The 53,380-nt window shown below is 32.8% G+C and carries 76 protein-coding genes and 4 tRNA genes (2 of these 80 only partly in view); 23 read left to right on the top strand and 57 right to left on the bottom strand.

Annotated elements, in window-relative coordinates:
- Together LWW95_02995 and gspD are read left to right on the top strand one after the other, a co-directional pair.
- Window positions 1–534, top strand: the 3' portion of a protein-coding gene (locus LWW95_02995) for a GspMb/PilO family protein (protein ID MDL1956007.1). The gene continues 30 nt to the left of window position 1, outside the view; only the last 534 of its 564 coding nucleotides appear in the window; its start codon lies beyond the left edge, outside the window; it ends in the stop codon at window positions 532–534.
- Window positions 510–2,507 (top strand): type II secretion system secretin GspD, encoded by a 1,998-nt coding sequence (gene gspD / locus LWW95_02990; protein ID MDL1956006.1) that lies wholly within the window; start codon window positions 510–512, stop codon window positions 2,505–2,507. The genes LWW95_02995 and gspD overlap by 25 nt, the downstream gene beginning before the upstream one ends.
- On the opposite strand, the gene gspG is transcribed toward gspD, so the two are convergent.
- Genes gspG through LWW95_02950 form a run of 8 tightly spaced genes read right to left on the bottom strand, consistent with a single transcriptional unit; the run spans window position 2,508 to window position 8,071 of the window.
- Window positions 2,508–2,918: a type II secretion system major pseudopilin GspG gene (gspG, locus tag LWW95_02985; protein ID MDL1956005.1), complete on the bottom strand. Its 411-nt coding sequence runs from the start codon at window positions 2,916–2,918 to the stop codon at window positions 2,508–2,510. It lies immediately after the preceding gene.
- Window positions 2,918–3,319: a hypothetical protein gene (locus tag LWW95_02980; GenBank protein MDL1956004.1), complete on the bottom strand. Its 402-nt coding sequence runs from the start codon at window positions 3,317–3,319 to the stop codon at window positions 2,918–2,920. The genes gspG and LWW95_02980 overlap by 1 nt, the downstream gene beginning before the upstream one ends.
- A gap of 12 nt (window positions 3,320–3,331) precedes the next feature.
- Window positions 3,332–4,171, bottom strand: coding sequence for an ATP-grasp domain-containing protein (locus LWW95_02975; GenBank protein MDL1956003.1), 840 nt, complete (start codon window positions 4,169–4,171; stop codon window positions 3,332–3,334).
- Window positions 4,168–5,520, bottom strand: coding sequence for a M48 family metalloprotease (locus LWW95_02970; protein MDL1956002.1), 1,353 nt, complete (start codon window positions 5,518–5,520; stop codon window positions 4,168–4,170). The genes LWW95_02975 and LWW95_02970 overlap by 4 nt, the downstream gene beginning before the upstream one ends.
- A 60-nt stretch (window positions 5,521–5,580) precedes the next feature.
- On the bottom strand, window positions 5,581–5,808 hold the full coding sequence (locus LWW95_02965; GenBank protein ID MDL1956001.1) for a NifU family protein: 228 nt from the start codon (window positions 5,806–5,808) through the stop codon (window positions 5,581–5,583).
- Entirely contained in the window at window positions 5,805–6,659 is an 855-nt protein-coding gene (gene speE / locus LWW95_02960) for a polyamine aminopropyltransferase (GenBank protein ID MDL1956000.1), read from the bottom strand. The genes LWW95_02965 and speE overlap by 4 nt, the downstream gene beginning before the upstream one ends.
- A gap of 3 nt (window positions 6,660–6,662) precedes the next feature.
- Window positions 6,663–7,010: an adenosylmethionine decarboxylase gene (gene speD, locus LWW95_02955; GenBank protein ID MDL1955999.1), complete on the bottom strand. Its 348-nt coding sequence runs from the start codon at window positions 7,008–7,010 to the stop codon at window positions 6,663–6,665.
- Between the two features lie 23 nt (window positions 7,011–7,033).
- On the bottom strand, window positions 7,034–8,071 hold the full coding sequence (locus LWW95_02950) for a bis-aminopropyl spermidine synthase family protein (protein ID MDL1955998.1): 1,038 nt from the start codon (window positions 8,069–8,071) through the stop codon (window positions 7,034–7,036).
- A gap of 202 nt (window positions 8,072–8,273) precedes the next feature.
- On the opposite strand from LWW95_02950, the gene LWW95_02945 reads away from it, so the two are divergent.
- From LWW95_02945 to LWW95_02935, 3 genes are all read left to right on the top strand, one after another.
- Window positions 8,274–9,191 (top strand): S1 family peptidase, encoded by a 918-nt coding sequence (locus LWW95_02945; GenBank protein ID MDL1955997.1) that lies wholly within the window; start codon window positions 8,274–8,276, stop codon window positions 9,189–9,191.
- A gap of 11 nt (window positions 9,192–9,202) precedes the next feature.
- A complete protein-coding gene (locus tag LWW95_02940) occupies window positions 9,203–10,150 on the top strand; it encodes a hypothetical protein (GenBank protein MDL1955996.1) in 948 nt (315 codons plus the stop codon).
- A 64-nt stretch (window positions 10,151–10,214) separates the two neighbouring features.
- The gene (locus tag LWW95_02935) at window positions 10,215–10,424 is read left to right on the top strand and encodes a hypothetical protein (GenBank protein MDL1955995.1); all 210 of its coding nucleotides are present in this window, start codon (window positions 10,215–10,217) and stop codon (window positions 10,422–10,424) included.
- Here the strand turns inward: LWW95_02935 and LWW95_02930 are convergent.
- Genes LWW95_02930 through LWW95_02910 form a run of 5 tightly spaced genes read right to left on the bottom strand, consistent with a single transcriptional unit; the run spans window position 10,411 to window position 13,509 of the window.
- Window positions 10,411–10,944, bottom strand: a complete 534-nt coding sequence (locus LWW95_02930; protein ID MDL1955994.1) for a phosphatase PAP2 family protein — start codon at window positions 10,942–10,944, stop codon at window positions 10,411–10,413. The genes LWW95_02935 and LWW95_02930 overlap by 14 nt on opposite strands.
- Complete coding sequence (locus LWW95_02925) at window positions 10,941–11,273, bottom strand: hypothetical protein (GenBank protein MDL1955993.1); 333 nt, start codon at window positions 11,271–11,273, stop codon at window positions 10,941–10,943. Before LWW95_02925 ends, LWW95_02930 begins: the two co-directional genes overlap by 4 nt.
- A 3-nt stretch (window positions 11,274–11,276) precedes the next feature.
- Complete coding sequence (locus LWW95_02920) at window positions 11,277–12,038, bottom strand: hypothetical protein (GenBank protein ID MDL1955992.1); 762 nt, start codon at window positions 12,036–12,038, stop codon at window positions 11,277–11,279.
- The gene (locus LWW95_02915; protein ID MDL1955991.1) at window positions 12,025–12,969 is read right to left on the bottom strand and encodes a D-alanine--D-alanine ligase; all 945 of its coding nucleotides are present in this window, start codon (window positions 12,967–12,969) and stop codon (window positions 12,025–12,027) included. Before LWW95_02915 ends, LWW95_02920 begins: the two co-directional genes overlap by 14 nt.
- A gap of 3 nt (window positions 12,970–12,972) precedes the next feature.
- Complete coding sequence (locus LWW95_02910) at window positions 12,973–13,509, bottom strand: HDIG domain-containing protein (GenBank protein MDL1955990.1); 537 nt, start codon at window positions 13,507–13,509, stop codon at window positions 12,973–12,975.
- A gap of 75 nt (window positions 13,510–13,584) precedes the next feature.
- Here LWW95_02910 and serS point away from each other — a divergent pair, with 75 nt between their 5' ends.
- Window positions 13,585–14,877, top strand: a complete 1,293-nt coding sequence (gene serS / locus LWW95_02905) for a serine--tRNA ligase (protein ID MDL1955989.1) — start codon at window positions 13,585–13,587, stop codon at window positions 14,875–14,877.
- On the opposite strand, the gene LWW95_02900 is transcribed toward serS, so the two are convergent.
- On the bottom strand, window positions 14,855–15,313 hold the full coding sequence (locus LWW95_02900) for a flavin reductase family protein (protein ID MDL1955988.1): 459 nt from the start codon (window positions 15,311–15,313) through the stop codon (window positions 14,855–14,857). The genes serS and LWW95_02900 overlap by 23 nt on opposite strands.
- 71 nt (window positions 15,314–15,384) lie before the next feature.
- Between LWW95_02900 and LWW95_02895 the strand changes: the two genes are divergently transcribed.
- Together LWW95_02895 and LWW95_02890 are read left to right on the top strand one after the other, a co-directional pair.
- A complete protein-coding gene (locus tag LWW95_02895; protein MDL1955987.1) occupies window positions 15,385–17,817 on the top strand; it encodes a DNA-directed DNA polymerase in 2,433 nt (810 codons plus the stop codon).
- The gene (locus LWW95_02890; protein ID MDL1955986.1) at window positions 17,795–18,796 is read left to right on the top strand and encodes a phosphatase PAP2 family protein; all 1,002 of its coding nucleotides are present in this window, start codon (window positions 17,795–17,797) and stop codon (window positions 18,794–18,796) included. Before LWW95_02895 ends, LWW95_02890 begins: the two co-directional genes overlap by 23 nt.
- On the opposite strand, the gene LWW95_02885 is transcribed toward LWW95_02890, so the two are convergent.
- The 38 genes from LWW95_02885 to LWW95_02700 form a co-directional block, all read right to left on the bottom strand.
- A complete protein-coding gene (locus LWW95_02885) occupies window positions 18,793–19,242 on the bottom strand; it encodes a GatB/YqeY domain-containing protein (GenBank protein ID MDL1955985.1) in 450 nt (149 codons plus the stop codon). The two genes, LWW95_02890 and LWW95_02885, sit on opposite strands and share 4 nt — an antisense overlap.
- A 10-nt stretch (window positions 19,243–19,252) precedes the next feature.
- Window positions 19,253–19,462 (bottom strand): 30S ribosomal protein S21, encoded by a 210-nt coding sequence (rpsU, locus tag LWW95_02880; protein ID MDL1955984.1) that lies wholly within the window; start codon window positions 19,460–19,462, stop codon window positions 19,253–19,255.
- A 100-nt stretch (window positions 19,463–19,562) separates the two neighbouring features.
- The gene (rplQ, locus tag LWW95_02875) at window positions 19,563–19,931 is read right to left on the bottom strand and encodes a 50S ribosomal protein L17 (GenBank protein MDL1955983.1); all 369 of its coding nucleotides are present in this window, start codon (window positions 19,929–19,931) and stop codon (window positions 19,563–19,565) included.
- Entirely contained in the window at window positions 19,921–20,946 is a 1,026-nt protein-coding gene (locus tag LWW95_02870; protein ID MDL1955982.1) for a DNA-directed RNA polymerase subunit alpha, read from the bottom strand. The genes rplQ and LWW95_02870 overlap by 11 nt, the downstream gene beginning before the upstream one ends.
- A 19-nt stretch (window positions 20,947–20,965) precedes the next feature.
- Complete coding sequence (gene rpsD / locus LWW95_02865) at window positions 20,966–21,592, bottom strand: 30S ribosomal protein S4 (protein MDL1955981.1); 627 nt, start codon at window positions 21,590–21,592, stop codon at window positions 20,966–20,968.
- Window positions 21,593–21,614: 22 nt separating this feature from the next.
- Window positions 21,615–22,004, bottom strand: a complete 390-nt coding sequence (gene rpsK / locus LWW95_02860) for a 30S ribosomal protein S11 (GenBank protein ID MDL1955980.1) — start codon at window positions 22,002–22,004, stop codon at window positions 21,615–21,617.
- A gap of 11 nt (window positions 22,005–22,015) precedes the next feature.
- Window positions 22,016–22,399 (bottom strand): 30S ribosomal protein S13, encoded by a 384-nt coding sequence (rpsM, locus tag LWW95_02855; GenBank protein ID MDL1955979.1) that lies wholly within the window; start codon window positions 22,397–22,399, stop codon window positions 22,016–22,018.
- An 11-nt stretch (window positions 22,400–22,410) separates the two neighbouring features.
- Window positions 22,411–22,524, bottom strand: a complete 114-nt coding sequence (gene rpmJ, locus LWW95_02850) for a 50S ribosomal protein L36 (GenBank protein MDL1955978.1) — start codon at window positions 22,522–22,524, stop codon at window positions 22,411–22,413.
- 28 nt (window positions 22,525–22,552) lie between these two features.
- Window positions 22,553–22,771: a translation initiation factor IF-1 gene (gene infA / locus LWW95_02845; protein ID MDL1955977.1), complete on the bottom strand. Its 219-nt coding sequence runs from the start codon at window positions 22,769–22,771 to the stop codon at window positions 22,553–22,555.
- Window positions 22,772–22,777: 6 nt separating this feature from the next.
- On the bottom strand, window positions 22,778–23,527 hold the full coding sequence (gene map / locus LWW95_02840; GenBank protein ID MDL1955976.1) for a type I methionyl aminopeptidase: 750 nt from the start codon (window positions 23,525–23,527) through the stop codon (window positions 22,778–22,780).
- The gene (locus tag LWW95_02835) at window positions 23,527–24,171 is read right to left on the bottom strand and encodes an adenylate kinase (GenBank protein MDL1955975.1); all 645 of its coding nucleotides are present in this window, start codon (window positions 24,169–24,171) and stop codon (window positions 23,527–23,529) included. The genes map and LWW95_02835 overlap by 1 nt, the downstream gene beginning before the upstream one ends.
- Before the next feature lie 21 nt (window positions 24,172–24,192).
- Window positions 24,193–25,500: a preprotein translocase subunit SecY gene (gene secY / locus LWW95_02830; protein MDL1955974.1), complete on the bottom strand. Its 1,308-nt coding sequence runs from the start codon at window positions 25,498–25,500 to the stop codon at window positions 24,193–24,195.
- Window positions 25,501–25,941 (bottom strand): 50S ribosomal protein L15, encoded by a 441-nt coding sequence (gene rplO, locus LWW95_02825; protein MDL1955973.1) that lies wholly within the window; start codon window positions 25,939–25,941, stop codon window positions 25,501–25,503.
- 12 nt (window positions 25,942–25,953) lie between these two features.
- Complete coding sequence (rpmD, locus tag LWW95_02820; GenBank protein ID MDL1955972.1) at window positions 25,954–26,130, bottom strand: 50S ribosomal protein L30; 177 nt, start codon at window positions 26,128–26,130, stop codon at window positions 25,954–25,956.
- On the bottom strand, window positions 26,130–26,627 hold the full coding sequence (gene rpsE / locus LWW95_02815; protein ID MDL1955971.1) for a 30S ribosomal protein S5: 498 nt from the start codon (window positions 26,625–26,627) through the stop codon (window positions 26,130–26,132). Before rpsE ends, rpmD begins: the two co-directional genes overlap by 1 nt.
- A 10-nt stretch (window positions 26,628–26,637) precedes the next feature.
- A complete protein-coding gene (gene rplR, locus LWW95_02810) occupies window positions 26,638–27,006 on the bottom strand; it encodes a 50S ribosomal protein L18 (GenBank protein MDL1955970.1) in 369 nt (122 codons plus the stop codon).
- Window positions 27,007–27,543 (bottom strand): 50S ribosomal protein L6, encoded by a 537-nt coding sequence (rplF, locus tag LWW95_02805; GenBank protein MDL1955969.1) that lies wholly within the window; start codon window positions 27,541–27,543, stop codon window positions 27,007–27,009.
- Window positions 27,544–27,553: 10 nt separating this feature from the next.
- Complete coding sequence (gene rpsH, locus LWW95_02800; protein ID MDL1955968.1) at window positions 27,554–27,955, bottom strand: 30S ribosomal protein S8; 402 nt, start codon at window positions 27,953–27,955, stop codon at window positions 27,554–27,556.
- Between the two features lie 12 nt (window positions 27,956–27,967).
- Window positions 27,968–28,153, bottom strand: a complete 186-nt coding sequence (locus tag LWW95_02795) for a type Z 30S ribosomal protein S14 (GenBank protein MDL1955967.1) — start codon at window positions 28,151–28,153, stop codon at window positions 27,968–27,970.
- Between the two features lie 2 nt (window positions 28,154–28,155).
- Complete coding sequence (gene rplE / locus LWW95_02790; GenBank protein MDL1955966.1) at window positions 28,156–28,698, bottom strand: 50S ribosomal protein L5; 543 nt, start codon at window positions 28,696–28,698, stop codon at window positions 28,156–28,158.
- 8 nt (window positions 28,699–28,706) lie between these two features.
- Entirely contained in the window at window positions 28,707–29,039 is a 333-nt protein-coding gene (rplX, locus tag LWW95_02785) for a 50S ribosomal protein L24 (GenBank protein ID MDL1955965.1), read from the bottom strand.
- A complete protein-coding gene (rplN, locus tag LWW95_02780) occupies window positions 29,039–29,407 on the bottom strand; it encodes a 50S ribosomal protein L14 (GenBank protein MDL1955964.1) in 369 nt (122 codons plus the stop codon). The genes rplX and rplN overlap by 1 nt, the downstream gene beginning before the upstream one ends.
- Window positions 29,408–29,416: 9 nt before the next feature.
- Window positions 29,417–29,671: a 30S ribosomal protein S17 gene (gene rpsQ / locus LWW95_02775; protein MDL1955963.1), complete on the bottom strand. Its 255-nt coding sequence runs from the start codon at window positions 29,669–29,671 to the stop codon at window positions 29,417–29,419.
- 5 nt (window positions 29,672–29,676) lie between these two features.
- Complete coding sequence (rpmC, locus tag LWW95_02770) at window positions 29,677–29,865, bottom strand: 50S ribosomal protein L29 (protein MDL1955962.1); 189 nt, start codon at window positions 29,863–29,865, stop codon at window positions 29,677–29,679.
- Window positions 29,855–30,277 carry a 50S ribosomal protein L16 gene (gene rplP, locus LWW95_02765; GenBank protein MDL1955961.1) on the bottom strand — a complete coding sequence of 141 codons (423 nt, stop codon included), beginning with the start codon at window positions 30,275–30,277 and terminating at the stop codon, window positions 29,855–29,857. The genes rpmC and rplP overlap by 11 nt, the downstream gene beginning before the upstream one ends.
- 12 nt (window positions 30,278–30,289) lie before the next feature.
- On the bottom strand, window positions 30,290–30,934 hold the full coding sequence (gene rpsC, locus LWW95_02760) for a 30S ribosomal protein S3 (GenBank protein ID MDL1955960.1): 645 nt from the start codon (window positions 30,932–30,934) through the stop codon (window positions 30,290–30,292).
- 11 nt (window positions 30,935–30,945) lie between these two features.
- The gene (gene rplV, locus LWW95_02755) at window positions 30,946–31,281 is read right to left on the bottom strand and encodes a 50S ribosomal protein L22 (GenBank protein ID MDL1955959.1); all 336 of its coding nucleotides are present in this window, start codon (window positions 31,279–31,281) and stop codon (window positions 30,946–30,948) included.
- Complete coding sequence (rpsS, locus tag LWW95_02750; protein MDL1955958.1) at window positions 31,281–31,568, bottom strand: 30S ribosomal protein S19; 288 nt, start codon at window positions 31,566–31,568, stop codon at window positions 31,281–31,283. The genes rplV and rpsS overlap by 1 nt, the downstream gene beginning before the upstream one ends.
- A 10-nt stretch (window positions 31,569–31,578) precedes the next feature.
- Window positions 31,579–32,400, bottom strand: a complete 822-nt coding sequence (gene rplB / locus LWW95_02745) for a 50S ribosomal protein L2 (protein ID MDL1955957.1) — start codon at window positions 32,398–32,400, stop codon at window positions 31,579–31,581.
- A 3-nt stretch (window positions 32,401–32,403) separates the two neighbouring features.
- Window positions 32,404–32,694 (bottom strand): 50S ribosomal protein L23, encoded by a 291-nt coding sequence (gene rplW / locus LWW95_02740; protein MDL1955956.1) that lies wholly within the window; start codon window positions 32,692–32,694, stop codon window positions 32,404–32,406.
- A complete protein-coding gene (gene rplD, locus LWW95_02735; protein ID MDL1955955.1) occupies window positions 32,691–33,314 on the bottom strand; it encodes a 50S ribosomal protein L4 in 624 nt (207 codons plus the stop codon). The genes rplW and rplD overlap by 4 nt, the downstream gene beginning before the upstream one ends.
- 1 nt (window position 33,315) lies before the next feature.
- Complete coding sequence (gene rplC, locus LWW95_02730; GenBank protein MDL1955954.1) at window positions 33,316–33,948, bottom strand: 50S ribosomal protein L3; 633 nt, start codon at window positions 33,946–33,948, stop codon at window positions 33,316–33,318.
- 10 nt (window positions 33,949–33,958) lie between these two features.
- A complete protein-coding gene (gene rpsJ, locus LWW95_02725) occupies window positions 33,959–34,270 on the bottom strand; it encodes a 30S ribosomal protein S10 (protein MDL1955953.1) in 312 nt (103 codons plus the stop codon).
- A gap of 9 nt (window positions 34,271–34,279) precedes the next feature.
- Window positions 34,280–35,479, bottom strand: a complete 1,200-nt coding sequence (gene tuf / locus LWW95_02720) for an elongation factor Tu (GenBank protein MDL1955952.1) — start codon at window positions 35,477–35,479, stop codon at window positions 34,280–34,282.
- A gap of 30 nt (window positions 35,480–35,509) precedes the next feature.
- A tRNA-Thr gene (locus LWW95_02715) sits at window positions 35,510–35,585 on the bottom strand.
- A gap of 6 nt (window positions 35,586–35,591) precedes the next feature.
- Window positions 35,592–35,668 (bottom strand) — tRNA-Gly (locus tag LWW95_02710).
- Between the two features lie 3 nt (window positions 35,669–35,671).
- Window positions 35,672–35,756, bottom strand: a tRNA-Tyr gene (locus LWW95_02705).
- A gap of 11 nt (window positions 35,757–35,767) precedes the next feature.
- A tRNA-Thr gene (locus tag LWW95_02700) sits at window positions 35,768–35,843 on the bottom strand.
- A gap of 95 nt (window positions 35,844–35,938) precedes the next feature.
- Between LWW95_02700 and LWW95_02695 the strand changes: the two genes are divergently transcribed.
- Entirely contained in the window at window positions 35,939–37,045 is a 1,107-nt protein-coding gene (locus tag LWW95_02695) for a radical SAM protein (protein MDL1955951.1), read from the top strand.
- Window positions 37,046–37,371: 326 nt separating this feature from the next.
- On the opposite strand, the gene LWW95_02690 is transcribed toward LWW95_02695, so the two are convergent.
- Window positions 37,372–38,862 carry a hypothetical protein gene (locus LWW95_02690; GenBank protein MDL1955950.1) on the bottom strand — a complete coding sequence of 497 codons (1,491 nt, stop codon included), beginning with the start codon at window positions 38,860–38,862 and terminating at the stop codon, window positions 37,372–37,374.
- Window positions 38,863–39,185: 323 nt separating this feature from the next.
- Between LWW95_02690 and LWW95_02685 the strand changes: the two genes are divergently transcribed.
- Genes LWW95_02685 through LWW95_02655 form a run of 7 tightly spaced genes read left to right on the top strand, consistent with a single transcriptional unit; the run spans window position 39,186 to window position 44,584 of the window.
- On the top strand, window positions 39,186–39,797 hold the full coding sequence (locus tag LWW95_02685; protein MDL1955949.1) for an HAD family hydrolase: 612 nt from the start codon (window positions 39,186–39,188) through the stop codon (window positions 39,795–39,797).
- A 1-nt stretch (window position 39,798) separates the two neighbouring features.
- The gene (locus LWW95_02680; GenBank protein MDL1955948.1) at window positions 39,799–40,347 is read left to right on the top strand and encodes an epoxyqueuosine reductase QueH; all 549 of its coding nucleotides are present in this window, start codon (window positions 39,799–39,801) and stop codon (window positions 40,345–40,347) included.
- Window positions 40,348–40,349: 2 nt separating this feature from the next.
- Entirely contained in the window at window positions 40,350–40,571 is a 222-nt protein-coding gene (locus tag LWW95_02675; protein MDL1955947.1) for a DUF2905 domain-containing protein, read from the top strand.
- Between the two features lie 3 nt (window positions 40,572–40,574).
- The gene (locus LWW95_02670; GenBank protein MDL1955946.1) at window positions 40,575–41,822 is read left to right on the top strand and encodes an ABC transporter substrate-binding protein; all 1,248 of its coding nucleotides are present in this window, start codon (window positions 40,575–40,577) and stop codon (window positions 41,820–41,822) included.
- Window positions 41,815–42,666 (top strand): sugar ABC transporter permease, encoded by an 852-nt coding sequence (locus LWW95_02665; GenBank protein ID MDL1955945.1) that lies wholly within the window; start codon window positions 41,815–41,817, stop codon window positions 42,664–42,666. The genes LWW95_02670 and LWW95_02665 overlap by 8 nt, the downstream gene beginning before the upstream one ends.
- Window positions 42,663–43,490: a carbohydrate ABC transporter permease gene (locus LWW95_02660; GenBank protein MDL1955944.1), complete on the top strand. Its 828-nt coding sequence runs from the start codon at window positions 42,663–42,665 to the stop codon at window positions 43,488–43,490. Before LWW95_02665 ends, LWW95_02660 begins: the two co-directional genes overlap by 4 nt.
- The gene (locus tag LWW95_02655) at window positions 43,487–44,584 is read left to right on the top strand and encodes an ABC transporter ATP-binding protein (protein ID MDL1955943.1); all 1,098 of its coding nucleotides are present in this window, start codon (window positions 43,487–43,489) and stop codon (window positions 44,582–44,584) included. The genes LWW95_02660 and LWW95_02655 overlap by 4 nt, the downstream gene beginning before the upstream one ends.
- Here LWW95_02655 and LWW95_02650 read toward each other — a convergent pair.
- The 3 genes from LWW95_02650 to panB are packed head-to-tail and all read right to left on the bottom strand — an operon-like array spanning window position 44,562 to window position 47,378.
- Entirely contained in the window at window positions 44,562–46,022 is a 1,461-nt protein-coding gene (locus LWW95_02650) for a diguanylate cyclase (GenBank protein ID MDL1955942.1), read from the bottom strand. The genes LWW95_02655 and LWW95_02650 overlap by 23 nt on opposite strands.
- Window positions 45,998–46,534, bottom strand: a complete 537-nt coding sequence (gene aroL, locus LWW95_02645) for a shikimate kinase AroL (protein ID MDL1955941.1) — start codon at window positions 46,532–46,534, stop codon at window positions 45,998–46,000. Before aroL ends, LWW95_02650 begins: the two co-directional genes overlap by 25 nt.
- Window positions 46,527–47,378: a 3-methyl-2-oxobutanoate hydroxymethyltransferase gene (panB, locus tag LWW95_02640; protein MDL1955940.1), complete on the bottom strand. Its 852-nt coding sequence runs from the start codon at window positions 47,376–47,378 to the stop codon at window positions 46,527–46,529. The genes aroL and panB overlap by 8 nt, the downstream gene beginning before the upstream one ends.
- An 89-nt stretch (window positions 47,379–47,467) precedes the next feature.
- On the opposite strand from panB, the gene LWW95_02635 reads away from it, so the two are divergent.
- The 5 genes from LWW95_02635 to LWW95_02615 are packed head-to-tail and all read left to right on the top strand — an operon-like array spanning window position 47,468 to window position 51,227.
- Entirely contained in the window at window positions 47,468–47,863 is a 396-nt protein-coding gene (locus tag LWW95_02635) for a secondary thiamine-phosphate synthase enzyme YjbQ (GenBank protein ID MDL1955939.1), read from the top strand.
- A gap of 3 nt (window positions 47,864–47,866) precedes the next feature.
- Window positions 47,867–48,580, top strand: a complete 714-nt coding sequence (locus LWW95_02630; GenBank protein ID MDL1955938.1) for a 1-acyl-sn-glycerol-3-phosphate acyltransferase — start codon at window positions 47,867–47,869, stop codon at window positions 48,578–48,580.
- A complete protein-coding gene (locus LWW95_02625; GenBank protein ID MDL1955937.1) occupies window positions 48,558–49,304 on the top strand; it encodes an isoprenyl transferase in 747 nt (248 codons plus the stop codon). Before LWW95_02630 ends, LWW95_02625 begins: the two co-directional genes overlap by 23 nt.
- Window positions 49,288–50,079 (top strand): phosphatidate cytidylyltransferase, encoded by a 792-nt coding sequence (locus tag LWW95_02620; GenBank protein ID MDL1955936.1) that lies wholly within the window; start codon window positions 49,288–49,290, stop codon window positions 50,077–50,079. The genes LWW95_02625 and LWW95_02620 overlap by 17 nt, the downstream gene beginning before the upstream one ends.
- On the top strand, window positions 50,076–51,227 hold the full coding sequence (locus tag LWW95_02615) for a 1-deoxy-D-xylulose-5-phosphate reductoisomerase (GenBank protein MDL1955935.1): 1,152 nt from the start codon (window positions 50,076–50,078) through the stop codon (window positions 51,225–51,227). The genes LWW95_02620 and LWW95_02615 overlap by 4 nt, the downstream gene beginning before the upstream one ends.
- Here LWW95_02615 and LWW95_02610 read toward each other — a convergent pair.
- A complete protein-coding gene (locus LWW95_02610) occupies window positions 51,224–51,880 on the bottom strand; it encodes a hypothetical protein (GenBank protein ID MDL1955934.1) in 657 nt (218 codons plus the stop codon). The two genes, LWW95_02615 and LWW95_02610, sit on opposite strands and share 4 nt — an antisense overlap.
- 214 nt (window positions 51,881–52,094) lie before the next feature.
- Here LWW95_02610 and LWW95_02605 point away from each other — a divergent pair, with 214 nt between their 5' ends.
- Window positions 52,095–53,240 carry a hypothetical protein gene (locus LWW95_02605; protein ID MDL1955933.1) on the top strand — a complete coding sequence of 382 codons (1,146 nt, stop codon included), beginning with the start codon at window positions 52,095–52,097 and terminating at the stop codon, window positions 53,238–53,240.
- A gap of 13 nt (window positions 53,241–53,253) precedes the next feature.
- On the top strand, window positions 53,254–53,380 hold the 5' end (the start) of the coding sequence (locus LWW95_02600; protein ID MDL1955932.1) for a CsgG/HfaB family protein. 914 nt of this gene lie beyond the right edge of the window; 127 of the gene's 1,041 nt are visible here — the first part of the coding sequence; it begins with the start codon at window positions 53,254–53,256; its stop codon lies off the right edge, out of view.

Below are 53,380 nucleotides of genomic sequence, written 5' to 3'. Positions count from 1 at the left end.
AAGGAAAAAAAGTATTTATTGATTATTGCACTTTTTGTCTTAGTCATTTTAGTTGTTTTTCACCTTATATATGTAGCTCCATTAAGCAGTGAAGTTAAAAATTTAAAAAATGAAATAGAAAGAAAAAATTTATTAGTTGAAAAATATAAAACAAAAATTAAATTATACCAGAAAAAACTTCCAAAGCTTAAAAGAGAACTTGAAGCATTAAAAAAAGAGGAAATTTGGCTAAAGCCGCAAGAGTCTTATAAGCTTGCTGCCTCTCTTGAACAGCTTTTAAAATCGTTGGTTGAGCAAGGTAAACTAGAAATAATAAATTATCAAATTTTGCCTGAGAAAAAAAGAGAAGGTTTTAAAGAAATAAAAATTCGCTTTGAAATAAGAACTCATATTCAAGGATTAACTGAAATACTTTCTAAAATAGAAAAGGTAAAGGGTATTTATGTAAGTGAACTTAGTATTACAAAATTTGGGTATAGACAAAAATTTGATTTAAGGGTGAGATTAGTATGTACAAAATTATATTATGGTTAATTATAGTTGTTTTAAGTGTTAATGTGTATGCACAAACAGAAGTGCAATTAGTTCCTCAACATGTTTCAAAACCATCTGTTTCTAAAAATTCCCAAAAAATAATTAAAAAATTTAAGAAAATAGGTAACCCATCTCCAAATTTAAAACAAAAAAATAAACAATCTCGTAAGATTGAATTAAACTTTGAACAAGCACCTCTTAGTGAAGTATTACGAACAATTATGGGTGAATATTTAAAAAAGAGCTATATTATTGAACCTGGATTAAATCCTGGTTTAAGTTTGTATGTCCAAGGTGAATATACAAATGGAGCATTACTTACATTGCTTTGTCAAGCTTTAAGACTATATGGGATTGAGCTTATAGAAAAAAATAATGTTTTTTTGGTAGTACGTAAAGAAAAGGCATCTCAATTAGGTTTACCAATTACCAAACAAGCAATACCCAAAAAAGAAGGCATAGTAATACTTATTTATCGACTTTCATATATAGAGCCAAAAATTGCTTTAAATACAATTAAGCCATTCTTATCTCAAAAAGCTCCAATTATTGTTAATCCTGCCATTTCAGGACTTATATTAGCAGATGAAAAAGAAAATATAAAAACAATATTACAGATTCTTCAAACAATTGATAGTTTTCTTTTAGGTAACATTTATATAGAAACTATCCCTTTGAAACATATAGATGCTAATATTATTGCAGAGAATATAAAAACCATATTTAATGATTTAAGTATCCTAAAAAATAATCCAAAAATTAAAGAAAGCATTGTTATTATTCCTCTAGAAAAAACAAACTATCTTTTAGTAGCAGCCCTTACACAAGAATTGCTTAATGAAGTAAAACGATGGATAAAGATTCTTGACAGTATTGAAGTGACTCAAGAAGAAAGAATTTATGTACGTTTTATAAAAAACGCACAGGCAAAAGATATTGCTGACATACTAAATCAACTTTATGAAACTGGTGTGAGACCAGAATCTAAAAAGAAAAAAATTGTAGAAGCTAAGGTTCCTTTAATGAAAGGTGAAATAAGTGGTGTTTTAACAGGTAGAGTAAAGATTATTGCTGATGAAGTTAATAATGCTTTAGTTATTCTTGCTAATCCTCAGGATTATCAAACTATTGAAAAGGCAATAAAACAATTAGATATTTTGCCAAGACAGGTTTTGATTGATGTAGTGGTGGCTGAAGTAACACTTAAAGGAGAAATAACTTATGGAGTTGAATGGTATTTAAAGAATCGCGGGATTGAAACAGGTCGCATCAGCGCTATACAAGATTTTGGTTATACTTTTAATCCAGAAGCTGCTTTAGGAGAGGCAGCACAAAAAGGGCTTTCCATTTATTATGCTACCCTTTCTCAAAGTATAACATCGTTACTTACTGCCCTTTCTACAAAAACAAAGGTAAGGATTCTTTCTTCTCCTACTGTATTAGCTACTGATCAACAGGAAGCAGAAATTACAGTAGGTGGAAAGGTACCTACTTTAACACAGACACTAACAACAGTTGAAGCAGCTGGTCAGATTGTTCAAAGTGTACAATATCAGACTTATGGAATTATATTAAAAGTCACACCAAGAATAAGCTCTGGTGGTCTTGTTCGACTTGATGTTACACAGGAATATACTGATGTATCTAGAGAAACATATGCTGGTCTTACTACACCTGCATTTATAGAGAGGTCAGTAAAGACAAAACTTGTTGCCAAGGATGGTCAGACAGTAGTAATTGGCGGTCTTATTCAGACAAAGGTAAATAAAGTAAAAAAAGGTATTCCGCTGTTAAAAGATATCCCTTTAATTGGTTTTCTCTTTGGTTCTTGGGAAAAAACAGAAGAAAGGACTGAATTAATTGTTGCTATTACTCCTCATGTAGTACCAGAAAAACCAAAAATGACTATTGGTCAAGAATTTTTAAATAAAATAAAACACTTAAAAGATGTATTAGAAAAAGGTTCTTATTAATTATTCCCAGCTTACAATATCTTTATTTTTACCTTCCCCACCTATTTGTCCATCAGCACCTAATGAATATAAATCATACTCTCCATGTTCTCCTGGGCACTTGTATACATAAGGATGTCCCCATGGATCTAATGGTATCTTTTTTTTCAAATAAGGCCCATCCCATTTTTCTATACCTGGATTAGTTACTAATGCTTCTAAGCCTTCTTCTGTTGTTGGATACCTGCCTACATCTAAACGGAATGCATCTAAGGCTGCACCAAATAATTCTATTTGTGTTTTTGCTGCTTGTTGTTTTGATTTTTCTACTTTTTTAAACAAAGTAGGACCAACAAGCGCAGCAAGCAATCCAAGAATAATCATTACAATAAGAAGTTCTATAAGGGTAAATCCTTTTTCTTTTTTTGACATTATTTTTTCTCCTTTTTATTTTTATATAATTTATCTTTTTGGGGAGATTTGATTAGCGGAATAACATACTCTTGATCTCCCTGAACAAGAATAAGAGAATCTTTTTTAATATCTTTTATCCACATATTACCTAATTTTTCTCCAACAGTTACACTAAATACCTTTTTCCCTTTTCTAGGTACATTAATTTTAATAATTGCTTTTTTAAAATCATCTATAACTATTACCCCAAGTAAACTGACCTTTTTCTCCATGTTTGGAATCATAGGCAACTGTTTGTTCATTTCACCTTCTTCAAAACTTCTTTTTTCACTAAAAAGATTCTTTTGATAAATAATATCAAAAGCCTCTCCTTGAGCTGTTAAGAAAATAAAAAGGAAAAATAATTTTAAATATTTCATGACCAAAATATATCAAATAACACTTTTTTTGTCATTATTTTTTAAAACAGAATTAATCCATGTCTTTACTTCTTCATTTAAAATTTCTTTATAACGCTGAAATCCTCCAAGACCATGGACACCAAAACCATAATTAATTTCTAAAAAAAACGGTTTTTTATCTTTAGAAAACATAATATCCATAGCAGCTAAATTAATACCTGTTTTTTGGCAAAGTTTTTTTGTAAGAGAAATTGCCTTTTGCTCAAGCTTTGGATTTAAATTATAAAATATTTTAGCTCCCCTGCTTACATTGCTTCTAAATTCACCTGGTGTTTGTTGACAACGCCAATAAGTTAAAAAACGATTGCCTATAACTACTACTCTTAAATCACAATGATCATGCTCAATATAGGGTTGAATAATAAAAGAAGGTCCCTTTTTTTCATATCCTCGAAACTGCTCCAATATATAAAACAATTCTTTCTCATTTTTCACTAAATGTACAAAAACCCCTCCTCCCCCTTTACTCCATTTAACAACAAATGGATATTCAAATAACTTTTCTCCTTCTGCCTGCCTTTTCTTAAATTCCTCTAAACCATGATATACTTTTGTTGGTGGATAAGGTATACCTGCTAATTCAAATAAAAAGATATGTCCTACTTTTCCTGGAAAATGAAAACGAGTATCCATGCATGGGAAAACTGGAGCAAATTTTTTGCAAAACCAATAATGTACACTTCTACAAATAGGTGGCAAAATAATACACTTTGCTTGTTTCATAAGAGATATTTGCTCTGGTGAAAACATACCTTGAGGTAGACGAAAAGACACATCACCTTTTACCATTTGATAAAAAGAAAGAATCATTTCTTTTTAATCTTTGTTTTTAATTTTTTATCATGGGTTAAAGTCAAAGCCTTATTATAATGATAGTGAGCCTGTTTTGATTTTGCTTTTGATTCAAAATAACAGCCAAGATAATAATGTGCCCAATCCATTTGTTTATTTTCTGCATAACACTGTGCTAAAGCATAATATAAACGTGAAAGATATGATATATTTAAAATTTCTTTTTTTGAAAACATTTCTATCGTTTTATTCCATATTTTTATAGCTTCTTCTTTTTTTCCTAATTCTTTATAAGCCCGTCCTAAATGAAAGGCTACTTCTAAATCAATAGGTACTTTCTTTAAAGAATCAATTGCTTCTTTAAATTTTCCTATTTCAGTATAACAAATACCAAGTTCACGTAAGAATAAAGTTTCATTTGGCTCTAATTTTAAAGCTTTTTTTAAATATTCAACAGCTTTCTGCCAATTTCTTTCCTGCATAAGACATAAAGCAAGTCCATAATAATTTGAAGGTTCTTTTTTATTTCCACATAATTTTTGTTTAAAAAAATTTTTAGCTGCTTCTTTATCAGTATAAAGGGCACGTAATCTTGCCTGCATGAGATGAAAACGTGGGCGTTGTATAGCTATACTTTTATGAGCAAGATGCTTTAAAGTATTGGATATGTAAACTATTCTAATGCCTATATCTGGGTGTGTTTTTAAATAAGCAGGTATCCTTCCAGGGCTTTCTAGACTAAAGCGTGCAAGCTTTCTAAAAGCACTTACCATAGCTTTTCCTTCATAACCTGCCTTTAAAAGCAAATCTAAACCATGTCTATCTGCCTCTTCTTCATCTTGACGACTATATTTCAAAGAAATAGCCATACTTGCTGCCATAGAAGTAGTAGTAATAGCACTAGTTGCTTCCCCTTCACTAGCAAGTAAAGCTCCAGCAAGTATTGCTACCAAAGTAGCTAACCCAATTTTTTTTCCTCGTGTTAATCTTTTAGCAATATGCCGACATTTTACATGAGCAATTTCATGTGCTGTAACAGCTGCAAGTTCATCTTCTGTATCAAAAATAAGAAAAAGTCCTCTATACATAAAAACATATCCTGCTGGTCCAGAAAAAGCATTTAAAGTAGGATTATCAATTAAATAAAAATGATAATTAAAATGTCTCTCTTCTAAATGATTTACTAAATATTGACCAAGCTCATTGTAATAACGATTGAGCACAGGATCAGATATAATGGGTAATTGACGCTTAACTTCAATGAAGAATTTTCTACCCATTTCTTTTTCTTGATCAATGGTAAGAGGGAAAGCTGTTTGTGGCCATAAAAGGAAAAAAATAAGAAAAAATATTCCATACTTTTTCATAAAAATATTTTACTGCAAATGATAAATAAAATAAATCCTTTATGAAAAACAACATGAATTTTATACTGATTCTACTGCTTTTATTTCAGGTAATTCTTTTTTTATATAAGCTTCTACACCTTTTTTTAAAGTAAGTTGAGCCATTGGACAACCAACACATGCACCTTTTAATCTTACTTTAACAACATCATCAACAACATCTACCAATTCTATATCCCCACCATCAGCCTGTAGATAAGGTCTGATGCGGTCTATGACCATTTGAACCTTCTCTTTTAATTTACTCATGTTACCTCCTCTAACATAAATTGGGGTAATACAAGAAATACCCCTAAATGAACTTTAGGATTATAATAACGTGTTTTCATGCCTTGCCAACGGTTTTGGATAGTTTTTTCGTCTACAGCTAAAGGGTCATATTTTAAACTACCACATGTAAAGCTCCATAATGCTCCTGGATAAGTAGGCATAGTATAAACATAAATCCGAACAATTGGATAGATTTCTTTTAGACATTGATGTAGTTGTTTTAGTGCTTTTTCTTGGTAATATGGACATTGAGTTTGAAGTACCATAAGACCATCAGAAGCTAAAGTTTGTTTTAAATTTAGATGAAATTCTTTCTCATAAAGTGCTTTTGCTAAACCTATTGGGTCAGTAGAGTCAATAATAACCACATCATATTTTTGATTAGTATTTTTTACATATTCAATACCATTGGCAATATGAATGCTTACTCGTTTATCCTTTAATCCTTTACTTATACGTGGAAGGTATCTTTGAGCAACTTCAATAACTTCCGCATCTATTTCTACTAAATCAATATGTTCTACTGTAGAGTGTTTAAGTATTTCACGAACACTCCCACCATCTCCTCCACCAATTACTAATACCTGTCTTGGACAAGGATGAGTAAATAGAATAGGATGAACGATCAATTCATGATAAATAAATTCATCTTTTTCTGTTAATTGAATACAACCATCTAGTACCAAAACCCTTCCCACCCCTTTTGCTTTTAATACATAAATCTCCTGATAACGAGATCGTCCATGATATAAAACATTTTCTACTGGCAATCCTAACTGTAATCCATCTACATCTTCATAAAACCAGAAAAAGGGTTTTTTCTTTCCCATCTACTAATCTATACCTCTATGAAAATTGAGCAGATGCATTTTTTGAGGCTTTAAGTACGATTTAATCACTTCTACCACCTTTTCTGGATTTAGATACGGAGCACAGGTATAAATGTCAATTGCTGCATAACCTATTTCAGGCCAAGAGTGAATACTCATATAAGATTCATTAAGAAGAGCAACTGCACTTAACCCTTGCGGATTAAACTTATGTGTTTTTATTTCTATCACTCTAGCTCCACAGGTTTTAACTCCCTTTTCAAGCATTTCTTTTATTAATTTTTCAGAATCAAGTACTTCTCCCTTACATCCCCATAATTCTAATATCAAATGCTTCCCCGCACATGCCATTTCACCCCCCTATTAATTATTTTTTAATAAGGACAGGTTACATAGGCCTCCTCATCATAATAAAGTTCTCTTTCCCAATCTACTTTGCCTTTTACTAATGGTCTGGGTAATTCTGCAGCATAAATTCGAAAGAGATTAGAGGTATAAAAATCTATTTCTGGTCTTTTTACTTCTACTGGCGCTTCTTTAGCTACCCGTAATTCTAAATTCAATATATCATCTCTTTCTAAAAGATAAGTGTGAAAATTACGAAGAATATCAGTGATTGTAAATCCCATATCTAAAATATCTCTTTGCACTTGCCACCATTTTCTGCGAGAAGCTTCAAGATGGGTTAAGCCAAAATAGCCAACTCCCCCTTCTCCTTTTAATGCTTCAACACAGCGAGAAAGAAATAAACGTAGTCCACCAACTGTTTCTACTGGATCAGTTAAAAAGACATCAAATTTTTGTCTTAATTCTTCAGGGATAGGATAACGAGCATCATAATGAAAGATGTTTAAATTAGTCCAACCTTTTGAAGCAGCTTTCTTTTCAAGAAATTTTAAAATTCTTTCATCTATTTCTAATACTGTTACTTCCTTTGGCCAACCAGATGCTAATAAAGCAAGAGAAGTAAGGTCATCATCACCTAATAAAAAGATTTGTTTTCCTTCTATATCTCCTAATTGATACATAAATAATACACGTGCAACTGTATCAGCAGGTGTTACATATCCTTGGTCATATTCAGAAATAGCTTTTGGACGTCCAACAATTAATTCTTGAAAAAATTCTAATAATTCTTGAAATGAAGAAAATGTAATACCTTTACCTTGACATGTAGGACATCTAATTGAGACAAAAGGGGAAAGACCCAAAATTTTTGCTTCTTCTTTTCCTTTGGGAGTAACTGAAAAAAGATTATTTTGATATTCTAATAAACCTTCTTCAAGAAGTTCTTTTAAAACCTTTTGAGTAGTGGGTATATCAACATCTATTTGCTTGAGGAGTTGCCAATAGCTCAAGGGCTTGGCTAATAAAATTCGCAATGCCAAATGCCTAACCCTTGCCTTGGCCAATCTCGCCTCCTCTCTCTTCGATCATAAATCATAGCGAGCGTCATCTTTACATGATTAAAAAAGAATGTCAAGGGGTGCAAAAATAAAAAATATTTTGTTCCTTTTTTGTCCCCTTTTTATGTTAAAAGAGAATTGGAAAGGAGGTGATAAATGAAAAGGAAGTTTTTGTAAACATTTTTTTTATTTTTAAAGGAGGTTAAAAATGGTAGAAAAAGAAAATTTGTTAAAAATGGCTATGGTGCGTGAAGCTGCTGAGGAAGAGGTATTTTTATTTCCAAATGTAGTAGGTGTTGGTATTGGATTTAAAACAGTAGGAGGTCAAATTACTGAAGAAATTTGTATTAAAGTTTATGTAGAGAAGAAATTACCACAAGCAGAACTAGCAGCAGAGGCTATTATTCCTGCTGAATATGAAGGGATCCCCCTTGATGTAGAAGAAGTTGGTAAAATAGAGGCACAGGTCTTTAAAACAAGACTAAGACCTGCTAGACCTGGATATAGTATAGGGCATTATCGCATCACAGCAGGAACATTTGGTTGTTTGGTAAAAGATGTTTGTTGTTCTGAAATTTATATCTTAAGTAACAATCATGTTCTTGCTAATTCAAATATAGCTAGAATTGGAGATCCTATTTTACAGCCTGGTCGGTATGATGGGGGGAGTCTTCCTAATGATTTAATTGCCAATCTAAGAAGATTTGTACGTATAAATTTTGGAGATAGAGATAGATACAATTTAGTGGATGCTGCTATTGCCAAACCAATTGAAATAAGGATGGTAAGAGCAGATATTATTAATATTGGTATACCAAATGGATGTGCTGAGGTTGCTTTAGGTATGAGTGTTAAAAAAAGCGGAAGGACTACTCAAACAACAATCGGAAAGGTTATTGGGACTGATGTCAGTATAGTTGTTAATTATGGAGGAGGTAGAATTGCCTATTTTAGAGACCAAATTCTCACGACTAATATGTCAGCAGGTGGGGATTCAGGCTCTATTTTATTAGATACGGACGGGAGGGTGGTTGGTCTTTTATTTGCAGGTTCATCTCGCGTAACTGTTCATAATAAGATTCAGAATGTTTTAATGGCTTTAAGGATTAAGCTTATTAAAAATTAAAGGAGGAAAAAATGTTTAATATGGAATTGTTAAAAAAAGAAATAGAAATGCTTGAAGCTGAGATAAAAAGGGAAGCAGATGCAGAATATGCAATTAAGGAAGCAGCAATTGCTCGTGAAATAGAGATGGGTAGGCTAAAAGAAGAAGAAATGATTGAGTTTCTTAAAAATTTGAATATTTCTAAAGAAACTTTAGAAAAAACAAATGAAGAAGTAGAAAAAATTTCAATAAAAGCTTTAGAAGAGACAGAAAAGTTAGAAGGCACACCAGATGAAGTGCTAATTAATGAAATAGAACAGCTGCAGAATATGCAAGCATTAGGCATAAGTTCCATTATGGCAAATGTAGAGTTGGGTATTCAAAGCCATTGGTGGGGCAGTGCTAGTCCTTATTATTGTTGTGGAAGCATACATAAACATAATGAAGGAGGTATAACAAATGGTGGGTATTCATGTCCAAAATATGCAATTTCAAGCAATAGAATGCATCCATGGGTATATGCAAAAGGGGATGGACTATTGGGGTATACTGATGATAATGATGTGACTGTTTATAATACACTTTATTTTGCTTATTGGCCTACTGGTTATGAAGTTGTAAGACCAAGGGCATGGGTCAGTATTCATGGTTATTATGGAATATATTCCAATGATAAATGGTGGAATCATAGATGGGCTAAAATTAAACTAGATATAGGTATTAATGTATATCAAAATTATTGGGTAGGTGCTAAATGGATTAATATAAAAAATAGGTCTAATGATAATATTAATGAAAGAGGACGTATTGATCGTTATACAACTATTGAAGCAAATCCTTTAACTGTAGGTCCAAATAAATGGGTAATTATAACAGTTACAACAAAGCTTCGTGTTGAGTCAGAAGGGAGAAATGCATGGGGAAAATTATCATTTACAGGGTCTGATTTTATCAGTGCGTCTATGATAGCAATAAGATAAATAAAAAAGAGGGATTGGTTTTGATTTTTTAAAATTAAGCCAATCCTTCTTATAAGGTGAAAAGATGATTGAGGAAATAAAAAATAAATATGAATCTAAATTTATGGCAATAGATGGAGTGGTAGGTGTAGGTATTGGCAAAACTAAAGATGGTGTGTCTTGTATTAAAGTTTATGTAAAAGAGAAAACAACAGAGATAGAAAAATTAATCCCTAATAAGGTTGAGGGTATTAATGTGGAAATAGAAGAAATTGGAGAAATTAGTGCTCTTTAAACTTCCGCAATTTCCATATTATAATACTAAAACCACTGCCAATAAAAGCACCAACTAATACATCAGAAGGATAATGAACGCCAATATAAATTCTTGCTATTCCTACCAAAAATGCTAGCCCTAAAAAGATAAAAATTAATATTTTTTTTCTAAAAAGAAGACATAGATAAGTGGCAGCAGAAAAAGCTGTCTGTGTATGAGCTGAAGGAAATGCATATGTTTTTGGTAATGGCTTTAAAGTTCGAATGTCAGCAATAGTTAATTGAGGACGGGGTCGCATTGTTAAGTCTTTAATAATTAAAACCATTATGAGACTTAAAAGCATAGCAAGCATTAACCAAGGCCAATGATGTTTAAAAATATTCCATCTATAAGATAAAAGCCCTATTGCAGTAAGGATAGTTAATATCCAAAATTCTCCTAAGTAACTGATAAATAAAAAGAAAATATCTAAAATAGGATGAGCAAGTTTATTTAGTGAAAGAAGAATAAATTTATCTAAAAAAATTAAATTATTCATGTACGTATTTTTAAAGTTTCTATTAGTTTATCTACAAATGTTAAAATAAATGCACGTTGAGATTCATTAGCATACTTTATACATTTGCAATGGAGACGTTGTCGGCTACGAATTAATAATTCTACACGAATATAATTTTGTCCTACTTCTACTGCAAAATAATAAGGTTGGCAATTTTTATGCTCTTTCTGGATATCATCCCATAGGTCTTCTGGCAAATGTACCCAATAAACATTGTGTAAGGGTGTTGATTCAGCTTGTTTTTTAAGATAATTGTTAATTTTTTTAATATCTACTGCACTTATTTCATCAAATAATAACTGACGCATGATTTACTCCTTTATTTTCATTACTTCTAATCCTACTTCAATTAAACGACGAAAGCGTTGATTAGCCAAATGTGGCAAAGTGGCTTTTAAATTAGCAAGACTATTACCTTTATCTGGGAAGACTAATACTTCCATATAAGTATTAAGTTCTTTAGGTACTTCCTGACCAATAACTAATACTTGACCTACTCCAAGAGATTCTAATTTTTCCCAAAGAGGGGCATTTATCCCTTTTAAACATGCAAGACAAGGATTAACACCAGTAGGATAGAGCAGTTTTTTAAAAGCAAAAAAACTTATTATGTCTGGTAAAAGAAAGGCAAGTCCATAGTCTGTTAATTCATAACTTACTTGCCAAAGCCCAAATATACCAAGAGGATCATAAGGATAGAGTAGTTTCCAACCTGTTTTTTGATGATAAACTGCTAAATTTAATAGCTCCCCCTTTTCATCATAACAAGGAAACAGAAAATGTCCTCTTAATGCATCTTTTATATTATTGTTTTCTTTTTTAATAAATCCTAAATTACATAAAGTTTCTGTAATAGCTGGATAAGTATTTAAAATTTCAGCATAATGTTTAACAAATTCGTCTGTTTCTGGACAATAACCAATTTTAAATTTTTTTATTTCTAATTGTTCAATATCCCATTTTGCTAAAGCTTCCCATTGTGGAGACAATTCTTCTTTTTTTTGTTTATAAAAAAGTTCGTGATAAAAATTAATAGTCATTTTAAGCAGTTTTATTTCCTTATCTCTTTTCATAGGCACTTTCTAACGCTAAATTTATTAATTTTTCTAAAAGTTGTGTGAAAGATATTCCTAATTTTTTAGCAGCTAGAGGAAAAAGGCTAGTTTCAGTCATACCAGGAATAGTATTTATTTCAAGCACATAAATATCTTCATCCTTTAAAATCATATCTGTGCGACTATAACCTTTACATCCTAAAGCTTTATGAGCAGTAATAGCACATTTTTTTGCCTTTTCAGTGAGATGGGGTGGCAATAAAGCAGGACAGATTTCTTTTGTAACACCAGGTACATATTTTGCCTCATAATCAAAAAAAGTATGTTTTCCTTGTGGAATAATTTCAACAATAGGTAATGCTAATAATTCTTTATTTCCCAAAACACCACCAGTAATTTCTCTTCCTTTAACATATTCTTCTATTAGGATAGTTTCACTCTCTTTAAAGGCAATTTCAATAGCTGAATTTAATTCCTCTTTATTTTCAACAAGGCTTAATGCAATACTTGATCCTCCATCCGAAGGTTTTACTATAAGTGGAAGTCCAAGCATATCAATAATATAATTAAGATCATATTTTTCATAATGAGATATAACAATATCTCTTGGTACTTTTAAACCAACTGAGCGAAATATCCTTTTTGCCATAATTTTATTCATTGCTAAAGCACTTGCTAAGACACCAGAACACTGATAAGGGATACCTAAAAGGTCTAGCAAACCTTGGATTGTACCATCTTCTCCATAACGTCCATGAAGCATTATTAAAGCAACATCAATTTTAGAAGCATCTTGTACAAGCTTAGGAATGTCAGTAGCTGGGTCATAAATAATGACTTCATATTTTTCTTTTGGTAGTGCATTTTTAACTTGTGTACAACTTTTTAAAGAAATTTCTCTTTCGTTTGATTTGCCTCCACAGAGTAATGCTATTGTTAATTTTTTCATTTCTTACTCCAATGTTTTGATAAATTCTGGTCCAAATGGTAAATGAGAAAAAATTATTTTTTCAAGTGCCTTTGTACGATTGTAAAATTCCTCAATCCTTTGTCTGCTTTTTTCATCTTTCCCATACCGTTTTATTAAATCTTCAAATCTTTCTTCAAGTGAAACAATAGTTTGATGTTTTACACGCTTATCTGAATAATTTACAATTGTTCTTTCTTCTATTTTTAATTCATTTGGTAATTCTATATGCCACCTTATAATTTCTGCTACTTCTGGATAACCTAAAGCAGTTATCCATTCTGCACCTTTTTCTGCATGATTTATATTAGGATGTTTGAGGCTATAAGTCTTAGCAATATCATGTAAAAGGGCACCAGCCTCAATTAAAGATAAATTTAAATCAATTCCTACATCTTTGAGTGAATGTGCTAAGAATAAAGCGATTTTAGCAACTTGTTTTGAATGGGCAATAATATGTGGATACGTTCCATATTTTTTTAACAAATTAAGACACTCTACTGGAGATGGTATTTTAATCATAGAATTTTCTTTACCAACTTCTATCAAAATTGGCAACATTGACTTTCTTATACCCTGATGCTAAATAATTCCACTATGTTAGATCTGCGATTTGTAAGAAAAAATATTGAATTGGTGAAAGATGCTCTTAAAAAAAGAGGATCAGAATTAGATATTAACGTATTTTTAAATCTTGATGAAAAAAGGCGTGTTATTCTTAAAGAAGTAGAGGTTCTTAAAGCAAAAAGAAATCAACTTTCTGCAGAGATTTCTAAAGCAAAAAGAGCAGGAAAAGATATAAATGAGCTCTTGAGAGAAGTAAAGACACTTTCTCAAAAAATAGATAATTTAGATGATGAATTAGAGAAAATAGAAGCAGAAATTCAAGAGTTTCTTATTCAATTACCTAATATCCCTCATCCTTCTGTGCCTATAGGTAAGGATGAGACAGAAAATGTAGTAGTAAGGACTTGGGGTGAAAAACCTCAATTTACATTCACACCAAAACCACATTGGGAGATTGGAGAGGCATTAGGTATATTAGATTTTAAAAGAGCAGCTAAGATTTCAGGCTCTCGTTTTGTTGTTTATAGAGGTGATGGAGCGGCTTTGGAACGAGCACTTATCAATTTTATGATAGATTTACATGTAAATGAACATGGATATATAGAGATTTTTCCTCCATTTTTAGTAAGAGAAGAATGTCTTTTTGGTACTGGTCAATTGCCAAAGTTTAAAGAAGATTTATTTAAAGTGGAAGGAGAAGATTATTATTTGATTCCTACAGCAGAAGTGCCAGTTACAAATTTGCATCAAAATGAGATTTTAAGAGAAGAAGATTTACCAATTAAATATGTTGCTTATTCTGCTTGCTTTAGGGCTGAAGCAGGTTCATATGGTAGGGATGTAAGAGGCATTGTACGACAGCATCAATTTAATAAAGTAGAATTGGTAAAATTTACTACTCCAGAAACTTCTTATGATGAGTTAGAAACATTATTAAATGATGCTGAGGAGGTATTAAGACGCCTTGGACTTCATTATCGGATAGTGCTTCTTTGCACTGGTGATTTAGGTTTTTCAGCAGCAAAGACATATGATATTGAAGTTTGGCTTCCAGGGCAAGGTGTTTATAAAGAGGTATCTTCTTGTAGTAACTTTGAAACATTTCAAGCAAGAAGAGCAAATATTCGGTTTAAATCTAAAGGAAAAAAAGGGACAGAGCTTGTCCATACACTCAATGCCTCAGGTTTGGCTATAGGACGTACTGTAGTAGCTATTTTGGAAAATTATCAATTACAAAATGGCTCAGTATTAATCCCACCTGTATTGCGTCCCTACATGGGAGGGAAGGAGAAAATAGAAGCTAAAAAAACCTTTCCCAAATGAATAAAAGTGGTTGTTTCCCTTCCTTTAATACCTTTCCTTCAATTGCCTCACCAATAAAAAGTGTATGGTCACCAGCTTCAAATGTATTAACAAGTTTACATTCAATATAGGCTAAAGCATCTTTAAGTACAGGTGAACCATGTCCAGCTTCAAAATGTTCAAAATTTGCTAATTTATCTGTTTTTCTACCAGATTTAAAACCAAAATGTTTGGCAATCTCTATTTGATCCTCACTTAAAGTATTAATGGCAAAATAACCAGCTGATTTAATGAGTCCATGAGTATAACGGGCAGGAGCGATTGAGACCATAATTAGTGGAGGTTTAAAAGAAACTTGAGAGACCCAAGCTGCTGTCATTCCATTCTTTCGTCCTTCAGCTTTAACTGTAACAACATAAACTCCATGCATTAATGCTTTTGCAATAATATCTTGCATTTTTGTCCTCCTTTTTGTTTTATATTAAAATATTTACAAAATAAGTCAAAGGGATTATAAATTTTTTGATTATGAAAGTGAAGTTTTTTCTATTAGACACAGATTATATTACTGTAAAGGATACAGCAAGGATAAGGCTTTGGGGGAAGACAGAGGAAGGTAAAAATGCAGTTGTTTTTGCTCAAAGTGATCCTTATTTTTATGTTTTACCAAGTGATGTTAAAAAAGCAAAAGATGAGATAGAAAAAATTTTAAAAGGAAAAAAAGCAAAGATTAAAAATATTGAGGAAGTAAAGAAAAAATTAAATGGTGAATTTAAGAAATTTTTAAAGATTATCTGTTTTAGACCTCAAGATACTCAAAAGATTAGAGATTTTATTAAGGTATTAGAAGCAAAAAGGGGAGGAAGTGGCTCTGTTATTGAAGAGTATGAATATGCAATAAATTTTTATCGTAGATTCTTAATATCTAATCGAATTGATGGAAATTGCTGGCTTGAGATAGAGGGGGAGAAGATAAATACAAATTATAATGTAGATTTAGCTTTAAATGCAAAAAAAATAAATATTTTAGAGGACATTTTTATCCCTCAACTTAATATTTTGGCCTTTGATATTGAAACTGTTGAAATTGCAGGAAAAAAGAAAATAGTGATGGCTTCATTTTATGGAAAAGATTTTAAAAAGGTTTTGACTGATCAAAGGGCTGATTATCCAAAATGGGTTTATTTGGTTAAAGATGAAAAGGAACTTTTACAAGAAATAGTAAAAACTTTTAATACATATAATCCAGATATTATTGTGACATATTATGGTGATTCCTTTGATTTTCAAGTTTTAAATGAAAGATGTCAAATTAATAAAGTAAAATTAGTTATTTCAAGAGATAAAACAGAAACTAAATTTACTAGAAGGGCTAGGATTAGTTCAGCTAGATTAAATGGTATAGTTCATATTGATATCTTTAATTTCATCAACAATATTTTATCACCAGGTCTCCAAACAGAAGTTTTAACACTTGATGCAGTTTCAAGTGAAATTTTGGGAGATAAAAAAATTGAAATTGATTATCAAGAAATGTTAGAGGCTTGGCATAAAGGGAAAAATTTAACTAAATTAGCAGAATATTGTCTCAAAGATTCAGAACTTACATATAGATTGGCTGAAATTCTTTTACCTCAGGCATTTGAAATTTCAAGAATAGTGGGTCAAATTATCTTTGATATTTCAAGGATGACTTATGGACAACTTGTAGAATGGTATTTATCTCGAAAGGCTGATGAAAAAAATGAGATTATACCAAATCAACCAAAGTTTGAAGAAATTTTGAAAAGAAAGCGTGTAAGTTATGTAGGTGGTTTTGTTAAAGAACCTATTCCTGGGATTCATGAAAATATATCTGTTTTAGATTTTAGATCACTTTATCCAAGTTTGATTGTGAGTTTTAATATTTCTCCTGAAACTTTTAATTGTGAGTGTTGTAAAGAAGATGGTCATAAAGTGCCAGAATTAAATTATTGGTTCTGTAACAAAAAAGAAGGTTTTGTTCCAAGTGTAGTAAAGGAATTGATTAAGAAAAGAATTGAATTGAAAAAGAAATTGAAAGAAATGGACAAATCTTCTTTAGAATATAGAGTTTTTGACAATAGACAATATGCTTTAAAAATCATTGCTAATGCTACTTATGGATATTTTGGTTTTGCGGGTTCAAAATGGTATTCAAAAGAATGTGCTGAGAGTTGTACAGCTTTTGGCAGATATTGGATAAAGCAGGCTATTAAAGAGGCAGAAAATAAAGGATTTACAGTAATTTACGCAGATACTGACTCTTTATTTTTAAAGACAAAAAATGGTGATATAGAGAAAGTTACTGAAAGTTTTTTAGATTATATCAATAAAAAATTTCCAGGTATTTTGGAGCTTGATCTTCAAGGCTATTATGAAAGAGGTATTTTTATTCCAAAAGGGGCAGCACCAGGAACAGCTAAAAAAAGGTATGCTTTAGTTGATAAAAAAGGAGAGCTTTTAATTAGAGGACTTGAGACAGTAAGAAGGGATTGGTGCAATTTGGCAAAGGAAGTACAAAGAAAAGTGCTTGAGTTTGTTTTAAAGGAAAAAGATGTGGAGAAGGCAAAAGATTATGTTAAAGAGATAGTGGCAAAGGTAAAGGGGAAAGAAATTTTATTAAGAGATTTAATTATTTATGAAGAATTAACTAAACCACTTGAAAGTTATAAGCAAATTGGGCCACATGTAATGGCAGCAAGAAAGATAAAGGAAAGAGGCGGAGAAGTAGGAGAGGGAATGCTTATAATGTTTGTCATTACAAAAGGAGCTGGTTCTATTTCAGAAAGAGCAGAACCAGTAGAGTTTGCATCTTTAGAACAAATAGATAGCGATTATTATATATATCATCAAATAATACCTGCTGCTTTAAGAGTACTTCAAGTTTTAGGGGTAAGAGAAACAGATTTTAATATATATGGAGAAGGTAAAATCATTTGAAGGCTATTTTCAATTAGATGATTGGTTTAAAGAACCTGTTTTATGTGTATTTTATTTATATCTTCTTTTTAATTTTTTCTTTGCTCTATTTGAAATAAGTCAAAATACCCTTCTAGGACAATATTATTTATACATGAATTTTCGAGGTTATTTATTTAAATTTATTTTACGAAGCCATTGGTTTAAATGGTCATTAATTATTATTAGTATGTTGTTAATCTTAGAATCCTTCTTTAAGGAGAAATTATATTATTTCCTTCCACATAAATGGAAAGTTAATATTCTTGTCAATTGGTTTAAATGGGTAATTCCATTTTTATTTGTTATTCAAATTTATTTCACCCTTAAAGTTTACGGAAGTATCTATAATCATCATGTACCCTTATGGAAATGGGAAAAAGGTTTTTGGATTTTAGTACATCCTATTTTTTCCTCTTTACCAACTTGGTTATATCGCTTTTTAGATATTGTTTATGTTCCTGGTTGGGCATTTGCCCATTGGCTTTTCCTTTTAGGACTAATTTCCTCGAATGAAACTTTTAAAAAAAGACTATTTGGTGTGTATGGTCTTAGCCTTATGTTAGGAAGTATATTACATTATCTTTTCCCAGCTATTTCTCCAATTTATGTTGATAAAAATTATTTTAATTATTTGCCTTCAGGACTTATAAGTTGGCATTATCATAACTATTGTCTTGAACAACAAACATTATTTCTTAAAGAAGGTATAGAGGCATTTAATCTACTTAAAGGTAAAGCTATTATACCTATTGCTGCATTTCCTAGCTTCCATGTAGGTTATGCTTTACAAATATTTTTATTAGCCCGAGACTTTTGCAAAAAATGGGTTGTTATAATTTCCTTTTTGTTTCTTTGGCTTATTATAATAGGTAGTTTGATTTTGGGTTATCACTATTTAATTGATGATATTGCTGGTGCTCTTATTGTTTATTTGATGTACAGCTTAGTAAAAAATTAAATTTGGCTTAACAATTCTTTAACTTTCTCACTTACTACTTTTCCATCTGCACGTCCAGCAAGACGTCTCATAGCTACCTTCATAACCTTTCCCATATCCTGAGGCCCAGTAGCACCTACTTCGGCAATAATAGATTTGAGTGTCTCTAAAAGTTCTTCTTTAGAAATTGGCGGTGGCATAAATTGTTTAAGTACTTCTATTTCTTTTTCTTCTTTTTCAACTAAGTCAGGGCGATCACCTTTTTTATATAAGGCAATCGCCTCTTCCCTTTGTTTAATTTGTTTGGCAACAAGTTGAATGATTTCACTATCTTCAAGTTTACGTCGTAGCTCTATCTCTCTATTTTTAATAACAGTGCGTAAGCTACGTAAAGCATTTAAAGCTATTGTGTTCTTTGCTTTCATAGCTTCTTTAAGATGTGCATCAATGTCTTCATAAAGTGGCATTTTTAGACCTCTAATCTTTTTGTAAAAGCCCTAGGCGCTTTAAGCGCTTCATCAATCTTTTACGAGCAGCCATTGCTTTCTTTTTCCTACGCACACTAGGTTTTTCATAAAACTGCCTTTTTTTTAATTCTGAAAGAATGCCTTCCTTTTCTACTTCCTTCTTGAAGCGCTTAAGAGCTAACTCAAAGGGCTCATCTGGCTCTACCCTCACACCTGCCATCTAACTTCCCTCCTCTCTCATTCAAATTTTCTAAAGGCATTATAGTTTCTGCCTCCTTATAAGTCAAGGAATTACTGGATATAAGATATTTTTAAAAGTTTCACTTAGTTTCTGCTTTTTTAACTAATTCTATAAGAGCAGTAGGAGCTCCATCACCTCGTCTTATACCAAGTTTTATAATACGTGTATATCCTCCATTAACTTCTCTATATCTTGTTGCTATTTCATCAAATAATCTTTTTACTATTTTTTTATCTCTTACTACTTCTAATACCTGACGCCTGGCATGAAGATCTCCTCTTTTTGCCAGAGTAATCATTTTTTCTGCCAATTTTCTTAATTCCTTAGCTTTAGCTTCTGTTGTCTCAATCCTTTCATGTTGAAACAAAGAGGTAACCATATTTCTTAACATAGCCCAGCGATGGCTAGCTACGCGGCTTAATTTTCTTCCTACTTTCCTATGCCTCATGATGTTCTCCTTTTATTTTTTCAAGCATTTGTGGATCAGGAAAATTTTCTAACTTCATTCCTAAAGTTAAACCCATTTGTTGAAGAAGTGTTTTTATTTCATTTAGTGATTTACGACCAAAATTCTTTGTCTTCAACAATTCATCTTCTGTTTTCTGGACTAATTCTCCTATTAATTTAATATTGGCATTTTTTAAACAATTTAATGCCCTTACAGAAAGATCAAGCTCATCAATCGTGCGATAGAGTATTTCTGGATGAGTTTCCTCTTCTTTTGTTTCTGGTTCAGGAGGTGGAATATGTGCTTCTTTTTCTTCAGGCAATAAGAATATTTCCAGTTGCTCTCTTAATATTCTAGCTGCTTGTGAAACAGCCTCTTCTGGAGTAACAGTTCCATCTGTCCATACTTCCAAAATTAATTTATCATAATCAGTCATCCGTCCTACACGAGCACTACGAACAGTAAAGTTTACCTTTTTTATAGGAGAAAAAATTGCATCAATTGGAATAGTTCCTATTGGTTGTCCTTCTTCTTTATTTCTTTCTGCAGGTACATAACCTTTACCTAATTTTACTACCATTTCCATAGAAAGTTTTGTTTCTGAAGTAAGAGTAGCAATATGTTGTTCAGGGTTAATGACTTCTACTGTGCCATCTGTGATAATATCCTTTGCCTTTACTTCTCCTATACCTTCTTTTTCAATCCGGATGATACGAGGTGGTGTATCATGAAGTTTTAATCTTACTTGTTTTAAATTTAAAATAATCTCTGTAACATCTTCTAACACGCCAGGAATTGTTGAGAATTCATGATAAATTCCTTCTATTCTTACTGAAGTAATAGCAGCACCTTGAATAGAAGAAAGTAAAACCCTTCTCAATGCATTACCTAAAGTAATGCCATATCCCTTCTCTAAAGGTTCATAGGCAAATTTGCCATAATAAGGGGAATAAGTTTTTTCATCTTTTTCTACTTTATTAGGTTTAATCAAACCTATCCACCCAGTTTTTTCCATGGTACACCCTCTTTTAAATTTATTTAGAATAGAATTCTATAATGAGTTGTTCTTGAACAGGAATAGCAATTTCATCACGAGTAGGTAAAGCTTTAACCCTACCTTCTAAACGTTCTTTATCCACTTCTAACCAAGAAGGAACACCTCTCCTTGCAACAGCTTCTAATGCTTCTTTAATAAAAGGAATATCTTTGCTTTTTTCACGAATTTTTATAATGTCTCCTACTTCCACTAAATAAGAAGGAATGTCTACCTTTTCATCATTGACTAAGACATGACCATGTCTTACAAGTTGTCTTGCCTGGCGTCTTGAGTTAGCAAATCCCATGCGATAAACAACATTATCTAATCTTCTTTCTAATAACATTAATAGATTTTCACCTGTAACACCTTTAAGTCTAACAGCTTCCTCAAAATAACGATGAAATTGTTTTTCAAGAACTCCATAAATTCTCTTCAATTTTTGCTTTTCTCTTAAAAGTATACCATAATCTGTCTTTTTTATCCTCATTTGTCCATGCTGTCCTGGTGGATATGGACGTCTTTCTAAAGCACACTTATCTGTATAACATCTTTCACCTTTAAGAAATAATTTTACTCCCTCCCGACGACATAAACGACAAACAGGCCCTGTGTATCTAGCCAAAGCTAACCTCCTATTAAATTAATTAAACCCTTCTTCTTTTTGGTGGACGACACCCATTATGAGGAATGGGTGTTACATCCTTAATTAAGGTTATTTTTAGACCTGCTGCTTGAATGGCTCTGATAGCAGGTTCTCTTCCAGCTCCAGGCCCTTTAACATAAACTTCTACTCTTTTCATACCATGTTCTATTGCCTTTTTAGCTGCATCTTCAGCTGCTACTTGAGCAGCAAAAGGTGTTCCTTTTCTTGAACCTTTAAACCCTTTTACTCCAGCACTTGACCAGACAATAGTATTTCCTTGTTTATCAGTAATAGTGACAATAGTATTATTAAAGGTAGCTTGAATATGAGCAATTCCTTCTTCAACAATCTTTTTTTCTTTTTTCCTTGCTCTAACCCTTTTTCTTGCCATTTATTGACTCCTTACGATTTTTCTTTCCTCTTTCTCTTACCTAAAACAGAACCACGTGGTCCCTTTCTTGTTCGCGCATTTGAACGGGTGCGTTGTCCACGAACAGGAAGCCCTCTAACATGTCTCATTCCTCGATAACATCCTATATCTATTAACCTTTTAATATTTGCTGCTATTTCTCTTTTTAAATCACCTTCAACTTTATATTCTTTATCAATAATTTCTCTAATTTTAGTCAATTCTTCATCAGTAAGCTCTTCTACTTTTTTATCAAAATCCACCCCTGCTTTTTGTAATATTTTTTGAGAAGAACTGCGCCCGATTCCAAAGATATAAGTTAAAGCAATTTCAATCCTTTTCCCTTTAGGCATTTCCACTCCAGCAATCCTTGCCACTATCTGCCTCCTTATCCCTGTCTTTGTTTATGTTTTGGATTTTCACAAATTATTCTAATTATCCCTTTTCTTTTAATAACCTTACACTTTTTACACATTTTTTTTACCGAGGACCTTACCTTCATCTTTTATATCCTTTTGGCGCAATTTTTGCTATTTAATCCTATAAACTATTCTGCCTCGCGTCAAGTCATAGGGAGAAAGTTCTACTTTTACTCTATCACCAGGCAGAATTTTAATAAAATGCACACGCAACTTTCCTGCCACATGTGCCAATACTTTATGACCATTATCTAGCTCTACCCTAAACATTGCGTTGGGTAGGGCTTCTATAACTTTTCCTTCTACTTCAATTGGTTCTTCTTTTGGCATATTTACTTATATTTTAGATAAAATTTCTGGTCCATTTTTTGTAATAGCTACAGTATGTTCAAAATGGGCAGACAATTTACGATCTTTAGTTACTGCTGTCCAACCATCTGGCAAAATTTCAACTTCATATGTACCTTCATTTACCATAGGTTCAATTGCTAAAACCATCCCTACCTTTAATTTTGCCCCCTTTCCAGGTTTACCAAAATTTGGCACTTGAGGGTCTTCATGTAATGAACGACCAATCCCATGACCAACAAATTGTCTAACAACAGAATAACCATGTGATTCTACATAAGTTTGAATAGCTGCTGAAATGTCCAAAACCCGCCGCCCTTCTCTTGCTTGTTCAATTCCTTTATAAAGGGCATTTTCTGTGACTTCTAATAAGCGTTTTGCATTAGCAGAAATTTTTCCCACAGGTACAGTAATGGCTGCATCCCCATAATAGCCATCGTAAAATACACCAAAATCTAAACTAACAATATCTCCTTCTTGTAAATAACGTTTTTTTGACGGTAAACCATGTACAACTTCTTCATTAATAGAAACACAAAGGCTATAAGGGTAATTGCGATAACCTTTAAAAGCAGGTCGTGCTCCTTTTTTTATACAGAGTTCTTCTGCCAATTCATTTAATTCCATTGTTGTAATTCCTGGTTTTACTGCTTCTTTTAAAATAGCCAAAATTTCAGCTACAATTGCATTACTTCGTCGCATTTTCTCAATTTCCCAAGGAGCTTTCAAAATGATCATTAGCTTTCTAATAACTTTAATATACGTTCAAAAATCTCCTGAATACTTCCAGTGCCATCAATACGGCGTAAAAGCCCTTTCTTTTCATAGAAGTCAATTAATGGTTTAGTTTGATTATTATATACCTCTAAACGTGATTTTACTGTTTCTTCATTATCATCTGCTCGCTGATAAAGCTCACCACCACACTTATCACAAACTCCTTCCTGTTTAGGTGGATTAAAAATTATATGATACATAGCCCCACATTTTTTACAAGTCCTTCTACCAGTAAGACGTTTGATTAAATCTTCTTCTGGTACTTCAATACTGATAACATGATCTAATTTTTTCCCAAGTTTTTCTAATACTTTTTCTAATGCTTCAGCTTGGGCTACAGTGCGAGGGAAACCATCCAAAATAAATCCTTTTTCACAATCTGGCTCTTTTAATCTTTCTTCAATTAATCCAATAACAACTTCATCTGGCACAAGTTGTCCTTTTTTCATATATTCTTCAGCCTTTTTCCCCAACTCAGTACCTGCTGCTACTGCTGCTCTAAGCATATCACCTGTAGAGATTTGGGGGATACTGTATTTTTCAATTAACATTTTTGCCTGTGTCCCTTTACCTGCCCCTGGTGCTCCTAAAAAGATCAAATTCATCTTTACCTCCTTTTTTTTAATTTAATATCTAACCCCTTTAAATTTGCTTTTCTTTAAAAATCCTTCATAATATCTAGCAATTAAATGAGTTTCAATTTGAGCAATTGTCTCAATTCCTACTCCAATAACAATTAATAAGGCTGTTCCTCCAAAATAAAATGGTACATGAAATTTTTTAATCAAAATAGTAGGTAAAACACATACCAATGATACATAAAGAGCACCAACAAATGTTAAGCGGGTAAGGACTTTGTCAATATAATCTGCTGTTCTTTTACCAGGTCTTATTCCTGGAATATAACCTCCATATTTTCGCATATTATCAGCAACATCTTCAGGATTAAAAATGATAGCTGTATAAAAATAACAAAAGAAAATAATTAAAATTACATAAAGAATAAGATAAAGAGGAGTACCCCAACCAAATAAGTGACTTACTTTTTCTATGACAGGTATTTTTAAAAACTGAGCAATTGTTGCAGGAAACATAAGTATAGAAGAAGCAAAAATAGGAGGTATTACACCTGATGTATTAAGTCTCAATGGTAAATGAGTACTTTGACCACCATAAATACGTCTTCCTACCACTCGTCTGGCATATTGAATAGGAATTCGACGTTGTGCTCTTTCCATAAAGACAATAAAAGCTACTGTAGCTATCATAAGAAAAATAAGAAATATAAATTGAAAAACACTCATTTCACCTGTACGTAATAATCTAAAAGTATTTATTGTTGCTGGTGGCATATCTGCTACAATACCTGCAAAAATAATAAGAGAAATTCCATTCCCTATACCTTTTTCTGTAATTTGTTCTCCTAACCACATCAAAAAAACTGTTCCTGAAGCAAGTGTTATCATAGTAAGCAATCTAAATCCCCAACCTGGATGAGGTACTACTGGTACATCGCCAATTACCATATTTTCTAATCCCATTGAAATTAAAAAACCTTGAAATAGGCTTAAACCAACTGTAGCATAACGTGTATATTGTATGATTTTTCGTCTTCCTAATTCACCTTCTTTTTTTAAATTTTCTAAATAAGGAACTACAGCAGTTAATAATTCAAAAATAATGGCAGCACTTATATATGGCATAATACCAAGTGCAAAGATAGAGAGACGCCTTAGTGCACCACCTGAAAACATATCTATCATGCCAAAGAGAGTTCCTCGTGTTTTCATAAAAAAAGCTGTAAGTGCTGCTGTATCTACACCTGGGGTAGGAATATGAACACCTAGACGATAAACTGCTAACATTAAAATAGTAAAACCAATCCGTCTCTTTAATTCTGGAATTTTAGGAATATTTTGAAAACCTTGAATCACCTAAATTACCTCTATCTTTCCTCCTGCAGCTTCTATTTTTTCCCTTGCCTGTTTGCTTATTTTATGTACTTTTATTATTAAAGGAAAATTAATCTCACCATCTCCTAAGATTTTTACTTTTAACTTTTTCTTTTTCACCAAACCTACTTCTAAAAGCCTTTCAGGTGTAACTTCCTCATTTTCTTTAAATTTTTTAACAAGATCCCTGATATTTACAATTTCATATTCTTCTTTAAAAATGTTTTTGAATCCACGTTTAGGTAAGCGTCTATAAAGTGGCATCTGTCCACCTTCAAAATATGGTGGTACATTGCCACTCCTTGCCTTTTGTCCTTTTTGTCCACGACCAGAGGTATTACCATGACCAGAGCTATCTCCACGCCCTAATCTTTTTTTCTTTTTTATAGCACCCTGAGGTGGCTTTAATTGACTTAAAGAAATCATTATTTCCCCCTATTCAATTACCTGAACAAGATGAGATACCTTTCTAATCATCCCTCTTATTTGAGGTTTATCAGGTAATTCAACTACTTTATTTAATTTAGTTAAGCGTAAACTTTTAAGGGTTGCCTTTTGTTTTTTAGACCATCCATTTTTACTTTTTATCAACTTTACTTTAATAGTTCCCATCATGCAGCCTCTTTGATTCCCTTTCTTTTAGCTACCTCTTCTGGACTTTTCATTTCTTGAAAAGCCTTTATTACTGCCTTAACTACATTATGTGGATTTCTTGAACCTATACACTTTGTTAACACATCTTTTACACCAACTGCTTCCATAATTGCTCTTACAGCCCCACCTGCCTTTATACCTGTACCTTTTGAAGCTGGTTTTAATACTACCTTTGCTGCTCCAAATTTAGCTAAAGCTTCATGAGGAATGGTTGAACCTCTAAGTGGTACTTTTATCATACTCTTTTTTGCCTTTTCTAAAGCCTTTCTAATTGCATCTGGCACTTCCTGTGCTTTTCCTAATCCATATCCTACCATTCCAGCACCATCTCCTACTACAACCAACGCACTAAATTTAAAACGTTTTCCACCTTTCACAACTTTGGTTACTCGTCTAATACTGACAACTTTATCTATTAATTCAGTTTTAACATCTTTTTCTTCCTCTAAAACCATTTTCCCTCCTTTAAAAATCTAATCCACCTTCCCTTGCACCTTCTGCTACAGCCTTAACTCGTCCGTGATAAAGAAAGCCATTACGGTCAAAAACTACTTTTTTTATCCCTTTTTCTAATGCTCTTTTTGCAATTAATTTTCCAACAACTTCTGCCTTTGCAATTTTTCCTTTTAATTCTTTTACTTTATCCCTTATTTCAGGATCAAGGGTAGAAGCAGCAACTAAAGTTATACCTTTAGTATCATCTATTATTTGAGCATACATATGCTTTAAACTTCTATAAACACAAAGTCTAGGTCTTTCTGATGTGCCAAAAATCTTTTTACGTATACGTCGCTTACGCCGCAATCTAGCAAGCCGTTTTTCTTTTGGCGTCATTTATTTTCCTCCTGTCTTCCCTGCCTTCCGTCGCACTTGTTCGTCTATATATCGGATTCCTTTACCTTTATATGGTTCAGGTGGTTTAAAACGGCGAATAATAGCTGCTACTTGTCCTACCTGCTCTTTGTCTATACCTTCTACAATAATTTTATTTCCATCTACTGCAAGCTTTATATCTGATGGAGGTTCATATTCTACAGGATGAGAAAAACCTAAAGATAAAATAAGTTTTTTTCCTTTTAAATCAGCCTTGTATCCTAAGCCTTCAACTACTAATGTTTTTTTAAAACCTTCAGTTACACCCACAACCATATTAGCAATAAGCTGTCTCATTAATCCATGCAGTGCTTTTAGTTTTTTTGTATCATTTTCTCTCATTACTTTTAAAACATTACCTTCTTTTTCCACTTTAATACCAGGCACTATATTTCTTTTAAGCTCTCCTTTTGGCCCCTTTACTTGTATTTCTCCATTATTAATAATTACCTTAACATTTTCAGGAATAACTATTGGTTTTTTCCCTATTCTGGACATACATAACCTCCTACCATATTGAACAGAGCCACTCACCACCAATACCTAATTTTCTTGCTTCTTTATCAGTCATTACACCTTTAGATGTAGAAATAATGGCGATTCCTAATCCATTTAATACATAAGGAAGTTTATCTTTTTTAACATAAATACGTCTTCCAGGTTTACTTACTCGCTTAAGTCCACTAATTACACTTTTTTTATTTTCATCATATTTTAAAGTAATTTTTATAATTCCTTGTTTACCATCCTTAATCAATTTATATTGTTGAATGAAACCTTCTTCTTTAAGAATACGAGCAATATTTAATTTCATCTTTGAAGCTGGAATTTCTACTTCTGTTTTATGAGCCTTTGTAGCATTCCTTATACGAGTTAACATATCAGCAATGGGATCCGTAATACCAGACATGATTCCCCCTCTTTACCAACTTGCTTTCCTTATTCCAGGGATTTCACCCTTTAAAGCTAAATTACGAAAACATATACGACACACACCAAATTTTCTTAAAAAAGCCCTAGCCCGTCCACATAATGGGCATCTATTATATTTTCTTACTTTAAATTTTTGAGGTTTTTGTGCTTTTATCATAAGTGCCTTCCTAGCCATATTTATCTCCTAAAAGGTAGCCCTAATTTTTCTAAAAGAGCTTTTGCTTCTTCATCAGTCTTTGCTGTTGTAACAAAAGTAATATTCATTCCTTTAATTTTATCTATTTTATCATAATCTATTTCAGGAAAAACAATTTGTTCTCGAATACCTAAAGTATAATTACCTCTTCCATCAAAAGATTTGTCTGAAACACCTTTAAAATCCCTTACTCTTGGAAGGGCAAAATGAACCAATTTATCAAAGAAATCATACATTTTTGTTCTGCGCAAAGTCACTTTACATCCAATAGGCATTCCTGCCCGCAATTTAAAAGCAGCAATAGATTTCTTTGCCCTGCAAATAACAGGGCGCTGTCCTGTAATAAGAGCTAATTCTTCCACAGCAGAATCTAAAATTTTTATATTTTGTGTTGCTTCCCCCAAACCCATATTAATAACAATCTTTTCCAATTTAGGTACTTGCATAGGATTTTTATAACCAAATTCCTTGATCAACTGCGGCACTACTTCCTTTTCGTAATATTCCTGCAACCTCGCCTTCATATCTAACCTCAAATTTTATCAATCAATTCTCCACATTTTTTACAATATCTTACTTTCCTTCCATCTTCTAAAATTTTTCTACCCACCCTTGTTGGATTCATACATTTATCACACATAATCATAACATTTGAAACATGAATTGGAGCTTCTTTTTCAATAATCCCCCCTTGACCTGTTGTAGGGCTTGGAGGAGTATGGCGTTTAACAATATTTACTTTTTCTACAATAACTCGTTGTGTTTTTGGAAAAACACGTAATACACGCCCAATTTTACCCTTTTCTTTTCCTGCAATAACCATTACTTTATCATTCTTTTTAACATGTAACTTTATACGTGCCATTACACTACCTCAGGTGCTAAAGAAATAATTTTCATAAAATTTTTTGCCCTTAATTCTCTTGCTACAGGACCAAATATACGTGTACCAATTGGATCTCCAAATTGATTTATTAAAACAACTGCATTATCATCAAAACGCACATATGTGCCATCTGGACGTCCTACTTCTTTTTTTGTTCTAACCACTACGGCTCGTAAAACTGTTCCTTTTTCTACCTTTGAATCAGGTAAAGCATCTTTTACTGAAACAACTATTGTATCACCAACCTCAGCATATTTTTTCCCTGAACCTCCAATAATACCAATACAAGCCACTTTTTTTGCTCCAGAATTATCAGCTACTTCTAGTTTTGTCTGTACCTGAATCATGGCTTGCTCCTATTTCGCTTTTTCTAAAATTTTTAAAACTCTCCAATGCTTATGTCTGCTAATAGGTCTAGATTCAATTATTTGCACTTTGTCTCCTATTTTACATTCATTTCTTTCATCATGAGCCATAAATTTTTTCCGTCGGCGAATATATTTTGCTGTTCTTGGATGTTTTATTAATCTTTCTACCATTACCACTACAGTTTTATCCATTTTATCACTCACAACAATACCTTCAAATGTTTTCTTTATCCCTCTTCCCATAGGTTTTATCTCTCCTGTTCATTCAAAATTGTTAATATCCTTGCAATATCCTTTTTTACTGCTGAAATCCTCTTCACATTCTCTAGTTGACCAGTACTATGTTGAAGACGTAATTTAAAAAGCTCTTCCCTAAGCTCATTTAATTTTATTTGAAGTTCTTCTTTACTAAATTTACGCCATTCACTAGCCCGCATACAATGCACTCCGTACAACAATCTTTGTCGGTATAGGTAATTTATGTGATGCCAAACGTAATGCCTCTATAGCAATATCTTCTGGTACTCCTTTTATTTCATAAAGTATACGACCAGGTTTTATGACTGCTACCCAACCTTCAGGTGAACCTTTACCTGAACCCATTCTTGTTTCTGCTGGTTTTCTAGTAATAGGTTTATCTGGAAATACTCTAATCCAAATTTTTCCTCCTTTTTTTAAATGACGTGTAATAGCTACACGTGCTGCTTCTATTTGTTGTGCAGTTAACCAACAACGTCCTAAAGCCTTAAGTCCAAAGTCACCAAATGCCAAAGTATTACCTCGTGTAGCTATTCCTCTTAATCTGCCTTTTTGTTGCTTTCTATATTTTACTTTTTTTGGTGCTAACATTTTCTTCTCCCATTATGTAGATATAGGTTTTCTCTCAATTATTTCACCCTTAAATATCCAAACTTTTACACCAATCACACCATAAATTGTATAAGCTTCAGCAAATCCATAGTCTATATCTGCTCTTAATGTATGTAAAGGTACTCTACCTTCACGATACCACTCTGTTCTAGCCATTTCTGCACCACCAAGTCGTCCAGAACATTCCACTTTAATACCTTGAGCACCGAATTTTAAACTCGTTGCTACTGCTCTTTTCATTGCACGTCTAAATGCTACACGTCTTTCTAGTTGTAAAGCAATGTTTTCTGCTACTAATTGTGCGTCAAGTTCTGGTCTTTTTACTTCAACAATATCTATTAAACTTTCTCTTTTTATATGTTTCTCTAATTCTCTTCTTAATTTTTCTATCTCTACTCCTTTCTTTCCAATAACAATTCCTGGTCGAGCAGTATGGATCCTTATTCTTACCCTATTAGCTGCACGCTCAATTTCTATTTTTGAAATACCAGCATGATAAAGTTGTTTTTTAATAAAATCTCTAATTTTTTTGTCTTCAACTACAAACTTTGGAAATTCTTTTTCTGCATACCATCTAGAATCCCAAGTTTTTGTGATACCTAATCTAAATCCTATTGGATGTACTTTTTGTCCCAAGGCATTCCTCCTTAAGTCAATTCATCCAGAATTACAGTAATATGGCTAGTTCTTTTTCTAATTAAATAAGCTCGCCCAAATGCTCTTGGTCTAATCCTTTTTAATGTTGGGCCTTCATCAGCATAAATGCGTTTTATGTATAAATTATCTATATCAACATCTGGATTCTGTTCAGCATTAGCTACTGCTGATTTAATTAACTTCATTACTACACGCGATGCCCTTTTTGGTGTAAATTGCAAGATAGCCAAAGCCTCATCTACTTTTTTCCCCCTCACTAAATCTATTACTAATCTTACTTTACGCGGTGCAATCCTTACATATCTTGCAACTGCTTTTGCCTCCATTACTTTTTCCCCTTTACTCTACCTTTTTTATCACCAGCATGGCCATAAAATACACGCGTAGGAGCAAACTCTCCTAATTTATGCCCTACCATATTCTCTGTAACATAAACAGGTATGAATTTTCGTCCATTATGGACAGCAAAAGTAAATCCAACAAATTCGGGAATAATTGTTGAACGTCTAGACCAAGTTTTAATAACCTTTTTTTCTCCACTTTCTTTTAATTTTAACACTTTTTTTAACAACTTTGGGTCAACATATGGCCCTTTTTTCTTTGAGCGTCCCAACTAAATCCTCCTATTTTCTTCTTTTAATAATATATTTATCACTAGGTTTTTTCCCTCTAGTTTTATAACCTTTTGTCGGTTTACCCCATGGTGTACAAGGATGCCTTCCACCAGAAGATCTGCCTTCACCTCCACCTAAAGGATGATCAACAGGATTCATAGCTACTCCTCTTACAGTAGGTCTAATTCCCAACCAACGTGAACGTCCTGCCTTACCAATATTTATATGCATATGATCAAGATTACCAACTTGGCCGATTGTAGCTCGACATTCAAGTCGTATAAGTCTTACTTCACCAGAAGGTAAACGTAAATGGGCATAAGGTTCCTCTTTAGCAAGTATTTGTGCATAAGCACCTGCGCTTCTAGCAATTTGTCCTCCCTTTCCTGGTCTTAATTCTACATTATGGACAATTGTACCTACAGGAATATTTTTTAAAGGTAAACAATTGCCAGGTTTTATATCTACATTTTCTCCTGAAATTACCGTATCACCTACAGATAAACCAACTGGTGCTAAAATATATCTTTTTTCTCCATCTGCATAATGAAGCAAGGCAATTCTTGCTGAACGGTTAGGGTCATATTCTATAGCTGCTACTTTAGCTGGTATACCATCTTTATCCCTTTTAAAATCAATAATGCGATAAAGCCTCTTATGACCACCTCCCTTATGTCTGCATGTAATACGACCGTAGACATTTCGACCAGCATGTCTTTTTAAAGGTACAACTAGACTTTTTTCTGGTTCAGTCTTTGTAATTTCTTCAAATGTCGAATATGTTTGAAAACGCCTTCCAGGAGAAGTAGGTTTACACTTACGAATAGGCATATTTTAAACTCCTTCAAAAAATTCTATTCGATCACCAGGTCGTAAAGTAACAATTGCTTTTTTTATATCTTTTTTCTTTCCCTCCCAACGACCAAGTCTTTTCTTTTTTCCTTTTATTTTAATAGTGTGTACTTTTAATACTTTTACATTAAAAAGTTTTTCAACTGCCTCTTTTATTTCATGTTTATTTGCCCTTGGGTCTACTTCAAACGCCACCTTATTCATTGTTTCTTTCATAGTAGTACTTTTTTCAGTAATTATTGGTCTTTTTATTATTTGATAAATATCCTTCATTTGTTTAACCGCTCCTCAATTTTAGGTATAGCATTTTGCAAAAGTACAAGGTGTTTATAACGTAAAATATCATAAACATTTAACCCTTCTACTGGTAATACTAAAAATGCCTTTACATTACGTGAAGCTAATTTAAGAGCTTCTTCCTTTCCATTAGTAACAATCAGTGCACCGTCAATATTTAAATTACGCATTATTTCTAAAAATTTTTTTGTTTTAATTTCCTCTAAAACAATATTATCTACAACTTTTAAGTAATTGCTTTTAAGTTTTGAAGTAAGTGCAATTTTTAATGCTTGTCTCCTTACTTTTTTAGGTAAACAATAAGAATAATCTCTAGGTTTAGGGCCAAATACTACTCCTCCTCCTACCCAATGAGGTGCACGAATACTGCCTTGTCTTGCTCTGCCAGTACCTTTTTGACGCCAAGGTTTTCTCCCTCCACCTCTTACTTCACCTCTTGTTTTTGTAGAAGCAGTACCAGCTCTACGACATGCAAGCTGCCATTTTACTACTTCATAAATCAAATATGGTTTTATTGGTACATTAAATATATTTTCCGCCAATTCAATTTTTCCTATCTCCTGTCCTTGCTGATTATAAAGAGGTACTTCTGGCATCTTAACTCTTTGCCCCCACTTTCTTAATAATTACTAGACTATTACGACTACCTGGCACAGCTCCTTTTACTAAAAGCAAATTGTGTTCAGGACGAACATCAATAATCTCTAAGTTCTTAATAGTTACACGTACATTTCCCATATGACCAGGCATTCTCTTACCTTTAATAACTCTGCCTGGAAACTCGCAACATCCAATAGATTTTGGACCACGTTGATTTCTGCTACCATGTGTTTCTGGTCCTCTTTTAAAACCATGTCTTTTAATAACACCAGCAAATCCCCTTCCTTTACTAGTTCCAGTAATATTTACTAAATCACCAGGTTGGAATTCTTCCACTGTTACCCTTTGACCTACTTTAATATCACTTACATCTTCTACTCTAATTTCACGTAAATAATAAAAGCAGGGAGTACCTGCTTTAGCAAAATGTCCTAAAAGTGGTTTTGATACTCGCTTTTTTTTCTTTTCTAAAAAACCAAGTTGAACAGCAGTATAACCATCCTTTTCTATTGTTTTCTTTTGAACAACAGTACATGGGCCTGCTTGTAATACTGTTACAGGCACTACTTGACCATCTTTAGTAAAAACACGAGTCATTCCTATCTTTTTTCCTAATATACCACCTATCATTATTTACCTCTTATAATTTGATTTCTACATCTACTCCAGATGCTAATTCTAAATTCATCAAAGCATCAATTGTTTGATGAGTGGGTTCTACAATATCGATTAACCGTTTATGTGTCCTTATTTCAAACTGCTCTCGTGATTTTTTATCTATATGTGGAGATCTCAATACAGTCCAACGACTGATCTTTGTTGGCAAAGGAATAGGACCTACTACTTTAGCCCCAGTTCTCTTTGCTGTTTCTACAATTTGCATAACAGCTTGATCCAATAATCTATGATCAAATGCTTTTAATTTTATACGTATCCTTTGATTTTCAATCATAGTTTAGCTCTACTCCAATATCTTAGTTACTACTCCTGCACCTACGGTACGTCCACCTTCTCTTATAGCAAAGCGCAATCCTTCCTCCATTGCAATTGGTTCAAGTAGGCTTACTTCTAAATTTACATTATCTCCAGGCATTACCATTTCAATACCTTCTGGCAGATTTACTACTCCTGTTACATCTGTTGTACGGAAATAAAATTGTGGTCTATATCCGCTAAAAAATGGTGTATGTCTGCCACCTTCTTCTTTTGTTAGCACATATACTTCTGATTTAAAGCGTATATGTGGTGTAATAGTGCCAGGTGCTGCCAATACCATACCACGTTCTACTTCATCTTTTCCTATTCCACGCAAAAGCACACCTATATTATCACCAGCTCTTCCTTCATCCAATACTTTTCTAAACATTTCAATGCTTGTAGCTACTGTTTTTCGAGTTGGTCCTAATCCTACGATTTCCACTTCATCACCTGGTCTAATTATACCCCTTTCTACTCTACCAGTTACTACAGTTCCTCTGCCGCTTATGCTAAAAACATCTTCTATTGGCATTAAGAATGGTTTATCAAGTGGTCTTACTGGTTGAGGTATAAATTCATCTATTGCATCAAGCAATTCCCATACAGCCCCACACCATTTACACTCTCTTTTACCACATCCACATTCTAAGGACTTTAGGGCACTGCCTTTTATTACTGGCACTTCATCACCAGGGAATCCATATTTAGTGAGTAATTCTCTTGTTTCAAGTTCTACTAATTCTATTAATTCTTCATCTTCCACCATATCTATTTTATTGATGAAGACAACAATGTAGGGTACACCTACTTGTCTTGCTAATAAAATATGTTCACGTGTTTGTGGCATTGGTCCATCATCTGCAGCCACTAAAAGGATTGCACCATCCATTTGAGCTGCGCCTGTAATCATATTTTTGATATAGTCTGCATGGCCTGGGCAATCTATGTGGGCATAATGTCTTTTTTCTGTTTCATATTCCACATGTGCTATAGCGATTGTAATACCTCTTTCTTTTTCTTCAGGTGCTTTATCTATTTCTTCAAATGGGATATATTTTGCCAGGCCTGCTTTTTCTAAAACCAGTGTCATTGCTGCTGTTAAGGTTGTTTTTCCATGATCTATATGCCCAATTGTACCCACATTCACATGTGGCTTTTTCCTTTCAAACTTCTGTTTCGCCATCCCGTTTCCTCCTCAAAATTAAAAAATAAATGGAGCCCACGACCGGACTCGAACCGGTGACCTCTTCCTTACCAAGGAAGTGCTCCACCTCCTGAGCTACGTGGGCATCTATTGGAGCGGGAGACGGGATTCGAACCCGCGACCCTCAGCTTGGAAGGCTGATGCTCTAACCAGCTGAGCTACTCCCGCTCCTGGTGGAGGGGGGAGGATTCGAACCTCCGAAGGCAGAGCCAACGGGTTTACAGCCCGTCCCCTTTGGCCACTCGGGAACCCCTCCATAACTTTCTCTGGAGCTGGCGGAGGGACTTGAACCCACAACCTGCTGATTACAAATCAGCCGCTCTGCCAATTGAGCTACGCCAGCCCTTTTTTATTATTTAACTCATAATTTTTAGAAATGCAATAACCACAAATTTCTATCACATTTATTTTTTTTCGTCAACCATTTATAATAATCCTATGGGGCAGTGTCGACATTGTGGAAAAGAGGCAATAACCATTTCTAATACAATAGGTTATTGTTATGAATGTTTGAGAAAGTATTGGAATGATTTAAAAACAGAAATTTTTAATCTTCATGCTCGTAGTCGTTTACCTTTTGGATTGCCTACCTATGTACCAAAAGAAAAAGGTATAAAGTGTCATCTATGCATTAATGAATGTAAGATAAAATTAGGAGAAGTAGGTTTTTGTGGAATAAGGAAAAATGTGGATAATAAAATTATTGGTGGGACTGTTAAAGGTAATCTTCGATTTTATTATGATCCATTACCTACAAATTGTGTAGCTGATTGGGTATGTCCTGGTGGTACAGGCATAGGTTATCCTAAATATGCTTATACAAATGGGCCTGAATTCGGATATTATAATCTAGCAGTATTTTATCAGGCTTGTAATTTTAACTGTCTTTATTGTCAAAACTGGTCTTATAAAGAAGGATTTAAATATCCACATTGGGTAACAGTAGAAGAATTGGCAGAAGCTGCTTTGAAAAGAAATGTAAGTTGTGTTTGTTATTTTGGTGGTGATCCCACACCACAGATTATTCATGCCCTTGCTGTCTCAAAAACAATTTTAAAACGCAAAAATGCACCTATTTTAAGAATATGCTTTGAGACAAATGGAGCAGTAAATCCTAAAATTTTAAAACAGATGGCGGAAATTTCTTTAAAATCAGGTGGCTGTATTAAATTTGACTTAAAGGCCTGGCATGAAGAAATCCATCTTACGCTTTGTGGTGTATCTAATAAACAAACGCTAGAAAACTTTAAATGGTTAGCAAGCTTAATAAAAAAACGGCCTGAGCCACCATTTCTCATTGCCAGCACATTACTTGTCCCAGGGTATGTGGATGTGGAAGAGGTAAAAGAAATTGCTAGCTTTATTGCCAAGCTTAACCCAGATATTCCTTATTCTTTATTGGCTTTTTATCCTACTTTTGTCTTAAAAGATCTACCTACTACTTCTTATACCCATGCAATGCGATGTTTGGAAGCAGCAAAAGGTGTAGGTATAAAAAGGGTAAAGATTGGGAACAAACATCTATTAGGGAAAGCATATGATTAATTAGACTGCCTCTTAACCGCTTTATCTATATGAGCACTACAATTGGAAACAAAAAATATAAAGGTCTTTCTTCTTCAGAAGCTAAACACCTCAAAGTCCTTGAAGAAGAAAATTTCAAACTTAAAAAGTTCCTTATTCCTTAATCTTTTTTTACTTCCATTTAAAACCTCTTAAACATAAAAATTCTGACCTTAATTCTAAACCTTAGGATCAAAGCATAGCAAGGTTGCCAGCTCCATGTTAGGCAACCATTTTGCCTATCGAGCTTATGTCCATTTAGTTGCATTCAGCGGTAGTTGGGGCAATATCCTGGCTGATTCAGCCGTTCAGCTCACCGAGGCATTAATAGTATAGGTGCCGCCTGTGCCTCGACCGGAGATAATCAACATCAGGCTGTCAGCAGTTCTTAAATTAATTGTCTCGGAGAAACCATAGTTTCCGGTTACCGCAAACGGAAAAACCGCTCTTTTAAACGTGCCATTCTTTTCCCAGATGATATAATATGAGTAGTTACCGCCCGGTACACCCGTTACCGAGACATTAAATGTTTCTCCATCTGTGTCATCTTCAAAGATGAAACGGTAATAGTCTGAGCCAAATTGGGAAACTGCTCCTGCGCTGGAGTAACTATCTCCCATTCCCAGAAAAACCTCTGTAACCGAGAGCTCCGGAACAATGTTGTTGCCATCGGGATCAAGAATCGTCGCGTAGGGTTGACCGCCTGCTGGAGTCTGACGCCATGTCCCAAGCCGCCGCTCACGTGAAAACAGAGCAAAGAAATTGTCAAGCTGACGGTATACGTTGTTTGGTGGCCAGTCCTCCTCAACCACTTCAGACAGTGCGATCCTTTCAGGATGTGGCTCTGCCACATCAATAGCCTCATATTTCTGAAAAAAAGAAACTAACGCATTGTCATCTGGTGTGTCTTGCAGCCTGGTTTCAAGGAATATCCAGAATGGCAGTGCCCTATAACTGGCGGAATACAGGTTAAGGTCCGGGTTAGTGAACAAACCCTCCACTTTGTAGGCTCCTCTGACGCGCTGCCAGATAAAAACCTCAGCCCATGAGGCAGTTCCTTCGGAAAACCATTTATAGCTGCCACTGGGTATATGCTTGGTCCGGTAGCCAAAGGCATACTGAAGCTTGTGGAAGAGTTCATGTGCAGAAACGGGTTGACGAATTCCTGGTTCGTTGACCCAGTAGTGCGAGTTAAAAACAATAGGGCCATCAGGTGGACTGGCTACCCCATAGGTTCCTGACCCGAGGTAGTAGAAGTTTACTTCAATCTTAGCGTTGCCAGCTGGAACATAGGGTGCTTTTCCAAAGACGGTGTTGTATCGCTCCCAGGCAGTCTCAAGATATTCGCCGGTTTCCTCTATGATAGTCTGGTCGGCGATGTTATCAGAAGCGAGTGGGCTCTGGTTTGTCCACCGTAAGATGAAATGGTCTGTCTCAATGCTCTGTTCGAGGTCCGGCGTATCGGCGTCGATGTCAGCCTCAATTATAGCTCTCTGGGTTGCAGTTAGGAACGGGTTGCCCAAGCCAGCAAAAAAACGATAATAGAGACTTTCTCCACACTCCTCAAACAAACCGATGACAACACCGCGGATACGCCCGATAGGTCTCATCGGACGTACTGGTTTACGCCTTCTGACACGAAAGATTAATCGCTCAAGACGACGAAGCTGCCGGAAGGATCGGGGAATGGCTGGGTCTGCTTTGGTCATTTTCAGCCAGGTTTGAATATCCGGGATCCGGATGGACATCTTCATTCCTTTTTTCGCAAGGCGCTCCAATTTGATAATTTTCTCTCCCATAGTTCATACCTCCTTTTTTTCTTATTTTTATTTAAGAATTAGCTAGTGTTTTCTAAAGTAAGCTCACTCCCCTTTTTGGTAAATTACATTCTTTATAACAGAAGACAGTGACAAAAAAGTGACAAAAAAGTGTTTAGTTATGGTATTAATGAACCCATAGAGAGACAAACACGGATTTGGGTTTTTATATCCACTTGCTTTTGTAATAGAAAGGTGATTTAATGAATTATGCGATACTTAATTTTTGCATTCCTTTTATTTTGGACAGAGATAGCCTTTTCACAACCAAAACTTTATGAAAAAGGAAAGATAATTTCCAATCCATGAAATTAAAAGCCATTGTCTTTGATTGTGACGGAGTAATATTTGATTCAAAGGAAGCTAATAGGGCATATTATGACACTATACTTAAAATATTAGAACTGCCACCTATGACAGAAGAACAGCTCTATTATGCCCATACTCATACAGTATATGAGGTAATTGATTATTTAATTCCTGACCCAATTTTACGTAAAAAAGCTCATATTTTGAGGAAAAAAATAGATTACAGCCAATTTATTCCATATCTTAAACTAGAACCAAATGTGAAAGAAGTACTTGCTTTATTTAAAAAATCTTTTAAAATTGGTATGGCAACAAGCCGTGCTAATACAGTTTATCAGCTTTTAGATACATATAAACTGAGTAATTATTTTGACATCATTATCTCTGCCTTAGATGTAAAACAGGTAAAACCTCATCCTGAAGCACTTTATAAAATTATGACATATTTTTCTATTAAACCTGAAGAAATGATTTATGTAGGAGATGGAGATATAGATGCAGAAATGGCAAAAAGAGCTAAAGTAATATTTGTTGCCTATAAAAATAAAGGGCTTAATTCGGATTTTTATATAGATAATTTTTTAGAACTTTTGAAAATTGTAAAATAACATGCGTATATTACTTCACATTTGCTGTGCACCATGTGCAATTTATCCTATTAAATCTTTAAGAGAAAAAAATATTGAAGTATTTGGTTTTTGGTATAATCCAAATATTCATCCTTTTACTGAATATAAAAAAAGGCTTGAAACACTAAAGGACTATGCCCAAAAGATAAATTTAAGGATGATTTGGCGCGATAGATATGAATTGGAAGAATTTTTAAGAAGCATAGCATTTCGTGAAAGCTTTGGAATCCGTTGTAAATTTTGTTATTTTAAAAGATTGGAAGCCACTGCTCAAATTGCCAAACATGGCAAATTTGATGCCTTTACAACCACTTTGCTTTATAGCAAGTTTCAAAATCATGAGCTAATTTGTGAAATTGCTGAAAGTTTAGCTAAAAAATATAATACTAAATTTTATTATGAGGACTTTAGAGAAGGCTGGAAAGAAGGTATAGAAATATCTAAATCATTAAATATGTATCGGCAATCATATTGTGGTTGTATTTATAGTGAGAAAGAAAGATTTGCTAAAAAATTAATGGAGGAATAGCCATGCCTTTGCAAACAATGGGTAAATTTTTAATCTTTACTGGTATTATCATTATTATCTTTGGTCTTATCCTTATATTTGCTCCAAAAATTCCTTATTTAGGCAGATTACCTGGAGATATCATAATTCAAAGAAAAAACTTCACCTTTTATTTCCCTTTAGTCACATGCATAATTTTAAGTCTTGTTTTAACCATTATCCTTAATTTGATTTTTAGAAAATAATTTATGAAATTTTTCTATTTTCTTTTTCTCTTATTTCTTTTAGGATGCAGCAAAAAAGAAGCTATTTTAACCTTTGCAGTAGGAGGTGCTCCTAATGAAGTAGAATATTGGGAAAAACTTATAAAAGATTTTGAAAATAAAAACCAGATTGATGTTAAATTGTTAAGACAACCTAGCGATACAGACCTACGTAGACAAGGTTTAGTAATACCATTAAAGGCAAAGAAAAAAGATCCTGATGTCTTTCTCATGGATGTAGCATGGGTCGCCCAGTTTGCTGCCTCTGGTTGGCTTTTGCCTTTGGATTCTTACATCAAACAGGATAATTTTGATATAAATAATTTATTTATTCAGATAGTCAATCAAGTAGATGTTTATAAAGGAAAAATCATTGCTTTACCAGTTTATGTGGATTGTGGTCTTCTTTATTTCAGAAAAGATTTACTTAAAAAATACAATCTTTCTATACCCAAAACTTGGAAAGAACTTTTAAAATACGCAAAAAAGATACAAAAAGAAGAAAGAAAAAAGAATCCATATTTTTATGGTTTTGTATGGCAAGGAGCACAATATGAAGGTTTGATTTGTAATTTTATTGAATTTATTGCTTCAAATGGAGGAAAAATTTTGAATAAAAATATTACACTTGCTATTAAAGAAAATATTGAAGCATTGCAATTTATGAAGGATTTAATCCATAAACACAAAATTTCACCTCCAAATACATATACAGAAATGAAAGAAGAGGAAACAAGAATATATTTTGAAAAAGGCAATGCCTTATTTGAAAGAAATTGGCCATATGCATGGAAACTTCATAATAATTCTTCTTTAAAAGGGAAAATAGGGATTACAATTTTGCCAAAGTTTAAAAAACATGCAACTGCTCTTGGAGGATGGCATATTGGAATATCAAGATATTCTGATAGAAAAGAAGATGCATGGAAACTTTTAAATTTTATACTTTCTTATAATATCCAAAAAAGACTTGCATTAGATTTGGGTTGGAATCCCGCTAGAAAGGATATTTATGATGATCCTGAAATAAAAGAAAAGATGCCACATATTAAAATATTGAAAAAAGCTCTTATGCATGCAGTTGCTAGACCAAACATTCCCTATTACACTCAAATTTCTGAAATATTACAAAAATATATAAATGCAGCTATATCAAAAAATATAAAGCCAGAAAAAGCTTTAGAACGAGCTGAAAAAGAAATAAAAAAGATTGAAAAGGCTTATCATGAATAAAGAGAGCAAAGAAGCTTTTTCTTTTATCTCACCTCTTATTATCTTTATCTCAATATTTATGTTGCTTCCGCTCATTGGAACATTCTGGATAAGTTTTTGGAGAGATGTATCTTTTTTGCCTAAAAAATTTCTTGGAATTGAGAATTATATTAGACTTTTTAAAGACCCTCAATTTTTACAATCCTTGTATTTTACAACCTTATTTACCGTTTTTTCTGTAGCAATTGAAATGATTTTAGGAATAATTTTTGCTCTTGTGATAAATGAAAAAAAGGGCATTATAAGAGGAATTATTCTTCTCCCTTGGGTCATTCCAAGTGTAATTAGTGCTAGAATCTGGCAATTGATTTATCGTTATGATTATGGACTTGCCAATTTTTTATTAGAAAAAATATTTCATTTTTCTATAAATTGGTTTGGCAGTCCTTCAGGAGCATTTTTTTCACTTTTATTAGCAGATGTCTGGAGAACCACCCCTTTTGTTACTATTATTATCCTAGCAGGTCTACAAGCTATTCCAGAAGATTTGTATAAACAAGCAAAGATTGACGGTACAAATTTCTTTCAGAGATTCTTTAAAATAACAATACCTTTACTTAAACCAATTATTATTGTTGCCTTACTTTTTAGGACTATAGATGCCCTTAGAATATTTGATATTATTTATGTCATTACAGGTGGGGGACCTGCTGGTACAACAACATCTCTCTCAATCTATGCCTATAAATATTTTTTACTTGGTGATTTTAGTTATGGTGCAACTATATCTGTTATTTTGTTTTTTATAGCATTTTTTATTGCTATTTTTTACATAAAAATAGGTAAATTTAAAGCAATATTATGAAAGAAGAAAGATTAAAAAAAATTATATTATACTTTGGATTATTTTTTCTTTTAATCTTTTGCTTGATGCCTGTCTGTTGGATGATTGTTATTTCTTTAAGCAAGTCTCCTGATTTTTTAATAAATGGAAATTTTGTCCTTACAATAAAAAATTATTTAGATATTTTAAAAGTAAAAAATTTACATTTCCTTGATTATCTAAAAAATAGTTTAATTGTTTCTAGCATTACAGCAATATTTAGTACAATCATTGCTGCTCTTGCTGCTTATGCCATATCAAGATTAAATTTTCCAGGAAAGATTTTTATTATTTTATCTGTACTTGCTCTATCAATGCTCCCTCAAATTAGCATCATAGGCTATCTTTATGAATTTATGAGTGATATTGGATTGATAAACACATATAATGCTTTAATTTTTCCATATATTGCCTGGTGTCTTCCTTTAGGTTTATGGATGCTTTTAAGTTATTTTTCGCAAATTCCAGATGAAATTGATAAAGCTGCTCTAATTGATGGGGCAAATCGATTACAGATACTTTTTAAAATCATTTTACCTATTATTTTGCCAGGACTTTTAGCAACAATTTTACTTCTTTTTATATTTTCCTTTAATGAATTTCTTTTTGCTCTTATGTTAACAACAGATTACAGAGCAAGGACAATTCCAGTAGGTATTGCACTTTTTGAAGGACTTCATGGTGAAATACCTTGGGGTTATATTATGGCTGCTTCAGTTATTTCTTCAATTCCCGTAATATTAATTGCTCTATTTTTTCAAAAATATATCATTCAGGGATTAACAGGAGGGGCAGTTAAAGAATGATTTTTATAAAAATTAAAGAATTAAGTAAGGAATTTAAAACAATTCGTAAAAAAATTATAGCCTTAAATAATATTAATCTTGAAATAAAAAAGGGAGAATTTTTTGTTATACTTGGACCAAGTGGATGTGGTAAATCAACTTTGTTAAATGTTTTAGCAGGCTTAGAAAAACCAACTAAAGGTGAAATATGGTTTGGAGAAAAACTTGTTTGTTCTACTGAAAAAAGAATCTTCCTCTCTTCAAAAGAAAGAAATGTCTCTATGGTATTCCAATCCTATGCCCTTTATCCACATTTAAATGTATATGATAATATTGCCTTTCCTTTGAAAATAGCCAAAATTTCAAAAAAAATAATAAAAGAAAAGGTTATAGAAATGGCAAAAATGCTTGCAATTGATGATCTTTTAGAAGCAAAACCAAAGGAATTAAGTGGTGGACAAAGACAGAGGGTAGCCATAGCTAGGGCACTTGTAAGACATCCTTCTTTATTCCTTTTAGATGAACCACTTTCTAATCTTGATGCCCAATTAAGAATAAAAATGAGAGAAGAATTAAAAAATTTACAACAAAAACTTGGTATAACAACAATTTATGTTACACATGATCAAACAGAAGCAATGACTCTTGGTGACCGTTTGGCTATTCTTAAAAAAGGAAAAATACAACAAATTGGAAAACCTTTAGAGGTATATAAAAAACCAGCTAATATATTTGTTGCCAGTTTTATGGGAACACCTCCTATGAATTTGATAAAAACAGAAATATTTGAAGAATCAGGGAATTTTTATACTTTAATAGATAAAAATAAATTTAAAATCTACATTGATAAAAAAGAATTAAAAGAGAAGGAAATTATTTTGGGAATTAGACCAGAAGATATAAAAATTGTGGAAGAAAAAATAGAAAATAGTTTTGAAGAAGAGATAAAACATATTGAGCATTTAGGAACAGAAATAATTTTACATTTTAAAATTGGGGAAAATAAATTGCTTGTAAAATTAACAGAAGATAAAGGATTTAAAAAGGGAGAAAAAATTAGACTTTTTATAGATCCCAAAAAGATTTATATATTTAAGTCTGCTGAAATGACTTAGCATTTTTATCCTCTTCCCATTTTACTACCCGATTTCTACCAGCCTCTTTTGCCTGATAAAGAGCGTTATCTGCCCTTTGAATAAATTCAGTTACACTATTTACCCCAATAGCATCAGCCACACCTATACTTATTGTTAAATTTATATATCCATTTATTGGAAATGAATAATTCTCTATTGTTTTCCTCAATCTTTCTCCCAATTTTACTGCACTTTCTGCATCTGTTTCAGGAGCTAAAATAGCAAATTCCTCCCCACCATATCTACCAGCAATTTCAGACCTCCTCATATGTTGAGAAACAATTTTTCCTAATGTTCTTAGCACTCTATCACCAGCTAAGTGTCCATAAGTATCATTTATTTTTTTGAAATAATCTATATCTAAAAGCAAAAGAGAAATAGGTCTTTTATATCGCTTTGCCCTTTCCCATTCTGCTTCTAATCTTTCTAAAAAATAACGCCGATTATAAAGACCTGTAAGTTCATCAGTTATAGATTTAAGCCTTATTTTTTCATAAAGATAAGCATTTTCAAGAATAATAGAGGCATGTTCAAGAATAAGATTTAAGATTTCCTTTTCACTCTGTCCTAATTTTGCTACTGCTTCACCATAAAAGAAAAATAAAGTATAAATACCTCCCTCTGAAGAAAAGAGAGCAAAATAAGTATTTTGAGAATCTTTTATTTCTTCTGAACCTGATTCAAATACAGTAATTTCTGGATCAGGAAAATCCATATCCTTTTCTTTTTCAAGAAAATCTTTACAGTGTTTACTTATCTTTTGAACCATTTCTTCAGAAATTTTACTTTTTGTTAAAATAAAAAAACGGCTTTTCTCTCGTTCAGCCAAAAAAAGGGCTGCTATTTCATAAGGTAATAGCTCTTCAACATGTTTAAATACTCCTTTTACAGCAGCTGAAATTTCAGGGATTTTCTTTCCCAATTCAGTAATACGATTAATAATAGTAGCCTCATAAAGCTTACGATCCAAAAGATCATTTGTTTTAATTAAAATATCTAAATAACTAGGTCTTTCAAGAGAAATCCCTGTATGAGAAATAGTTGGTCTTTTTTTCAAAAGTAATTCTATTGTTTTTAAAAGCTTATCATGTTCTTCTTCTTTAACTAAATAAGCATCTGCCCCTGTTTGCAATCCCCAAAAACGGTCTATTGGCTTATCTTTTGATGTGAAAATAATAATAGGAATATGTTTTGTTTGTTCTTCAAATTTTAATAATCTTGCCACTTGATAACCATTCATTTTGGGCATCATGACATCTAACAATATAATATCTGGATTTTCAGTATAGGTAAGCTCAATAGCTGTCAACCCATCTTGAGCTGTAATAACTTCATAGCCTTCAGATTGAAGCAGTGCAGAAAGCATAGCTAAAACAAAAGGGCTATCATCTACTAATAAAACTTTTGCTTTTGCCATCTTTCCTCCATTATGATTTTAATAATTTCTTCAGGCAACATTTTATCAGTATCAATAGATATATCGGCTATATTTTCATAAATGGGCAATCGCTCTTTTAAAATTTGATTTATTTCTGCATCAAGTGATTTACCAGTAAGGCTTGGTCTTTGTGAAGTGGTTTTTTTATCTTGATACAAACGTTTTAAAATGGTCTCTGGTTTAGCCTTAAGCCAAATAAAAATTCCATTTTTTTTAAGACATTCTACATTCTCTGCATCTAATATTGCCCCTCCTCCCAAAGCCAAAACAATATCTTCTTTTTCAGCTAATTCTTTTATAATCATCTTTTCTCTTTTTCTAAAACCAGACCAACCTTCTTCTTTTACAATCTCAGCAATTGTCTTACCAGCCCTTTTTTCAATTAAAATGTCAGTATCAATAAATGGTTTATTTAATTTTTGAGCTAAAAGTTTACCAATCGTTGTTTTGCCAGTAGCACGAAAGCCAATAAGAATGATATTTTTAGACATCTTTTTTCTCTACTTCTTTTAAAAGTGCTTGCCACACTTCTTGAGAAAAACTATAAGCATGTTCTATATCTGGAAAAATACCTTTTTCTACCTCCTGCTTATAATTCATAATTGCTTCTTTTATTTGAAGGGCAAGATTTGCATAAACTTTAACAAATTTTGGTGTAAATTTTTCAAAAAGCCCTAATAAATCGTGAATAACTAATACCTGCCCATCACAATAAGGTCCAGCTCCAATACCAATAGTAATAATAGAAAGTTTTTCTGTAATCAATTTAGCTAATTGATATGGAATACACTCAAGCACAACACCAAAAGCACCTGCTTCTTCAAGTGCTAAGGCATCTTCTATTAAACGAATGGCTGATTCCACATCTGTACCTTGAACACGATAACCTCCTAGTTTTGAAAGACTTTGTGGTGTAAGACCAATATGGGCTAAAACGGGAATACCTGCATCTACAATGGCTTTTATTTTGTCAACTACTTCTTTTCCACCCTCTAGTTTTACAGCATCACAACCAGCTTTCATAAATCTACCTGCATTTTTCACTGCCTCTTTTATAGAGGCTTGATAAGACATAAATGGCAAATCACCGATTAAAAATGCCCTTTTCACTCCTCTTTTTACAGCCTTTATATGATGAAGCATCTCTGTCATAGTTACGGGTAAAGTATTTTCATATCCAAGTACTACCATACCTAAAGAATCACCAACTAAAATAGTATCTATTCCCACTTCATCTACCAATCGAGCTAAAGGATAATCATAAGCAGTAAGCATAGTAATCTTTTCTTTCTTTTCTTTTTTTGTCTTTAAATCTAAAAGAGTTATCTTTTTCATATCTTCCTTTTATTCTGACTTTTCTTTTATGTCAACTTGTATTAATTAAATTTTTTTGCTAAAAAACTCATCAAAAATGGAGGTAAAAAATGGAGATAATTTCTTTAAATACAACAAAAAGAACACAATTTATTGATATTACTAATAAAGTAGCTGAAGTAATTAGACGAATTGGAATAAAAAATGGCTTATGTATTGTTTATGTCCCACACACTACAGCAGGAGTAACAATCAATGAAAATGCTGATCCAAGTGTAGCAGAAGACATTTTAAATATTTTAAATCAGATTGTTCCTTGGCAAGCAAATTATAAACATTTAGAAGGCAATTCACCTGCACATATAAAAGCCAGTATTATTGGTTCTTCTGTTTTAGTAATCATTGAAAATGGTCATTTAGTATTGGGCACATGGCAAGGTATATTCTTTGCTGAATTTGATGGCCCACGTTCACGTAAAGTCTTTGTTAAATGCATTGAAGGTTAATTTATGTTAAGATTTTTTTTAGTTTTTATTTGGATAGCTATAATTAGCTTTTTCTTTTATCCTCTTGCCTTAATTACAAGTCTTATCCCCTATACAAAACACATACCACACATTTTAGCCCGTTATTGGGCAAAAACCATACTTTGGGTAAGTGGAGTAAAAGTAAAAATCTTAGGATTAGAAAATATTGATTTAAAAAGACCTTATGTCTTTGCTGCTAATCATCAAAGTCAATATGACATTTTTACATTATTAGCTCATCTTCCTATCCAATTTAAATGGATGGCAAAAAAGAGCCTTTTTTATATTCCTTTAGTAGGATGGGGAATGAAGGCTTGTGGATATATTCCAGTAGAAAGAGAAAATCCAAAAGCAGCTTATCAAGCAATTTTAAAAGCTTTAGAAATTATAAAACAAGGTTTTTCAATCATTATCTTTCCAGAAGGTACAAGAAGTCTTGATGGAAATATTAGGTCTTTTAAAAGTGGTGGTTTTGTGTTAGCATTACGAGCTAAAGTACCTATTGTACCAGTTAGTATTATTGGCACATTTTCTATTCTACCTAAATCAGGTCGTCGGATTAGACCAGGAAATGTGACGATTATAATTGATAGACCAATTGATGTTTCTAAATATGCAGAAAAAGAAAAAAATAAATTAGCTAATTTAGTTAGAGAAATAGTGGTTAAAAATTATGAAAGATATAAAACTAAATAAATTGCCTGTTCATGTAGCCATTATTATGGATGGTAATGGACGCTGGGCAAAAAGGAGAGGACTTCCACGTATAGTTGGTCATCAAGAAGGGGCAAAAAGGGCAAGAGAAATAGTAGAAACAGCTAGAGAATTAGGCATAAAAATACTTACACTTTATACTTTTTCTTATGAAAATTGGCAAAGACCTCAAGAAGAAGTAAAATTTTTAATGCATTTGCTTGAAGATTATTTAAAAGAGGAACGGAAAAATCTAATTAAAGAAGATATACGTCTTCAGGCTATCGGTGATTTAAGTCTCCTTCCTAAAACTACTTATGAAACTTTACAAAGTGTTATAAAAGATACTATACATTGTCAAAGTATGATCTTCAATTTGGCTATAAGTTATGGAGGTAGACAGGAAATAATTTATGCTGTACGTAATTTGATAGAAAAAATAAAACAGAATAAAATAAAAATAGAGGATATAAATATAGATTTATTTAGCAAATTTCTTTGGACAAAAGGCTTGCCTGACCCTGACCTTATTATACGCACTGGAGGAGAGATAAGAATAAGCAATTTTTTACTTTGGCAATGTGCTTATGCTGAATTTTATTTTACCCCAATTTTATGGCCAGATTTTCATAAAGCAGAATTTATTGAAGCCTTAAAGGATTATCAGAATAGAGAACGTCGCTTTGGGAAAATCTCTGAACAATTAAAAAATGGAAAAGGCTCATAAGCAGCGTATTCTTACTGCTGTCATTACTTTACCTTTAATTATTTGGCTAATAGTTTTTTCACCATTTTTTCTTTTTTTTATATTTATTTTTTTTGTAGGCTTTATAGCATCTCTTGAACAAGTTAATTTATGGCATCTTCCAAATAAAAATTTTTCTTTTTTTTATACCCTTCTTAGTTTGATTGTTCTTTTAGGATTTGCCTTTTCTTCTCCTATATTAAGTTTACTTATGGCTTTTTTTATTCTTACTATTTATTTTATTTGGACTTATGGTCATAAATCTGAAATTTCATCATTTTTTACAATAGGAATATTCTCAATTATATATCCCAATTTACTTTTAGGACATGCTTTTTCTTTTTTAACACTTCCTCAAGGTAGAAAATTCCTCCTTTGGATACTTTTTATTGTCTTTGCTGCTGATACTGGAGCATTTTATATGGGGCGTAAATTTGGAAAGCATAAAATTTATCCAGCTGTTAGTCCTAAAAAATCTTGGGAAGGGCTTATAGGATGTATTGGTAGTGCTTTTATTTTAGGAATAATTGCCTCTTTTTTTCTGCCTTTAAATACTTTAAAAATTCTGTTTTTAAGCTTTATTATTGCTATTTTTGAGCAAATTGGAGATTTTTTTGAATCCGCACTTAAACGCCAAGCTGGTTGTAAGGATAGTGGAAAAATTTTACCTGGACATGGTGGAATGCTTGACAGAATTGATGGAGTTTTGTTTGCTTTACCAGTAAGCTATTATTTCTTATCATGGTGGCTCAAATGAAAAATTTAGTTATTTTAGGTTCTACAGGTTCTATTGGTCGGCAGACTTTAGAAGTAGTTTCTATATTTCCTAAAAAGTTTAAAATTGTTGGATTAGCAGCTGGCAAAAATATCAGTTTATTAAAAGAACAAATTGAAAGATTTCAGCCAGAAGTAGTCTGTGTTATTAATAAAGAATATGCTCAGGCATTAAAAGAGGCACTTTTAACAAAAACAAAAATCCTTTGGGGAGAAGAGGGTTATCAAGAGATAGCAAGTTATCCAAATGCTGATTTAGTAGTCTCAGCAATGGTAGGTATAAATGGCTTAAAACCAACTTTAGCTGCCTTAAAAGCTAAAAAAACTGTAGCCCTAGCAAATAAAGAAGCTTTGGTAACTGGTGGAAATATTATTAAAAAAAGCATAAAATATGAAAATCAATTATTACCTATAGATAGTGAACACAGTGCTATATTTCAGCTTCTTTTAGAAAGAGATAAAAAAACATTAAAACGCATTATTTTAACTGCCTCTGGTGGGCCTTTTTGGCAAAAGGATTTTTCTTTATTAAAAGATGTTACACCAGAACAAGCTATAAATCATCCACGCTGGACTATGGGAGCAAAGATAAGTGTTGATTCAGCTACCTTAATGAACAAAGGATTGGAAGTAATTGAAGCTATGTGGCTATTTGATTTAGATTTAGAAAAAATAGGAATTGTTATTCATCCTCAAAGCATTATTCATTCATTAGTAGAATTTCATGATGGTGTAATATTTGCACAATTAAGCCAGCCTGATATGCGAATTCCTATTGCCTATGCCTTAAATTTTCCAGAAAGATTTCCTTTGCCTTTTACCCCACTTGATTTAACTAATTTAACCCTCTCATTTTTTCCTTTTGATTTAGAAAAATTTCGTTGTTTAAAACTTGCTCTTATTGCAGCTAAAATCGGAAAAAGTATGCCTATTGTGCTCAATGCTGCAAATGAAATAGCAGTAGAGGCATTTTTGAAAAAAAAGATAAAATTTCTTGAAATTCCAGAATTAATTGAAACTGTAATGAATGCTCATATACCAACAACAGTAAAAGAAATAGAGGAAATATTTATAGTAGACCAATGGGCTAGAAAAAAAGCAAAGGAATGGATCAATAGAAAATCATCTTAATGAGAATTTTGAGTAAATTCATTTATAAGCTTTTGCACAAGTTTAATAGCAGGTTTAAGATAAAATTTTTCTGCATCATCAGAACGACCTTTTGTCCTAGCTTTCCCCAACCAAATTTGTTTTTTTAATCTAACATCATAAAGGGCTAAATCTATGGTCACTATATGATATGTATAAAGTTGAGCTCCTCTCGTTCTCAATACAGGCAATTGCCAGTAATAGCTTTTTATTCTCCCATATCTATCATAGACATTTGCGATCATAAATTCATAACTTACATAAGTAGAAGGAGGAATAAATTTTCTTTCCTGCTCTGTGGGTTCTAAAGTTATTACTAAGTGAAAATCAATAGAATTTTTAGCCAGATAGTCTTTTAAAAACTCCTTGAAATTTTTTTTATTTTTATGCTTAACATCTAATGTATATACATTATATCCTGCTTTTAATAACTCTACTTTAACAGCATTTGCAATATTAGAAACCAAAACCTCATTACCTTTTGTCTGCCAATTGTCATAATTTACTATAGTAATTAATATATTTTTTTTGGCTTTATTAAACAGATAAGAAGAATCTTTAAAACAGGCAATCTTAGTACGTGGCCCACATCCTAAAAGCCATAAAATAATGAGAAAATAGATAACAAATCTCACTATAAAAATTTATCACAATTATACAGAAAAAACAAGCATCCCAAAGCAATTTTAAAAATCACTCACAAATCTAAAGTAAAGAGCTATTTTGCCCAAAGCCCAAATGTCTTCTTTTAACAAAAAATCAATGGCGGATTTTGGGAAAAATTCTTGACTTTATAATGGCTGTGATGGTATAAGAACCTTTAAAAATCACTTAATTAGGAGGCATTTTATGAGGAAGAGCATTATTGTAGCAAGTTTAACTCTTTGTCTAATGTTATTTCTAACTAGCTTTAGTTTGGCAATTGAAGTGACTGCTATAGGAGAAGGACATACTCGCCAGGAAGCTATTAATAATGGTATTAGAGTAGCAATTGAAAAAGCGCTTGGGACATATATAAAATCCCAAACAGAAATCGGTCAAGGAAGGTTAATCTATGATAGGATAGTTTCAGCCAGTGCAGGTTATGTAAGAAATTATAAGGTCTTGGCAGAGGGGAAAGACCCCATTACTGATACATATAAAGTAAAACTTTCAGTGCTTATTGATGATTATAAATTGAAAAATGCATTAGAAGAATTTAGAAAAGATCCTCGTTTTAAAAGGGCATTTCAGGAGACACAGTTTGAGGAAAGGCGAGTAGTAGTAATTTATATGCCGCGAACAGGTCTTGATTTACCAGAAAATTCAAAGGCAGTACAAACAGTTATTGATTTAATTGAAGATAAATTGGCTGAATATGGTTTTCGTGTATTTTTGCCTAGTGAGCTTAGGCGGATTAGAGGAAGGGCAGCGGAGATGATTATAGATGAGGAGACAGCTATTGAAGTTGCTCGTCAAGAGGCTGGAGATGCAGTAGTATTAGTAAGTTTTGATGCAGGTATGAGACCTACCTCTGATGGATATTATCTTGTTATGGCTACACTTAGTCTTAAAGCCTATGATGTTACTACTGGTGAATTGTTTGCCAATGTTCAGGATAGAAACAAAACTATTACTCGTGGTGGGGATTATGGAATTCAAGATGGTGTAGCAAGAATTGCTCTTAAAGTAGGACCTCGCTGTGTGGATAATCTTGTAAGAAAGATAGTTGATCGCTTTAGTACTATGAGAGCTAAGTTTGTTGTACTTATATTCAGAAATGTTTCTCCAAATGATCAAGATAGGATTGAAAATCTTTTAGATGAAATTGGTTGGAGATATAGGATTGCTCGTCAAACAGGTAATTATATAGAAATAGAGGTTTTTAGTGAAGCAGATCCTACTTCTGTAAGACGTGTTATGAAAAAGAAATTAAAAGCAGCAGGACTTTCTTTTATACCAGCAGAGATGGCTGGAAGTAGAGTAATTTTTGATGGAAATTATACAGGCTATTAATTGGAGGGTAAATATGAGAAGGATTGCTTTAGTAATAGGTTTGATTTTTATCCTTTCATGTGCTGCAGTAGGACCTACTATAAAGATTGCAGAGTATTATCAGACTCCGCAAGATATACAAAAGGCAGAAATTATGCCTC

It is taken from the genome of Candidatus Desulfofervidus auxilii, assembly GCA_030262725.1.
Lineage (GTDB): Bacteria > Desulfobacterota > Desulfofervidia > Desulfofervidales > Desulfofervidaceae > JAJSZS01.
The sequence above is the reverse complement of the archived record's forward strand: the minus strand, read 5'-3'. Positions and strand labels throughout refer to the sequence as shown.

What these genes read in the sequence shown, in the direction of transcription:
- gspD (MDL1956006.1), top strand. Translation starts at nt 510, where the DNA reads ATGTACAAAATTATATTATGGTTAATTATAGTTGTTTTAAGTGTTAAT.
- gspG (MDL1956005.1), bottom strand. Translation starts at nt 2,918, where the DNA reads ATGTCAAAAAAAGAAAAAGGATTTACCCTTATAGAACTTCTTATTGTA.
- LWW95_02980 (MDL1956004.1), bottom strand. Translation starts at nt 3,319, where the DNA reads ATGAAATATTTAAAATTATTTTTCCTTTTTATTTTCTTAACAGCTCAA.
- LWW95_02975 (MDL1956003.1), bottom strand. Translation starts at nt 4,171, where the DNA reads ATGATTCTTTCTTTTTATCAAATGGTAAAAGGTGATGTGTCTTTTCGT.
- LWW95_02970 (MDL1956002.1), bottom strand. Translation starts at nt 5,520, where the DNA reads ATGAAAAAGTATGGAATATTTTTTCTTATTTTTTTCCTTTTATGGCCA.
- LWW95_02965 (MDL1956001.1), bottom strand. Translation starts at nt 5,808, where the DNA reads ATGAGTAAATTAAAAGAGAAGGTTCAAATGGTCATAGACCGCATCAGA.
- speE (MDL1956000.1), bottom strand. Translation starts at nt 6,659, where the DNA reads ATGGGAAAGAAAAAACCCTTTTTCTGGTTTTATGAAGATGTAGATGGA.
- speD (MDL1955999.1), bottom strand. Translation starts at nt 7,010, where the DNA reads ATGGCATGTGCGGGGAAGCATTTGATATTAGAATTATGGGGATGTAAG.
- LWW95_02945 (MDL1955997.1), top strand. Translation starts at nt 8,274, where the DNA reads ATGGTAGAAAAAGAAAATTTGTTAAAAATGGCTATGGTGCGTGAAGCT.
- LWW95_02940 (MDL1955996.1), top strand. Translation starts at nt 9,203, where the DNA reads ATGTTTAATATGGAATTGTTAAAAAAAGAAATAGAAATGCTTGAAGCT.
- LWW95_02935 (MDL1955995.1), top strand. Translation starts at nt 10,215, where the DNA reads ATGATTGAGGAAATAAAAAATAAATATGAATCTAAATTTATGGCAATA.
- LWW95_02930 (MDL1955994.1), bottom strand. Translation starts at nt 10,944, where the DNA reads ATGAATAATTTAATTTTTTTAGATAAATTTATTCTTCTTTCACTAAAT.
- LWW95_02925 (MDL1955993.1), bottom strand. Translation starts at nt 11,273, where the DNA reads ATGCGTCAGTTATTATTTGATGAAATAAGTGCAGTAGATATTAAAAAA.
- LWW95_02920 (MDL1955992.1), bottom strand. Translation starts at nt 12,038, where the DNA reads ATGAAAAGAGATAAGGAAATAAAACTGCTTAAAATGACTATTAATTTT.
- LWW95_02915 (MDL1955991.1), bottom strand. Translation starts at nt 12,969, where the DNA reads ATGAAAAAATTAACAATAGCATTACTCTGTGGAGGCAAATCAAACGAA.
- LWW95_02910 (MDL1955990.1), bottom strand. Translation starts at nt 13,509, where the DNA reads ATGATTAAAATACCATCTCCAGTAGAGTGTCTTAATTTGTTAAAAAAA.
- serS (MDL1955989.1), top strand. Translation starts at nt 13,585, where the DNA reads ATGTTAGATCTGCGATTTGTAAGAAAAAATATTGAATTGGTGAAAGAT.
- LWW95_02900 (MDL1955988.1), bottom strand. Translation starts at nt 15,313, where the DNA reads ATGCAAGATATTATTGCAAAAGCATTAATGCATGGAGTTTATGTTGTT.
- LWW95_02895 (MDL1955987.1), top strand. Translation starts at nt 15,385, where the DNA reads ATGAAAGTGAAGTTTTTTCTATTAGACACAGATTATATTACTGTAAAG.
- LWW95_02890 (MDL1955986.1), top strand. Translation starts at nt 17,795, where the DNA reads ATGGAGAAGGTAAAATCATTTGAAGGCTATTTTCAATTAGATGATTGG.
- LWW95_02885 (MDL1955985.1), bottom strand. Translation starts at nt 19,242, where the DNA reads ATGCCACTTTATGAAGACATTGATGCACATCTTAAAGAAGCTATGAAA.
- rpsU (MDL1955984.1), bottom strand. Translation starts at nt 19,462, where the DNA reads ATGGCAGGTGTGAGGGTAGAGCCAGATGAGCCCTTTGAGTTAGCTCTT.
- rplQ (MDL1955983.1), bottom strand. Translation starts at nt 19,931, where the DNA reads ATGAGGCATAGGAAAGTAGGAAGAAAATTAAGCCGCGTAGCTAGCCAT.
- LWW95_02870 (MDL1955982.1), bottom strand. Translation starts at nt 20,946, where the DNA reads ATGGAAAAAACTGGGTGGATAGGTTTGATTAAACCTAATAAAGTAGAA.
- rpsK (MDL1955980.1), bottom strand. Translation starts at nt 22,004, where the DNA reads ATGGCAAGAAAAAGGGTTAGAGCAAGGAAAAAAGAAAAAAAGATTGTT.
- rpmJ (MDL1955978.1), bottom strand. Translation starts at nt 22,524, where the DNA reads ATGAAGGTAAGGTCCTCGGTAAAAAAAATGTGTAAAAAGTGTAAGGTT.
- infA (MDL1955977.1), bottom strand. Translation starts at nt 22,771, where the DNA reads ATGCCAAAAGAAGAACCAATTGAAGTAGAAGGAAAAGTTATAGAAGCC.
- map (MDL1955976.1), bottom strand. Translation starts at nt 23,527, where the DNA reads ATGATCATTTTGAAAGCTCCTTGGGAAATTGAGAAAATGCGACGAAGT.
- LWW95_02835 (MDL1955975.1), bottom strand. Translation starts at nt 24,171, where the DNA reads ATGAATTTGATCTTTTTAGGAGCACCAGGGGCAGGTAAAGGGACACAG.
- rpmD (MDL1955972.1), bottom strand. Translation starts at nt 26,130, where the DNA reads ATGGGAACTATTAAAGTAAAGTTGATAAAAAGTAAAAATGGATGGTCT.
- rpsE (MDL1955971.1), bottom strand. Translation starts at nt 26,627, where the DNA reads ATGGTTTTAGAGGAAGAAAAAGATGTTAAAACTGAATTAATAGATAAA.
- rplR (MDL1955970.1), bottom strand. Translation starts at nt 27,006, where the DNA reads ATGACGCCAAAAGAAAAACGGCTTGCTAGATTGCGGCGTAAGCGACGT.
- rplF (MDL1955969.1), bottom strand. Translation starts at nt 27,543, where the DNA reads ATGTCCAGAATAGGGAAAAAACCAATAGTTATTCCTGAAAATGTTAAG.
- rpsH (MDL1955968.1), bottom strand. Translation starts at nt 27,955, where the DNA reads ATGTCTGGTATTACGGATCCCATTGCTGATATGTTAACTCGTATAAGG.
- LWW95_02795 (MDL1955967.1), bottom strand. Translation starts at nt 28,153, where the DNA reads ATGGCTAGGAAGGCACTTATGATAAAAGCACAAAAACCTCAAAAATTT.
- rplE (MDL1955966.1), bottom strand. Translation starts at nt 28,698, where the DNA reads ATGAAGGCGAGGTTGCAGGAATATTACGAAAAGGAAGTAGTGCCGCAG.
- rplX (MDL1955965.1), bottom strand. Translation starts at nt 29,039, where the DNA reads ATGGCACGTATAAAGTTACATGTTAAAAAGAATGATAAAGTAATGGTT.
- rplN (MDL1955964.1), bottom strand. Translation starts at nt 29,407, where the DNA reads ATGATTCAGGTACAGACAAAACTAGAAGTAGCTGATAATTCTGGAGCA.
- rpsQ (MDL1955963.1), bottom strand. Translation starts at nt 29,671, where the DNA reads ATGGGAAGAGGGATAAAGAAAACATTTGAAGGTATTGTTGTGAGTGAT.
- rpmC (MDL1955962.1), bottom strand. Translation starts at nt 29,865, where the DNA reads ATGCGGGCTAGTGAATGGCGTAAATTTAGTAAAGAAGAACTTCAAATA.
- rplP (MDL1955961.1), bottom strand. Translation starts at nt 30,277, where the DNA reads ATGTTAGCACCAAAAAAAGTAAAATATAGAAAGCAACAAAAAGGCAGA.
- rplV (MDL1955959.1), bottom strand. Translation starts at nt 31,281, where the DNA reads ATGGAGGCAAAAGCAGTTGCAAGATATGTAAGGATTGCACCGCGTAAA.
- rplB (MDL1955957.1), bottom strand. Translation starts at nt 32,400, where the DNA reads ATGCCTATTCGTAAGTGTAAACCTACTTCTCCTGGAAGGCGTTTTCAA.
- rplW (MDL1955956.1), bottom strand. Translation starts at nt 32,694, where the DNA reads ATGAAGGATATTTATCAAATAATAAAAAGACCAATAATTACTGAAAAA.
- rplD (MDL1955955.1), bottom strand. Translation starts at nt 33,314, where the DNA reads ATGCCAGAAGTACCTCTTTATAATCAGCAAGGACAGGAGATAGGAAAA.
- rplC (MDL1955954.1), bottom strand. Translation starts at nt 33,948, where the DNA reads ATGATAGGTGGTATATTAGGAAAAAAGATAGGAATGACTCGTGTTTTT.
- rpsJ (MDL1955953.1), bottom strand. Translation starts at nt 34,270, where the DNA reads ATGATTGAAAATCAAAGGATACGTATAAAATTAAAAGCATTTGATCAT.
- tuf (MDL1955952.1), bottom strand. Translation starts at nt 35,479, where the DNA reads ATGGCGAAACAGAAGTTTGAAAGGAAAAAGCCACATGTGAATGTGGGT.
- LWW95_02695 (MDL1955951.1), top strand. Translation starts at nt 35,939, where the DNA reads ATGGGGCAGTGTCGACATTGTGGAAAAGAGGCAATAACCATTTCTAAT.
- LWW95_02690 (MDL1955950.1), bottom strand. Translation starts at nt 38,862, where the DNA reads ATGGGAGAGAAAATTATCAAATTGGAGCGCCTTGCGAAAAAAGGAATG.
- LWW95_02685 (MDL1955949.1), top strand. Translation starts at nt 39,186, where the DNA reads ATGAAATTAAAAGCCATTGTCTTTGATTGTGACGGAGTAATATTTGAT.
- LWW95_02680 (MDL1955948.1), top strand. Translation starts at nt 39,799, where the DNA reads ATGCGTATATTACTTCACATTTGCTGTGCACCATGTGCAATTTATCCT.
- LWW95_02675 (MDL1955947.1), top strand. Translation starts at nt 40,350, where the DNA reads ATGCCTTTGCAAACAATGGGTAAATTTTTAATCTTTACTGGTATTATC.
- LWW95_02670 (MDL1955946.1), top strand. Translation starts at nt 40,575, where the DNA reads ATGAAATTTTTCTATTTTCTTTTTCTCTTATTTCTTTTAGGATGCAGC.
- LWW95_02665 (MDL1955945.1), top strand. Translation starts at nt 41,815, where the DNA reads ATGAATAAAGAGAGCAAAGAAGCTTTTTCTTTTATCTCACCTCTTATT.
- LWW95_02660 (MDL1955944.1), top strand. Translation starts at nt 42,663, where the DNA reads ATGAAAGAAGAAAGATTAAAAAAAATTATATTATACTTTGGATTATTT.
- LWW95_02655 (MDL1955943.1), top strand. Translation starts at nt 43,487, where the DNA reads ATGATTTTTATAAAAATTAAAGAATTAAGTAAGGAATTTAAAACAATT.
- LWW95_02650 (MDL1955942.1), bottom strand. Translation starts at nt 46,022, where the DNA reads ATGGCAAAAGCAAAAGTTTTATTAGTAGATGATAGCCCTTTTGTTTTA.
- aroL (MDL1955941.1), bottom strand. Translation starts at nt 46,534, where the DNA reads ATGTCTAAAAATATCATTCTTATTGGCTTTCGTGCTACTGGCAAAACA.
- panB (MDL1955940.1), bottom strand. Translation starts at nt 47,378, where the DNA reads ATGAAAAAGATAACTCTTTTAGATTTAAAGACAAAAAAAGAAAAGAAA.
- LWW95_02635 (MDL1955939.1), top strand. Translation starts at nt 47,468, where the DNA reads ATGGAGATAATTTCTTTAAATACAACAAAAAGAACACAATTTATTGAT.
- LWW95_02630 (MDL1955938.1), top strand. Translation starts at nt 47,867, where the DNA reads ATGTTAAGATTTTTTTTAGTTTTTATTTGGATAGCTATAATTAGCTTT.
- LWW95_02625 (MDL1955937.1), top strand. Translation starts at nt 48,558, where the DNA reads ATGAAAGATATAAAACTAAATAAATTGCCTGTTCATGTAGCCATTATT.
- LWW95_02620 (MDL1955936.1), top strand. Translation starts at nt 49,288, where the DNA reads ATGGAAAAGGCTCATAAGCAGCGTATTCTTACTGCTGTCATTACTTTA.
- LWW95_02615 (MDL1955935.1), top strand. Translation starts at nt 50,076, where the DNA reads ATGAAAAATTTAGTTATTTTAGGTTCTACAGGTTCTATTGGTCGGCAG.
- LWW95_02605 (MDL1955933.1), top strand. Translation starts at nt 52,095, where the DNA reads ATGAGGAAGAGCATTATTGTAGCAAGTTTAACTCTTTGTCTAATGTTA.